This window comes from Pelomonas sp. BJYL3 (assembly GCF_027257975.1).
In the GTDB taxonomy this organism is placed as follows: Bacteria; Pseudomonadota; Gammaproteobacteria; order Burkholderiales; family Burkholderiaceae_C; genus Roseateles_B; species Roseateles_B flavus.
The window spans coordinates 564905-619361 of the sequence record NZ_JANZKX010000001.1; the positions used below are offsets into that span (position 1 = coordinate 564905).

The 54457-nt window shown below is 69.3% G+C and carries 55 protein-coding genes and 1 tRNA gene (2 of these 56 cut by a window edge); 22 read left to right on the forward strand and 34 right to left on the reverse strand.

Features of this window, described 5'->3' with window-relative positions; translation table 11 throughout:
* A protein-coding gene (gene xdhB, locus O9Y01_RS02535) for a xanthine dehydrogenase molybdopterin binding subunit (protein WP_269629908.1) crosses the window boundary here: on the forward strand, window positions 1–1319 show its 3' portion. 1018 nt of this gene lie to the left of the window's left edge; the window shows 1319 of its 2337 coding nt (coding positions 1019–2337); its start codon lies beyond the left edge, outside the window; the stop codon is at window positions 1317–1319.
* Window positions 1320–1432: 113 nt separating this feature from the next.
* On the opposite strand, the gene O9Y01_RS02540 is transcribed toward xdhB, so the two are convergent.
* A complete protein-coding gene (locus tag O9Y01_RS02540; RefSeq protein ID WP_269629909.1) occupies window positions 1433–2362 on the reverse strand; it encodes a PEP-CTERM sorting domain-containing protein in 930 nt (309 codons plus the stop codon).
* 390 nt (window positions 2363–2752) lie between these two features.
* Between O9Y01_RS02540 and O9Y01_RS02545 the strand changes: the two genes are divergently transcribed.
* A complete protein-coding gene (locus tag O9Y01_RS02545) occupies window positions 2753–4120 on the forward strand; it encodes a tetratricopeptide repeat protein (RefSeq protein WP_269629910.1) in 1368 nt (455 codons plus the stop codon).
* A 39-nt stretch (window positions 4121–4159) separates the two neighbouring features.
* Here O9Y01_RS02545 and O9Y01_RS02550 read toward each other — a convergent pair whose 3' ends face one another.
* Together O9Y01_RS02550 and O9Y01_RS02555 are read right to left on the reverse strand one after the other, a co-directional pair.
* On the reverse strand, window positions 4160–4990 hold the full coding sequence (locus tag O9Y01_RS02550; RefSeq protein WP_269629911.1) for an HDOD domain-containing protein: 831 nt from the start codon (window positions 4988–4990) through the stop codon (window positions 4160–4162).
* 237 nt (window positions 4991–5227) lie between these two features.
* Window positions 5228–5980 carry a Crp/Fnr family transcriptional regulator gene (locus O9Y01_RS02555; RefSeq protein ID WP_269629912.1) on the reverse strand — a complete coding sequence of 251 codons (753 nt, stop codon included), beginning with the start codon at window positions 5978–5980 and terminating at the stop codon, window positions 5228–5230.
* Window positions 5981–6100: 120 nt separating this feature from the next.
* On the opposite strand from O9Y01_RS02555, the gene O9Y01_RS02560 reads away from it, so the two are divergent.
* Window positions 6101–6688 carry a hemerythrin domain-containing protein gene (locus O9Y01_RS02560; protein ID WP_269629913.1) on the forward strand — a complete coding sequence of 196 codons (588 nt, stop codon included), beginning with the start codon at window positions 6101–6103 and terminating at the stop codon, window positions 6686–6688.
* Window positions 6689–6706: 18 nt separating this feature from the next.
* On the opposite strand, the gene O9Y01_RS02565 is transcribed toward O9Y01_RS02560, so the two are convergent.
* Both O9Y01_RS02565 and O9Y01_RS02570 read right to left on the reverse strand, forming a co-directional pair.
* Complete coding sequence (locus tag O9Y01_RS02565) at window positions 6707–8020, reverse strand: glycerate kinase type-2 family protein (RefSeq protein WP_269629914.1); 1314 nt, start codon at window positions 8018–8020, stop codon at window positions 6707–6709.
* A 30-nt stretch (window positions 8021–8050) separates the two neighbouring features.
* On the reverse strand, window positions 8051–9241 hold the full coding sequence (locus O9Y01_RS02570) for a urate hydroxylase PuuD (protein WP_269629915.1): 1191 nt from the start codon (window positions 9239–9241) through the stop codon (window positions 8051–8053).
* A 231-nt stretch (window positions 9242–9472) separates the two neighbouring features.
* Between O9Y01_RS02570 and O9Y01_RS02575 the strand changes: the two genes are divergently transcribed.
* Window positions 9473–10018 (forward strand): copper chaperone PCu(A)C, encoded by a 546-nt coding sequence (locus O9Y01_RS02575; RefSeq protein ID WP_269629916.1) that lies wholly within the window; start codon window positions 9473–9475, stop codon window positions 10016–10018.
* A 2-nt stretch (window positions 10019–10020) separates the two neighbouring features.
* Here the strand turns inward: O9Y01_RS02575 and xdhC are convergent, their stop codons facing one another.
* Entirely contained in the window at window positions 10021–10833 is an 813-nt protein-coding gene (gene xdhC / locus O9Y01_RS02580) for a xanthine dehydrogenase accessory protein XdhC (protein WP_269629917.1), read from the reverse strand.
* Between the two features lie 3 nt (window positions 10834–10836).
* Window positions 10837–11199, reverse strand: a complete 363-nt coding sequence (gene uraH, locus O9Y01_RS02585) for a hydroxyisourate hydrolase (RefSeq protein WP_269629918.1) — start codon at window positions 11197–11199, stop codon at window positions 10837–10839.
* Window positions 11200–11283: 84 nt separating this feature from the next.
* On the opposite strand from uraH, the gene O9Y01_RS02590 reads away from it, so the two are divergent.
* The 9 genes from O9Y01_RS02590 to O9Y01_RS02630 all read left to right on the forward strand — a co-directional run bounded on the left by O9Y01_RS02590 (window position 11284) and on the right by O9Y01_RS02630 (window position 22772).
* Window positions 11284–11988, forward strand: a complete 705-nt coding sequence (locus O9Y01_RS02590; RefSeq protein ID WP_269629919.1) for a GntR family transcriptional regulator — start codon at window positions 11284–11286, stop codon at window positions 11986–11988.
* The gene (puuE, locus tag O9Y01_RS02595; protein ID WP_269629920.1) at window positions 11985–12929 is read left to right on the forward strand and encodes an allantoinase PuuE; all 945 of its coding nucleotides are present in this window, start codon (window positions 11985–11987) and stop codon (window positions 12927–12929) included. The genes O9Y01_RS02590 and puuE overlap by 4 nt, the downstream gene beginning before the upstream one ends.
* A 3-nt stretch (window positions 12930–12932) precedes the next feature.
* The gene (uraD, locus tag O9Y01_RS02600; protein ID WP_269629921.1) at window positions 12933–14717 is read left to right on the forward strand and encodes a 2-oxo-4-hydroxy-4-carboxy-5-ureidoimidazoline decarboxylase; all 1785 of its coding nucleotides are present in this window, start codon (window positions 12933–12935) and stop codon (window positions 14715–14717) included.
* A complete protein-coding gene (locus O9Y01_RS02605) occupies window positions 14714–15973 on the forward strand; it encodes a M20 family metallopeptidase (RefSeq protein ID WP_269629922.1) in 1260 nt (419 codons plus the stop codon). The genes uraD and O9Y01_RS02605 overlap by 4 nt, the downstream gene beginning before the upstream one ends.
* Window positions 15974–16091: 118 nt before the next feature.
* A complete protein-coding gene (locus O9Y01_RS02610; protein ID WP_269629923.1) occupies window positions 16092–16892 on the forward strand; it encodes a substrate-binding periplasmic protein in 801 nt (266 codons plus the stop codon).
* Window positions 16893–16956: 64 nt separating this feature from the next.
* Window positions 16957–17364, forward strand: coding sequence for a DUF2946 domain-containing protein (locus O9Y01_RS02615; RefSeq protein WP_269629924.1), 408 nt, complete (start codon window positions 16957–16959; stop codon window positions 17362–17364).
* A gap of 159 nt (window positions 17365–17523) precedes the next feature.
* Entirely contained in the window at window positions 17524–19938 is a 2415-nt protein-coding gene (locus O9Y01_RS02620; protein WP_269629925.1) for a TonB-dependent receptor, read from the forward strand.
* A gap of 30 nt (window positions 19939–19968) precedes the next feature.
* On the forward strand, window positions 19969–20508 hold the full coding sequence (locus tag O9Y01_RS02625) for a YcnI family copper-binding membrane protein (RefSeq protein WP_269629926.1): 540 nt from the start codon (window positions 19969–19971) through the stop codon (window positions 20506–20508).
* 536 nt (window positions 20509–21044) lie between these two features.
* Window positions 21045–22772, forward strand: a complete 1728-nt coding sequence (locus tag O9Y01_RS02630) for an MFS transporter (protein ID WP_269629927.1) — start codon at window positions 21045–21047, stop codon at window positions 22770–22772.
* Window positions 22773–22837: 65 nt separating this feature from the next.
* Here O9Y01_RS02630 and O9Y01_RS02635 read toward each other — a convergent pair whose 3' ends face one another.
* A complete protein-coding gene (locus O9Y01_RS02635; RefSeq protein WP_269629928.1) occupies window positions 22838–24082 on the reverse strand; it encodes a class I SAM-dependent methyltransferase in 1245 nt (414 codons plus the stop codon).
* Window positions 24083–24360: 278 nt separating this feature from the next.
* Between O9Y01_RS02635 and O9Y01_RS02640 the strand changes: the two genes are divergently transcribed.
* Window positions 24361–25896 carry a hypothetical protein gene (locus tag O9Y01_RS02640; RefSeq protein WP_269629929.1) on the forward strand — a complete coding sequence of 512 codons (1536 nt, stop codon included), beginning with the start codon at window positions 24361–24363 and terminating at the stop codon, window positions 25894–25896.
* Between the two features lie 25 nt (window positions 25897–25921).
* Here O9Y01_RS02640 and argJ read toward each other — a convergent pair whose 3' ends face one another.
* The 4 genes from argJ to secA all read right to left on the reverse strand — a co-directional run bounded on the left by argJ (window position 25922) and on the right by secA (window position 31519).
* On the reverse strand, window positions 25922–27151 hold the full coding sequence (gene argJ, locus O9Y01_RS02645) for a bifunctional glutamate N-acetyltransferase/amino-acid acetyltransferase ArgJ (RefSeq protein WP_269629930.1): 1230 nt from the start codon (window positions 27149–27151) through the stop codon (window positions 25922–25924).
* Between the two features lie 172 nt (window positions 27152–27323).
* Complete coding sequence (locus O9Y01_RS02650; RefSeq protein ID WP_269629931.1) at window positions 27324–28010, reverse strand: PEP-CTERM sorting domain-containing protein; 687 nt, start codon at window positions 28008–28010, stop codon at window positions 27324–27326.
* A gap of 80 nt (window positions 28011–28090) precedes the next feature.
* Window positions 28091–28585 carry an FxDxF family PEP-CTERM protein gene (locus O9Y01_RS02655; protein WP_269629932.1) on the reverse strand — a complete coding sequence of 165 codons (495 nt, stop codon included), beginning with the start codon at window positions 28583–28585 and terminating at the stop codon, window positions 28091–28093.
* Window positions 28586–28774: 189 nt separating this feature from the next.
* Entirely contained in the window at window positions 28775–31519 is a 2745-nt protein-coding gene (gene secA, locus O9Y01_RS02660) for a preprotein translocase subunit SecA (RefSeq protein WP_269629933.1), read from the reverse strand.
* 348 nt (window positions 31520–31867) lie between these two features.
* Here secA and O9Y01_RS02665 point away from each other — a divergent pair, with 348 nt between their 5' ends.
* Entirely contained in the window at window positions 31868–32206 is a 339-nt protein-coding gene (locus O9Y01_RS02665; protein WP_269629934.1) for a hypothetical protein, read from the forward strand.
* A gap of 121 nt (window positions 32207–32327) precedes the next feature.
* Here the strand turns inward: O9Y01_RS02665 and O9Y01_RS02670 are convergent.
* The 6 genes from O9Y01_RS02670 to petA all read right to left on the reverse strand — a co-directional run bounded on the left by O9Y01_RS02670 (window position 32328) and on the right by petA (window position 36640).
* A tRNA-Thr gene (locus O9Y01_RS02670) sits at window positions 32328–32403 on the reverse strand.
* A gap of 94 nt (window positions 32404–32497) precedes the next feature.
* A complete protein-coding gene (locus tag O9Y01_RS02675; RefSeq protein WP_269629935.1) occupies window positions 32498–33058 on the reverse strand; it encodes a ClpXP protease specificity-enhancing factor in 561 nt (186 codons plus the stop codon).
* Window positions 33059–33070: 12 nt separating this feature from the next.
* On the reverse strand, window positions 33071–33688 hold the full coding sequence (locus tag O9Y01_RS02680; protein WP_183103385.1) for a glutathione S-transferase N-terminal domain-containing protein: 618 nt from the start codon (window positions 33686–33688) through the stop codon (window positions 33071–33073).
* Window positions 33689–33830: 142 nt separating this feature from the next.
* Window positions 33831–34601, reverse strand: coding sequence for a cytochrome c1 (locus O9Y01_RS02685; protein WP_269629937.1), 771 nt, complete (start codon window positions 34599–34601; stop codon window positions 33831–33833).
* Between the two features lie 21 nt (window positions 34602–34622).
* A complete protein-coding gene (locus O9Y01_RS02690; RefSeq protein ID WP_269629938.1) occupies window positions 34623–36023 on the reverse strand; it encodes a cytochrome b in 1401 nt (466 codons plus the stop codon).
* 20 nt (window positions 36024–36043) lie between these two features.
* Entirely contained in the window at window positions 36044–36640 is a 597-nt protein-coding gene (gene petA / locus O9Y01_RS02695) for a ubiquinol-cytochrome c reductase iron-sulfur subunit (RefSeq protein WP_269629939.1), read from the reverse strand.
* 238 nt (window positions 36641–36878) lie between these two features.
* On the opposite strand from petA, the gene mscL reads away from it, so the two are divergent.
* On the forward strand, window positions 36879–37316 hold the full coding sequence (gene mscL, locus O9Y01_RS02700) for a large conductance mechanosensitive channel protein MscL (RefSeq protein ID WP_269629940.1): 438 nt from the start codon (window positions 36879–36881) through the stop codon (window positions 37314–37316).
* Between the two features lie 151 nt (window positions 37317–37467).
* Window positions 37468–40014 carry a DUF1631 family protein gene (locus O9Y01_RS02705; RefSeq protein ID WP_269629941.1) on the forward strand — a complete coding sequence of 849 codons (2547 nt, stop codon included), beginning with the start codon at window positions 37468–37470 and terminating at the stop codon, window positions 40012–40014.
* 112 nt (window positions 40015–40126) lie between these two features.
* Here the strand turns inward: O9Y01_RS02705 and pdxA are convergent, their stop codons facing one another.
* Both pdxA and O9Y01_RS02715 read right to left on the reverse strand, forming a co-directional pair.
* On the reverse strand, window positions 40127–41164 hold the full coding sequence (gene pdxA / locus O9Y01_RS02710; RefSeq protein WP_269629942.1) for a 4-hydroxythreonine-4-phosphate dehydrogenase PdxA: 1038 nt from the start codon (window positions 41162–41164) through the stop codon (window positions 40127–40129).
* 11 nt (window positions 41165–41175) lie between these two features.
* Window positions 41176–41970, reverse strand: a complete 795-nt coding sequence (locus tag O9Y01_RS02715) for a Nif3-like dinuclear metal center hexameric protein (protein ID WP_269629943.1) — start codon at window positions 41968–41970, stop codon at window positions 41176–41178.
* A 49-nt stretch (window positions 41971–42019) separates the two neighbouring features.
* Here O9Y01_RS02715 and O9Y01_RS02720 point away from each other — a divergent pair, with 49 nt between their 5' ends.
* Entirely contained in the window at window positions 42020–43159 is a 1140-nt protein-coding gene (locus tag O9Y01_RS02720; RefSeq protein ID WP_430765662.1) for a trypsin-like peptidase domain-containing protein, read from the forward strand.
* A 94-nt stretch (window positions 43160–43253) separates the two neighbouring features.
* Here the strand turns inward: O9Y01_RS02720 and tatC are convergent, their stop codons facing one another.
* The 12 genes from tatC to argB form a co-directional block, all read right to left on the reverse strand.
* The gene (gene tatC / locus O9Y01_RS02725; protein ID WP_269629945.1) at window positions 43254–44045 is read right to left on the reverse strand and encodes a twin-arginine translocase subunit TatC; all 792 of its coding nucleotides are present in this window, start codon (window positions 44043–44045) and stop codon (window positions 43254–43256) included.
* Window positions 44046–44080: 35 nt separating this feature from the next.
* On the reverse strand, window positions 44081–44551 hold the full coding sequence (gene tatB / locus O9Y01_RS02730; RefSeq protein WP_269629946.1) for a Sec-independent protein translocase protein TatB: 471 nt from the start codon (window positions 44549–44551) through the stop codon (window positions 44081–44083).
* 11 nt (window positions 44552–44562) lie between these two features.
* A complete protein-coding gene (gene tatA, locus O9Y01_RS02735) occupies window positions 44563–44790 on the reverse strand; it encodes a Sec-independent protein translocase subunit TatA (RefSeq protein WP_269629947.1) in 228 nt (75 codons plus the stop codon).
* 104 nt (window positions 44791–44894) lie between these two features.
* Window positions 44895–45242, reverse strand: coding sequence for a histidine triad nucleotide-binding protein (locus tag O9Y01_RS02740; protein WP_269629948.1), 348 nt, complete (start codon window positions 45240–45242; stop codon window positions 44895–44897).
* Window positions 45243–45410: 168 nt separating this feature from the next.
* The gene (locus O9Y01_RS02745; RefSeq protein ID WP_183104954.1) at window positions 45411–45746 is read right to left on the reverse strand and encodes a phosphoribosyl-ATP diphosphatase; all 336 of its coding nucleotides are present in this window, start codon (window positions 45744–45746) and stop codon (window positions 45411–45413) included.
* Between the two features lie 5 nt (window positions 45747–45751).
* Window positions 45752–46144 carry a phosphoribosyl-AMP cyclohydrolase gene (hisI, locus tag O9Y01_RS02750; RefSeq protein ID WP_269630532.1) on the reverse strand — a complete coding sequence of 131 codons (393 nt, stop codon included), beginning with the start codon at window positions 46142–46144 and terminating at the stop codon, window positions 45752–45754.
* A 13-nt stretch (window positions 46145–46157) separates the two neighbouring features.
* A complete protein-coding gene (locus O9Y01_RS02755) occupies window positions 46158–46628 on the reverse strand; it encodes an NUDIX domain-containing protein (RefSeq protein WP_269629949.1) in 471 nt (156 codons plus the stop codon).
* A 4-nt stretch (window positions 46629–46632) separates the two neighbouring features.
* Window positions 46633–47565, reverse strand: coding sequence for an ATP-binding protein (locus O9Y01_RS02760; RefSeq protein ID WP_269629950.1), 933 nt, complete (start codon window positions 47563–47565; stop codon window positions 46633–46635).
* A gap of 70 nt (window positions 47566–47635) precedes the next feature.
* Window positions 47636–48301 (reverse strand): nucleoid occlusion factor SlmA, encoded by a 666-nt coding sequence (gene slmA / locus O9Y01_RS02765; RefSeq protein WP_269629951.1) that lies wholly within the window; start codon window positions 48299–48301, stop codon window positions 47636–47638.
* 79 nt (window positions 48302–48380) lie between these two features.
* Complete coding sequence (locus tag O9Y01_RS02770) at window positions 48381–49064, reverse strand: response regulator (RefSeq protein WP_183104950.1); 684 nt, start codon at window positions 49062–49064, stop codon at window positions 48381–48383.
* Between the two features lie 108 nt (window positions 49065–49172).
* Window positions 49173–49940 carry a pyrimidine 5'-nucleotidase gene (locus tag O9Y01_RS02775; protein WP_269629952.1) on the reverse strand — a complete coding sequence of 256 codons (768 nt, stop codon included), beginning with the start codon at window positions 49938–49940 and terminating at the stop codon, window positions 49173–49175.
* Between the two features lie 12 nt (window positions 49941–49952).
* The gene (gene argB, locus O9Y01_RS02780; RefSeq protein WP_269629953.1) at window positions 49953–50864 is read right to left on the reverse strand and encodes an acetylglutamate kinase; all 912 of its coding nucleotides are present in this window, start codon (window positions 50862–50864) and stop codon (window positions 49953–49955) included.
* Between the two features lie 161 nt (window positions 50865–51025).
* Here argB and O9Y01_RS02785 point away from each other — a divergent pair, with 161 nt between their 5' ends.
* Genes O9Y01_RS02785 through O9Y01_RS02800 form a run of 4 tightly spaced genes read left to right on the forward strand, consistent with a single transcriptional unit; the run spans window position 51026 to window position 53192 of the window.
* Window positions 51026–51928, forward strand: a complete 903-nt coding sequence (locus O9Y01_RS02785) for a cation diffusion facilitator family transporter (RefSeq protein ID WP_269629954.1) — start codon at window positions 51026–51028, stop codon at window positions 51926–51928.
* Window positions 51925–52377 carry a D-aminoacyl-tRNA deacylase gene (gene dtd / locus O9Y01_RS02790; RefSeq protein WP_269629955.1) on the forward strand — a complete coding sequence of 151 codons (453 nt, stop codon included), beginning with the start codon at window positions 51925–51927 and terminating at the stop codon, window positions 52375–52377. Before O9Y01_RS02785 ends, dtd begins: the two co-directional genes overlap by 4 nt.
* Window positions 52378–52415: 38 nt before the next feature.
* Window positions 52416–52805: a VOC family protein gene (locus O9Y01_RS02795; RefSeq protein ID WP_269629957.1), complete on the forward strand. Its 390-nt coding sequence runs from the start codon at window positions 52416–52418 to the stop codon at window positions 52803–52805.
* 18 nt (window positions 52806–52823) lie between these two features.
* A complete protein-coding gene (locus O9Y01_RS02800) occupies window positions 52824–53192 on the forward strand; it encodes a cupin domain-containing protein (protein ID WP_269629958.1) in 369 nt (122 codons plus the stop codon).
* A 21-nt stretch (window positions 53193–53213) separates the two neighbouring features.
* Here the strand turns inward: O9Y01_RS02800 and O9Y01_RS02805 are convergent, their stop codons facing one another.
* Together O9Y01_RS02805 and O9Y01_RS02810 are read right to left on the reverse strand one after the other, a co-directional pair.
* Window positions 53214–54146 carry a hypothetical protein gene (locus tag O9Y01_RS02805; protein WP_269629959.1) on the reverse strand — a complete coding sequence of 311 codons (933 nt, stop codon included), beginning with the start codon at window positions 54144–54146 and terminating at the stop codon, window positions 53214–53216.
* Between the two features lie 14 nt (window positions 54147–54160).
* Window positions 54161–54457, reverse strand: the 3' end of a protein-coding gene (locus tag O9Y01_RS02810; protein ID WP_269630533.1) for a tripartite tricarboxylate transporter substrate-binding protein. The gene runs 663 nt beyond the window's last position; 297 of the gene's 960 nt are visible here — the last part of the coding sequence; the start codon falls outside the window, past its right edge; its stop codon occupies window positions 54161–54163.

Consider the following 54457-nt stretch of genomic DNA (forward strand, 5'->3'; position numbering starts at 1 on the left):
CACACGTGGCCCTGCACGGCTTCTGCGCCCGCACGAACACGCAGAGCAACACCGCCTTCCGCGGCTTCGGCGGGCCCCAGGGCGCACTGGTCATGGAGGTGATCCTCGACGGCATTGCCCGGCAGCTGGGACTGGACCCGGCCGTGGTCCGGCAGCGCAACTTCTACGCCGACGACGGCGGGCGCAATGTCACGCCCTACGGCCAGGTGGTGGAGGACAACCTGCTGGAGCCGCTCAGCACGCAGCTGCTGCAGGACTGCGACTACGCGCAGCGCCGTGCCGAGATCGCCGATTTCAACGCCCGCAGCCCGGTGCTCAAGCGCGGTCTGGCCTTCACGCCGCTGAAGTTCGGCATCTCCTTCAACGTCGTCCATCTCAACCAGGCCGGCGCGCTGGTCCATGTGTACACCGACGGTTCGGTGCTGGTGAACCACGGCGGCACCGAGATGGGCCAGGGCCTCAACACCAAGGTCGCGCAGGTGGTGGCCCAGACCCTGGGCCTGCCGCTGGCAGCCGTGCGCGCCACCGCGACCGACACCAGCAAGATCGCCAACACCTCGGCCACGGCCGCCTCGACCGGGGCCGACCTCAACGGCAAGGCTGCCCAGGACGCCGCGGGGCGCATCCGCCAGCGGCTGGAACCCCTGGCGGCCGAACTGCTGCAGGCGCCGGTCGATTCGCTGCGCTGGGCCGAGGGGCAGGTCCGGGTGGCCGGGCGCCCCGACGCCGCCCTCCCCTTCGGCACGCTGGTGCAGCAGGCCTATCTGCGCCGCATCCAGCTGTGGAGCGAAGGCTTCTATGCCACGCCCGGCCTCCACTGGAATCGCGAGACCCTCCAGGGGCGGCCCTTCTTCTACTTTGCCTTCGGCGCGGCCGTGGCCGAGGTCCTGGTCGACACGCTCACCGGCGAATACCGGGTGCTGCGCGCCGATGCCCTGCATGACGTCGGCCAGTCACTGAACCCGGCGCTGGACATCGGCCAGGTCGAAGGCGCGTTCGTGCAGGGCCAGGGCTGGCTCACCACCGAGGAGCTGCGCTGGCATCCCCAGAGCGGCAAGCTGCTGACCCATGCGCCCAGCACCTACAAGATCCCCACGGCCAACGACATGCCGCTGGATTTCCGGGTGAAGCTCTTCGGGCGGCCCAATGGGGCCGACAGCATCCACCGCTCCAAGGCCGTGGGCGAGCCGCCGCTGCTGCTGCCCTTCGCCGTGCTTCTGGCCCTGCAGGATGCCGTGGCCAGCGTCAACCCCTCGGCGCCGCCCCTGCAGGCTCCGGCCACGGCGGAACGGGTCCTGCGGGCCTTGCATCCGTTCTGAGCGCAGCAAGCTCAGCCACCGCGACCCACCATGAAAAAGCCCCGAGGCCTTGCGGCACTCGGGGCTCAATCTTGAGGACTTGACCTGCCGCCACTGCGGCAGGTGTCAGGCCATCAGGCGCGACGGCGGCGACCGATCAGGCCAGCACCGATGGCGGCGATGCCCAGCAGAGCCAGGGAGCCGGGTTCCGGCACCAGGGACGGGGGCAGGCCCAGGCCAGCGAAGCCGTAGCCGTAAGCCGGGGCGAAGTCGCCGTCAGCCACGCTGTTGCCGGTGGTGTAGGAGTAGGCTTCCACGCCGACGGAACCGAGAGCCGACTTCAGGCCACCCACGGTGCGCGAAGCGCCGATGAAGGTGTTGAAGGAGGTGGACTCACCGGCGTTCAGGGCGCCGAAGCCGAAGACGAAGTAACCGCCCTTGTCACCCCCCGAGTTCACCACATTGGTGTTGGCCTCTTGAGCGCGGAACACCATGGGATCCGGCACGGCGAAGGGGTTGGTGGAGGTGTGCAGCACCTTGCCGCCGGGGCCCGCGGGGGTGCCGCCGTAGACGGTGGTGTAGTTGCTACCGAAGTAGCCCGGGGTCACGTCCCAGTCCAGGGTACGGGCATAGCGCACGTCGCTCAGGGAACCGGCGGTGGTGTTGGTCAGCACCACTTCGATCTTGAACAGCGAGCCGCCAGCGGCGTACGAGTACTTGTGGGTGACTTGCAGACCGTTGGACAGCATCACCACGGATTGGGCCGACAGGCCGGCACCGGAAGCGGTGGTGGTGGTGGTCAGTGCGGACACGACGCCCGTGCCGCCCAGGCCGTACACATAGCCCGAAGCGCCGCCAGCGGCAGCGCCCCAGCCTTCGCACAGGCAGCCCGGGGTGATGGCATCACCCGTGGGGCCGGACAGGCCGACGCCCAGGGCGCCCAGGCCGCCGTTGTCGGCCACGCCCATCTGCAGAATGCCCGTGTCCAGCACGGTCGGTGCAGCTTGGGCTGCGAAGCTGCCTGCCACCAGGGCTAGGCCAGCCAGAACCTTGTATGCCTTCATCTTGTTTCTCCGTTGATTAGATTCGTTACAAGCCCCGCCGGTAACAAGGCCGGCCAGAGACTGCGCAAGACTCAATGCATATGCCGTGCCAACACCCCTTTGCTGTTCAGAATCAATAACTTGGGAAATCGTTTCCAAATGATTCAAATCTTTCTGTCAAAGCACCCGACACCCCTAGGTTGATGGACAAGACGTAACTGGCAGCATACTGGTATCCGACTGGAATCTAAATCCGTTGCTCGGCAGCGGTGCGCGACTGCTGCGGCGCCGCCCGGCCCTGCATTCAGGTGGGACGACAAAGTCTGGCGCTTGGGCTCCAATAGCGGTCCATCCCCTCCACCCCTCCTCAACTGGCAGGCCTGGACACGCCGGAGCCCGCCCATCGACGCCATGCAATTGCCCCGCCCCCATCGCCTCGTCATCGCATTGGCCTTCGCGCTGAGTCTGCCGACCTTCGCCAATCCTGTGGTCAACGAGACGGCGCAGAAGAACCGCCTGGCGCAGCGCGAGGCCGGCGGTCAGCGTCCGCTGGGGTCAGACAGCGCCCTGCTGAGCCAGCACGAGGCCGAGGAAGCCTGGCGCAAGGGCAACCAGGCCATGGACAAGGGCCAGTGGGCCGAGGCCGATGCCGCCTTCAACCTGGCCGCCAAGCTGGCCCCCAAGGCCTATGAGCCGCTCCTGGGCCTGGCCGACGTGCAGCTGCGCCGCTCCAATGTCGCCGCGGCAGAGAAGCTGGTGCAGCGCGCCCTGGCGCTGGCGCCCAAGTCGGCCGAGGTCCTGACCACTGCAGGCCGGCTGGCCGCAGCCCAGGGCAAGGCGGCCGATGCGGAGCGTCAGTTCCAGCTTGCCACCCGGTCGGATGCCAAGTACGCGCCGGCACTGCTCGACCTCGGCGAGCTGCAGCTCAGCCTGGGCAAGGCCAAAGAGGCCGCCGCCAGCTTCCGCATGGCCAGCCAGGCCGATCCCCTGCATCCCGCCGCTGCCTTCGGCCTGGGACGCGCCCTGGTGGCCCAACGGGACCTCGCCGGCGCGCTGAAGGCCTTCGAGCAGTGCAGCGGCCTCGCGCCCCGCAACCCCCTGCCCCTGCTGGCCGCCGCCGAAATCCATGCCGCCCAGCGCAGCTGGGACAAGGCCATCGAGCTGGCCCGCCAGGCAGAGTCCCTGGACCCCGCCCTGGCCCGCAGCAAGCTGCTCCTGCTGGATCTGCAGGCTGGCGCCGGGCGCTGGCCGGCCGCCCAGCAGGACTACGAGCGCTTCGCCGCGCAGGGCAAGGGCGAGGACACCGCCGCGCTGCACCTCAAGTGGGGCAATCTGCTGGAAGGCCAGGGCAAGGCCGCGGAGGCCATGGCTGCCTATCGCAAGGCAAGCGAGGCCGATCCGAAGCTGGCAGGCGCCTGGAACAACATGGCCTGGCTGGCCGCCCAGCAGCAGAAGGACCTCGGTCCGGCGCTGGAATGGGCCCGCAAGGCCGTGGAACTGGAGCCGCGCAACTTCGGTTTCCTGGACACCCTGGCCGCCGTACAGCTGGCCAGCGGCGACGCCGAGGCGGCGCTGCGCTCGATCCAGCAGGCCCAGAAGCTGGCACCGCAGCTGCCCTACCTGAAGTACCGCCAGGGCCTGGCCCTGGAGAAGCTGGGCCAGACGGCCCAGGCAGCGCAGGCCTACCAGGAGTCGCTCAAGTCGGGCGCGAAGTTCGACGGCGCCGAGGATGCGCGCAAGCGCCTGGCCGCGATGGGCAAGCCGGTCGGCAAGACCTGACCCCCTCGCCCGGTCAAGCCGGGCGGCGGGCTGGGGCCCTCAGTGCAGCAGCAGGTCGGCGTCGGAGCTGAGGTCGCCGGCGGCCTCGAGCCGGGCGCGCAGATAGTCCAGGTCCAGATGGACATGGCCCACCAGCTCAGGCACAGCCGCGTTGAGGGCCTTGACCGGGTCCTCGTGCGCCTGCTGAGCATCAGCCAGCACCTCCGCCATGTGCAGGACAGCGGCCATCAGCGAGAAAGGCCGGATCTCCATCGGGGCGTTGGCATCCTTGAAGGCCTCGACCATGGCCGGCGGGAAATGCCAGTGCTGGGCCAGGGAGGCCGTCACGTCGGCATGGGTGCAGGCAAAGCGATGCATTTCCAGCGAGAAGCGGCTGCCCGGTTCGGCGGCATGCTTCTCCACGTCAGCCACCTGGCCGGGATCCGACAGGGCCATCATCAACTGCCCGGTCCGCATCATGAGGCCCGCGAGGTAGGTGGTGTCGGCATCCAGCTGCAGCATGCGGCCGAGGATGCGCGCATAGCCGGCGGTGGCCAGGCTGTGGCGCCAGAACAGGGTCCGGTCCAGGCCCGGCACCGAGGGGAAGGCACCGCACATGCAGGCGGCGAGCGACAGGTTGCGCAGGCTGTCCATGCCCAGCGCGGCCGCGGCGTCCTGCAGGGTGGCGATGGTGTGCGAGGGGCTGTAGCGCGCCGAGTTGGCCAGGCGCAGCACCTTGGCAGCCAGCGAGGCGTCCTTGGCCACCAAGTCGGCGATGGCACCGAGGCTGATGCGGTCGTCGTCGAAGCTGCGCAGCAGCCTGCTGGCGACCTCGGGCATGGTGGGCAGGGCGTTGTGGTTCGAGAAGAACTTTTCTGCGGCTGCAAGCACGGGGCGCTCCTTCCAGGACAGATGAGGTCTGGGTCAGACTGTCGATCCAGTCTAGATGAGCCGGTGCCGCGCAGGTATCGCCGGCGCACCACGCTTTTCCGCGCAGACGCTGTGAAAAGTCACGGTTGAGGTGCCCTTGAGGTGCGCTTGAACACGGCCCACGCCGCGGAACCACCGGCCTGAAGCGGGCGCGGGAGGCATGCTGCGGCGCAGCAGCCTCGAGCGGCGCGGCGACGCTCAGTCGCCCGCGAGCGCGCGCAGCGCTGGCAGGTCCAGCACGCGCACCTGGTAGCCCTGCACCTCGATCAGGCCCTTGCGGTTGAGCTGGCGCATCATGCGCGACAGCGTCTCCGGCGTGATGGCCAGCTGGGCGGCGATGTCCCGCTTGCGTTCCTTCAGCACCACGCGACCCTCGCGTTCATCAACGGCTTCGCAGGACTGCAGCAGCCAGGCCGCGAGGCGCCGTTCGGCGTCCTTGTGCATCAGGTCATGGGTGACGCTGGTGAGGCTGTGCACGGTGCCCGCCAGAGCCACCAGCAGCCGTTCCTGCAGCGCCGGCTGGCGCATCAGCAGGCTGCGCAGGGGCTGCAGCGGCAGGCCGACGACGCGGGCATCGTTCACCGCCCGGGCGTCCTGCGCGTGCTCGGCACCCAGCCAGGCGCTGGCCAGGTCCAGCCACTGCGGGCCGCGCACGGTGCGCTCGAGGTGAAAGGGCTCGTCGGCACGGGCCAGGCCCAGGCCCACCGAACCGTCGAGCACGGCATAGAGCTGCGTGGCCGGCTGCTGCCGGGTGAACACGAAGCTGCCGGCCGGCACCCATTGCTGGGTCGCCATGCCCTGCAGGGCCTGCAGCTCGGAGGTGCTCAGTGCCGGCGTGCCCAGCAGGGGCGTCCAGTCGGAGGGCAGGCACAGCACGGAGCCGGCGTCAAAGCCGGCCGGACGCACGGTGGCGTGGGCGGATTGCAGGCTGCGGCTGTCGAGGGTGTCCACGTGTTGGTCAGGGTGCCAGGATGATGGGCAGACTGTCCCGCATGGCCCGGCCGGCGTCCTTGCGCTGAATCAAAGGGACATGGCTGCAAGGGGCAGCCCGGCGCGGCCACAATGGGACGCATGGCCCAGATCAAATTCCAGGCTCCCCAGAGCCAGACGCCGGAGCAGCGCTTCGGCAGCAGCTATGAGCAGCCCTTCGAGCTGCTGCAGGCCTGCCATGAGCGGGTGGAGCGCAGCCTGCAGCTGCTGATGCGCCTGTGCCAGCATCTGAAGGTCCAGGGCGTGGATGCCAGCGCCCGTGACGCCGCCCGGGACATCCGGCGCTACTTCGACCTCGCCGCCCCCCTGCATCACCAGGACGAGGAGCTGCATGTCTTCCCCGTGCTGGAGCAGCTGGACGACGAAGCGCTGCAGGAGGTCTGCACCCGGCTGAGGGACGACCACCAGCGCATCCACGCGCAATGGCAGGTGCTGCGCACCCTGCTGGCCCAGCTCGACGGCCTGCCGGACGGCCTCCTGCCCACCCTGCAGCAGGAGGTGCTGTGGCGGGCCAGCGACGCCTTCGTCGACATCCACAAGGAGCATGTGCGCCTGGAAAACCAGCTGGTCTTCCCCAGCGCGCAGCACGGCCTCAGCACGGCGCAGCAGCAGGCCATGGGCGAGGAGATGGCGGCACGGCGCGGCCTGGAGCTGCATCAGCCCCGCTGAGGCCTCTCTTGCGCCGGATCAAGGCAACAGCAGCGCGCGGAAGTCGTTGACATTGGTGAAGGTCGGCCCCGGGCTGAAGAGATCTCCCAGGGCCTCGAAGAAGTCATAGGCCCGGTGCCGGGCGAGCAGGTCGGCCGCGGACAGGCCCAGCGCCTGCGCGCGAGCGAGGCTGTCCGGCCCGATGAAGGCCCCGGCATTGGCCTCGGAACCGTCGATGCCGTCGGTGTCGGCCGCCAGCACATGAACGCCCGGCTCGCCCTGCAGGCCCAGGGCGCAGCCCAGCAGAAACTCGGTGGCGCGGCCGCCGCGGCCCTGCAGACCGGCGGCCATGCTCACCGTGGTCTCGCCGCCGGAGAGGATCACGCAGGGCCGGCCGAAGGGCTCGCCATGCCGGGCCGCCGACTGCGCCAGGGCCGCGTGCATGCGGCCGATCTCGCGAGACTCCCCCTCGATCTGGTCCGACAGCACATGGGCCGCCAGCCCCAGGCTGCGGGCCAGCGCGGCGGCGGCCTGCAGGCTCAGGCGCGGCGTGGCCAGCATCTGCACGCGGTGGCCGGTGAAGCAGGCATCGCCCGGCTTGGGTGTTTCGAAGGCGCCGCTGCGCAGGCCCGCCCAGGCGGCCTCGGGCAGCTCGAGCGCGTAGCGCTGGCACAGCGCGAGGGCGTCCTCGCAGCGGGTGGCATCCGGCACCGTCGGGCCGGAGGCGATCACGGCGGGATCGTCACCCGGCACGTCCGAGATCAGCAGGGTCGCGACGCGCGCCGGCGCGCAGGCCGCCGCCAGATGCCCGCCCTTGATGGCGGAGAGGTGCTTGCGCACGCAATTCATTTCCTGGATGGAGGCGCCCGAGGCCAGCAGCTGGCGGTTGAGGGACTGCTTGTCCGCCAGGCTCAGGCCCGGCTGGGGCAGGCTCAGCAGCGCGGAGCCGCCGCCGGAGATCAGGCAGATCACCCGGTCCTCGGGCCGCAGGCCCTGCACGAGGGCCAGGATGCGGGCCGCAGCCTGCGCCCCCGCGGCATCGGGCACCGGATGCGAGGCCTCGACGATCTCGATGCGGCGGCAGGCCGCCCAGGGTGGGGTGTGAAGGCGGCGGGTGATGACCAGGCCCTCCAGCGGCGCCGCGGCCGGCCAGTGGGCCTCCAGGGCCGCCGCCATCGCGGCCGAGGCCTTGCCGGCACCGATCACCAGGCAGCGGCCGGGAAGCGCCTGCGGCTCGGCGCCCAGCAGATCGGTCCAGTCGATGCGGCCGGGCTGGAAGAGCTCCAGCGGCGCAGCCCGGTCGACCGCGGCCTGGTAGAGCCGGGTCAGCAGTTCACGGGGGGTCAGGTCCATCGGGCCAGTGTAGGCCGGCCGCAGCGGGCATCAGGGCCGCGCGCCGCCCTGCACCCAGCGGCCGATCAGAGCGCGCTCGTCCTCGGTGATCTGCGTGGCGTTGTTGAGGGGCATGGTCTTCTGCAGCACCACCTGCTGGTAGACCTGGGGGGCCTGCGCCCGCAGGGCCTCGGCGCTGTCCAGCCGCACGCCCTTCTGGGCCAGCTCCGCGCCGTGGCACATCACGCAGCGCTGCGCCACCACCGCCTGCACCTGGGCCAGGCTGGGCGCCGCGCTGCCGGCCGCGGCCACCGGCGGCGCCGGCCTCACCAGCCACAGCAAGGCCGCCAGCATCAGCGCCACGACGACCAGCAGCGGCCAGGCATTGACGCCCTTGTGGCGCTTGACGAACCAGGTGCGGGTCAGTGAACCACCCAGCATCAGCAGGATCAGCACGAGCCAGTTCCAGGCATGGCTGTAGAGCATGCCGTAGTGGTTGGAGAGCATGCTGACGAGCACCGGCGCCGTCAGGAAGGTGTTGTGCACGCTGCGCTGCTTGCCGCGCTGCCCGTAGATCGGGCTCACCGCGCGGCCCGCGCGCATGTCCGCGATCACCTGCTTCTGGCCGGGGATGATCCAGAAGAAGACGTTGGCGCTCATGATGGTGGCGATCATGGCCCCCACGATCAGGAAGGCCGCCCGCCCCGCGAAGAGCTGGCAGGCCGCCCAGGCCGCGAAGGCGACGAAGACGGCGATCAGGCCCAGCACCAGGCCGTCATTGCCGATGCTGCCGTCCTTGCGATGCCCGAAGCGGCGGCAGATCTGGTCGTAGACCAGCCAGCCCGCCGCGAGAAAGCCCAGTGCGCTGGCAATGGCCGCGGGCGCCGACCAGTCGTGCACCCGCCGGTCGATCAGGAAGCTCTCGGCATTGAACAGGTACAGGACCGTGAACAGCGCGAAGCCGCTCATCCAGGTCCAGTAGCTCTCCCAGTAGAACCAGTGCAGGTGCTGAGGCAGGTTGGGCGGCGCGACCAGGTACTTCTGCGGGTTGTAGAAGCCGCCGCCATGCACGGCCCACAGCTCGCCGTCGACGCCGCGGGCCTTGAGCTCCGGCGCCTCCGGCTTGAGCAGGTGGTTGTCCAGCCAGACGAAGTAGAAAGAGGCGCCGATCCAGGCGATGGCCGTCACGATGTGCAGCCAGCGCAGCAGCAGATTGGCCCAGTCCAGCAGATAGCTTTCCATGCGGTATCAGCTCCAGTGCGGCTCACCACAGCGGGCCCTGTGAACCGGGAAGGTCGCGGATGTGCTGCCGGATGTCTTGCCATCGGGCAGCAGGCGGCCGCGGCGACCGAAGCGAAAGTGTATACAGTTTCTTGAGCACCGGCGTCCGTGCGAAGACTGAACCCGCCGCAGGGGCCCGGGTCGCCCTGACGGCATACTGAGGGCATTGAACCCTCCACAGGAGCCCTGTCGATGACATCCTTCCCCACGTCTCTCCGTCACGCCTTCGCCCGCCCCTTGCTGGGCCTGGCCCTCTGCAGCGCGGCCCTGGCCGCGCAGGCCCAGGTCAGCGTCAAGGACGCCTGGGTGCGTGCCACCGTTGCCCAGCAGAAGAGCACCGGTGCCTTCATGCAGCTCAGCAGCGCCAAGGCGGTCAAGCTGGTGAGTGTCAGCAGCCCGATGGCCGGCGTGGCCGAGGTGCACGAGATGAAGATGGACGGCGGCGTGATGAAGATGCGCCCCGTCGAGGCCCTGGACCTGCCCGCAGGCCAGGCCGTGGAGCTCAAGCCTGGCGGCTTCCATCTGATGCTCATGGAGCTGAAGGGCCCCGTCAAGGACGGTGACACCGTGCCCCTGAGCCTGGTCTTCGAAGGCGCGGACAAGAAGCGCGAGACCGTGGAGATCAAGGCCAGCGTGCGCGGCATGGGCATGATGCAGGGCGGCATGCCGGCCGGCATGGGCATGGGCGCTGGCCACAAGCACGGCGCAGCCTCTGCGCCGGAAGAGCACAAGCACTGAGCTCAGGCGTCCGGCAGGCCCAGCAGCTGGGCGGCCACGGCGATGGCGATGACCTCGGGCTGCTTGCCGGCAATGCCCGGCAGGCCGATGGGGCAGTGCACCGCCGCCAGCTCGGCCTCGCTGAAACCGCGCTCGCGCAGCCGGGCCTGGAACTTCGCCCACTTGCTGCGGCTGCCGATCAGCCCGATGAAGGGCAGGTCCGCATGTTCACGCCGGCGCTTCAGGCAGGCGGCGAGGATGTCCAGGTCCTCGGCGTGCGAGAAGCTCATGATCAGCACCCGGCTGCCCGGGGCAAGACCTGGCACCGCGCCCTGCACCGGCTCCGAATGCTCGGCGCGCACCCGCTCGGCCAGCGTGCCGGGGAAGATCTCGTCCCGGCTGTCGATCCAGTGGATGCGCATCGGCAGGCGCGACAGCACCTCGACCAGCGCCCGTCCCACGTGGCCGCCACCGAAGAGCGCAACGGGCCGCCACTGCGCCTCGCCGCCCAGTCGTTCGCGCAGGCCGGCGATGTGCGAGGCGTCCAGCCATTCGAAGTCCAGGTGGACGACACCGCCACAGCACTGGCCCAGGCTGGGCCCCAGCGCGAAGCGCCGGCGCGCCTGCAGCACATGCCCTGCGGCCAGGCCGGCGCGGGCCTCGGCCATGGCCTCGTGCTCCAGCTGCCCGCCGCCGATGGTGCCCAGCAGGCTTGAGGCGTTGACGGCCATCCAGGCCCCGACCTCGCGCGGCCCGCTGCCCTCCACCTGCGCCACACGCACCAGCACCGCGGGCCCGCGGGTCAGCCATCGCGCCAGTTCCTGCCAGACGCTCATCGATCAGCTGCCGCGGTAGGTGGAGTAGCTCCAGGGGCTGGCAAGCAGCGGCACGTGGTAGTGAGCGGCCGTGTCCGCGATGCCGAAGTCCAGCGGCACCTCGTCCAGGAAGGCCGGCTCGGGCAGCACGGCACCCTGGCTCCGGAAATAGTCCGCCACGGCAAAGACCAGGCGGTAGCGGCCCGCCAGCAGGGCATCGCCCTCCAGCAGCGGGCCGTCGACGCGGCCGTCGGCGTTGAGATGCAGGGACTTGAGCAGCTGCAGCGTGCCACCGGGCGCCGCATCCAGTCGGTAGAGCCGCAGCAGCATGCCGGCGGCGGGTCGTCCGTGCATGGTGTCCAGCACGTGGGTGGTGAGCTTGCCCATGGAGTTCCTCGATCCTGGTCAGGGGTGCCGTCCTGCGGCGTTGGACAAAGTGTATACACTCCAGCACACAGCCAGCGAATTCACATGCCCAGCCCGTCCCGCCGCAAGGCGCCCGCCCCATCCCAGGACGGCGACAGCGCCACCGACCGCATCGCCGCCGCCCTGACCCAGGCCATCATCGAGCGCCGCCTGATGCCGGGCACGCGCCTGGCGGAGCAGAAGCTGGCGGATCTCTTCCAGGTCTCGCGCACCCTGGTGCGGCAGGCCCTCAACCAGCTCAGCCGCGACCGCCTCGTCACCCTCACCCCCGCCCGCGGCGCCTGCGTGGCCGAGCCCAGCGTGGAGGAGGCCCGCCAGGTCTTCGAGCTGCGCCGCATGCTGGAGGCGCAGCTGGCGCGTGAGCTGGCCGGCCGCATCACGCCCGCGCAGGTCCGCGCGCTTCGCACGCATCTGCGCGAGGAACGCGCCGCTGTGAAGCGCCAGGACGTCAGCGGCCGCACCCGCCTGCTGGCGGACTTTCATGTGCTGCTCGCCCGCCTGCTGGGCAACGAGGTGATGGCCGATCTGCTTCAGGAGCTGCTCTCGCGCTCCTCCCTAATCGCGCTGATGTACCAGAGCAGCCACTCGGCGGCCGAGAGCCAGGCCGGGCACGAGGCCCTGGTCGATGCCCTCGAGGCCGGTGATGCCGCCCGCGCCGAGCAGCTGATGCTGGACCACCTGGGCCATGTCGAGGCCCATCTGCGCCTGCAGCAACCCTCTTCCGACCTCAGGACCGCCCTGCAGCTATGAACGCACGCTATCCCCGCGACCTCATCGGCTACGGCCGCAATCCGCCCCAGGCGCAATGGCCGGGCCAGGCCCGCGTCGCCCTGCAGTTCGTGCTGAACTACGAAGAGGGCGGCGAGAACTCCGTGCTGCACGGCGACGCCGGCTCCGAGCAGTTCCTCTCCGAGATGTTCAACCCCGCGGCCTATCCCGCGCGGCACCTGAGCATGGAAGGCATTTACGAATACGGCTCGCGCGTGGGCGTGTGGCGGCTGCTGCGCGAGTTCGAGCGGCGCGGCCTGCCGCTGACCGTCTTCGGCGTCTCGATGGCGCTGGAGCGGCATCCCGAGCTGACGCAGGCCTTCGCCGAGCTGGGCCACGAGATCGCCTGCCACGGCTGGCGCTGGATCCACTACCAGGGCATGGACGAGGCCCAGGAGCGCGAGCACCTGCAGCGCGGCATGGCCATCATCGAGCGCCTGACCGGCCAGCGCCCCGAAGGCTGGTACACCGGCCGGGACAGCCCCAACACCCGCCGCCTGGTGGCCGAGCACGGCGGCTTCGCCTATGACAGCGACTACTACGGCGACGACCTCCCCTTCTGGCTGCAGGTGCGCAAGTCCGACGGCACGCTGGCACCGCATCTGGTCGTGCCCTACACCCTGGACTGCAACGACATGCGCTTCGCCCTGCCGCAGGGTTTCAGCCATGGCGACGAGTTCTTCGAGTACCTGCGCGACAGCTTCGATGTGCTCTACGCCGAGGGCGCCGAGACCCCGCGCATGATGAGCGTGGGCATGCACTGCCGGCTGCTGGGCCGGCCCGGCCGCATGAAGGCGCTGCAGCGCTTCCTGGACCACGTGCAGTCGCACGAGCAGGTGTGGATCTGCCGCCGCCTCGACATCGCACGGCACTGGCGCGCCACGCATCCCTTCGATCCCGCCACCGCCTTTGTCTGGGAGTGAGCCGTGAGCCTGGACCTCCAACACCTCAACACCCTGGACGACGAGGCCTTCGTAGCCGCGCTGGACGGCGTCTACGAACACTCGCCCTGGATCGCCGGCCGCGCCGCCGCACAGCGCCCCTTCGCCAGCCTGGCCGCCCTGAAGCTGGCCCTGGCTCAGGCGGTGAGCCAGGCCTCGCTGGAGGAGCAGCTGGGCCTGATCCGCGCCCATCCGGAGCTGGCCGGCAAGGCTGCCGTCGCGGGCCAGCTGACCGCCGAATCCACCGACGAGCAGAGCCGCGCCGGCCTGCAGCACTGCAGCCCCGCCGAGTTCGAGCGCCTGCAGGCGCTCAACAAGGCCTATGGCGAGCGCTTCGGCTGGCCCTTCATCCTGGCGGTGCGCGGCCCGCGGGGCCTGGGCCTCTCGCGCCAGGCCATCATCGAGGCCTTCGAGCGCCGTCTGCACGCACCGCCCGATGTGGAGCGCGCCGAGTGCCTGCGCAACATCCACCGCATCGCCGAGATCCGGCTGGACGACAAGTTCGCCGCGCCGCCTCTGCTGGGCAACGCAGTGCTGGACGCCGCCGATCACCTGGCCCGCCACTCCGAGACGCCCTTCGCCGAGCAGGGCCAGCTCTGCGTGACCTACATGACGCCGGCCCACCAGGCCGTCGCGCAAGACCTGACCCTGGCGATGCAGGACGCTGGCTTCGACGACGTGAGCGTCGACGCGCTGGGCAATGTGGTGGGCCTTCTGCACGGCACGCGGCCGGACGCGCCGCGCCTGCTCACCGGCAGCCACTACGACACCGTGCGCAACGCCGGCCGCCACGACGGCCGGCTGGGCGTGCTGGCCACCATCGAGGCCGTGCGCCAGCTGAAGCAGCAGGGCCGCCGCCTGCCCTTCACGCTGGAGCTGGTGGCCTTTGCCGAGGAGGAGGGCCAGCGCTTCGCCGCCACCTTCCTCAGCAGCAGCGCGCTGGTGGGCCGCTTCGACCCGGCCTGGCTGGATCAGCAGGACGCCGAGGGCATCCGCCTGCAGGACGCCCTGCGCGCCGCCGGCCATCCCGGCACGCTGGCCTCCATCCAGGCCCTGCGGCGCGATCCCGCCCGCTACCTGGGCTATGTGGAGCTGCACATCGAGCAGGGCCCCGTGCTGTGCGAGCTGGACCTGCCCCTGGGCGTGGTCACCTCCATCAACGGCAGCCGCCGCTACCTGGGCGAGATCACCGGCCTGGCCAGCCACGCCGGCACCACGCCCATGGACCGGCGCCGCGACGCCGCCGCGGCCGCCGCCGAGCTGGTGCTGGCCGTCGAGCACGAGGCGCAGGCAAGACCTGGCACCGTGGGCACCGTGGGGCTGCTGGAGGTGCCGGGCGGCTCGATCAATGTGGTGCCCGGCCGCTGCCGCTTCAGCCTGGACCTGCGCGCGGGCGACGATGCCCAGCGCGATGCCCTGGATGCGGCCGTGCGCGCCCGCCTCCAGTCGATCTGCGAACGCCGTGGCCTGCAGTGGACGCTCACGCCCACCGTCGTGGCCTCGGCCGCGCCCAGCGATACAGCCTGGCAGGCACGCTGGGAAGCCGCTGTGCAGAGCCTGGGCCTGCCCGTGCACCGCCTGCCTTCGGGCGCCGGCCATGACGCCATGAAGATCCACGAGGCGTTGCCCCAGGCCATGCTCTTCGTGCGCGGCGGCAATCTGGGCATCAGCCACAACCCGCTGGAAACGGTCAGCAACGACGATGCCGACCTCGCCGTGCGCGCCCTGCTGGCGCTGCTGGATGGATTGAGCAAGGAACACCAGTCATGAGCCCCATCATCCCCCCCACCCCTGACAGGCAGGCGCTCTACGCGCAGCTGGACGCCTGGATCGCCGCCCACTTCGAGGAGGAGGTGGCCTATCTGCAGGCCCTGGTCCAGGTCCCCACCGACACGCCGCCCGGCAACAACGCGCCCCATGCCCAGCGCACGGCCGAGCTGCTGGCCACCATGGGGCTGCAGGCCGAGCCGCATGCGGTGCCGCAGGAGGAGGTCGAGGCCGCCGGGCTGCAGAGCATCACCAACCTCATCGTGCGCCGCCGCTACGGCGAGGGCGGCCCGATGATCGCGCTCAATGCCCATGGCGACGTGGTGCCGCCCGGCGAGGGCTGGACCCACGGCCCCTACAGCGGCGAGGTGGCGGACGGCCGGCTCTATGGCCGCGCCGCCGCCGTCAGCAAGAGCGACTTCGCCACCTACACCTTCGCCCTGCGCGCACTGGAGAGCCTGCAGCAGCCCCTGCGCGGCGGCGTGGAACTGCACTTCACCTACGACGAGGAGTTCGGCGGCGAGCTCGGCCCGGGCTGGCTGCTCAGGAAGGGCCTCACCCGCCCGGATCTACTGCTGGCCGCCGGCTTCAGCTACCAGGTGGTGACCGCCCACAACGGCTGCCTGCAGATGGAGCTCACGGTGCACGGCCGCATGGCCCATGCCGCCATCCCCGACACCGGCATCGACGCCCTGCAGGGCGCGGTGAAGATCCTCAACGCGCTGTATGCCCAGAACGAGCGCTACCGCCAGCTCCGCAGCCAGGTGCCCGGCATCCAGCATCCCTACCTGAACGTGGGCCGCATCGAGGGCGGGACCAACACCAACGTCGTCCCCGGCAAGGTGGTGCTGAAGCTGGACCGCCGCATGATTCCCGAGGAGGACCCGGTGCAGGTCGAGGCCGAGCTGCGCCAGGTGATCGCCGAGGCGGCCCAGGGCTTTGCGGGCACGGTGGAGATCCGGCGCCTGCTGCTGGCCCGTTCGCTGAAGCCGCTGCCGGGGCACGAGCGCCTGGTGGAGCCGCTGCAGCGCCATGGCCAGGCCCTGTTCGGGGAGCCCATCCCGACCTCCGGCACGCCGCTCTACACCGATGTGCGCCTCTATGGCGAGCAGGGCATCCCGGCCGCCATCTACGGCGCCGGGCCGCGCACCGTGCTGGAGTCCAATGCCAAGCGGGCCGACGAACACCTGGTGCTGGACGACCTGCGGCGGGCCACCCAGGTCGTGGCCCGCACGCTGCTGGATCTGCTCTGCGCCTGATACCGCCGCCGTTGCAGGGGCGCACTGCCGGCAGGTCGCCGGCCAGGGGTTTGAGCGCATACTGCGGGCCTGCGGGGGATCACTCCCGAAGTCAGGTCCCTGCCACGCTGGAGCCGCCATGCCCGAGTCCGCCCTGCGACGCCGACACTGCCTCGCCCTCGCCCTGGCCCCGCTGGCCGGGGTGGGCAGCGGGGCCAGGGCGAGGGCGGCGGGCCCACCGGTCCTGCCGGTGCTGAGCTACTACGACTACCCGCCCTTCTCCACCGGCCCGGGCCAGGGCCTGACGCAATCACTGCTGGCCCTGCTGCAGGATCGCGCCGGGCCGCTGCTGCCGACCCTGCATGAGGAGCTGCTGCCGCGCCGCCGGGTGGCCGCGCTGGTCAGGCGCAGCGACTGGACCGGCCTGGTACCCTGGGTGAGTCCCGCCTGGTTCCAGGACCCCGACCGTCACCGCTTCATCTGGACCGAGCCCTTGATGCAGGACGAGGACCTCGTGGCCTCGCTGAAGTCCAATCCGGTCGACTACCAGGGCCCCGATTCGCTGAAAGGCCTGACCCTGGGCGGCGTCTTCGGCCACGTCTACCCCGAGACAGAGGCCCTGGTGAAGACCGGTGAACTGCAGCGCCTGGACTCCTTCAGCCAGGAGGCCTGCCTGCGCATGCTGCTGATGGGGCGGGTGCAGGCCATCTTCATCTCCCGCAGCGGACTGGCCGGCTGGCGCCAGCGCCTGCCGGGCTTCGATGCCCGGCTCCATCTCGCCGAGACGCCCCGCCAGCGCTACCAGCGGCGCCTGCTGCTGTCGCCGCTGATGCCCGCCGAGCAGAGCGAATGGCTGCGCCGGACCGTGGCCGGCCTGCTGCAGGATCCCGCCTGGCGGGAGCTGCTGCAGCACCATGGCGTCGATCCCACCCTGTCCTGAACCTGTCCTCCGGGCTTGATCCAGTTCGTGTTACTGGCGGAAGCCTTTGGCTACACTGCGGCCCGTGAACACCCGCCAACCCGCCCTGCTGATGCGCTGCCTCGTGCTGCTGAGCCTCTGGTTCGGTGCGCTGGCGCCTGCGCTGTCGCAGGTGGTGGCGGCCCAGCGGGGTGAGCTGACGCCCTTCACCCAGGTCTGCCGCGCCAGCCTGGTCTCGCCCCGCGCCCAGCAGGGCGAGTGGCCCGATGGCGGCCGCAGCGGCGTCGAGGACCACGGCCTGTCGGCCCACTGCAAGTTCTGCGCAGCCCATCAGCAGGACCTCGCCCCGCTGCCGACCGTCCTCCCGGTTCAGCCCACGGCTGCCCGGGTGCTGGCCCTGGTGCCCGAACGATTTCTCTCCTCGCCTGCACAGCGCAGCGTCTGGCAACCCGCCCTCTCCCGCGGACCGCCCCAGGGAAGCCTGCTTCTCTGATTGACACCCGCGCCGGCGCCGCGTCTTGCGGCAGCCGGCCGGCAACTCCCTCCCAGTCCCGCCCTGCCCGTGCCCCTCGGCCCTGGCCGGTCGTGACGGACTGCGTGGCCGCCCCCGCCCTGAGCCGGCCCGGGCCCCGCGCACCGCTGTGCCTCCATCATGAACAAGCCCTTCCCGCTGCAGCCCCTGCTGCAGGCCCTTGCCCTGGCCTGTCTCGCCACGAGCGTCCAGGCCCAGACGACCGACACCGCCACCCCGCCCGCAACGCCCCCCGTCGCCGACCAGGGCGACACCCAGACCAAGCAGCTGGGCGTGGTCACCGTGCATGGCAACTCGCCCACCTCGCTGCCCACCACCATCCCGACCACCATCGAGGGCATCGACGCCGCCACCCTGGCCCGCACCGTCAACGCCACCGATGCCGAGGATGCGCTGAAGTACTTCCCCAGCCTGCTGGTGCGCAAGCGCTACATCGGCGACTACAACCACGCTGTGCTCTCCACCCGCGCCTCGGGCACAGGCAACAGCGCCCGCTCCCTGGTCTTTGCCGACGGCATCCAGCTGTCCAACCTGCTGGGCAACGGCGCCACCTTCGCTCCGCGCTGGGGCCTGGTGACGCCGGAGGAGATCGCCCGGGTCGACGTGCTCTACGGGCCCTTCTCGGCCGGCTATTCGGGCAACGCCGTCGGCGCGGTGGTCGACTACCAGACCCGCATGCCCCAGGCCTTCGAGGCCCACGGCCGCGTGGCCACCGCCGTGCAGCCCAACCGCCTGCACGGCCAGGAGGAAACTTACCGCGCCACGCAGGGCAGCCTCTCGGTCGGCAGCCGCGACGGCGCCCTGGCCTGGTGGCTGCACGGCAGCCGCAGCCAGAGCCACGGCCAGCCCCTGGTCTTCGCCAGCAAGCTCTCGAGCACCGGCACGGCCCCCGGGGCTGGCCTGCCCGTGGTCACTGGCGCGGTGCTGGAGAAGAACCGCAGCAACCAGGACTGGTACCTCATCGGCAGCGCCACCGAGTACGACACCACCCAGGACCACCTCAAGGCCAAGCTCGCCTGGGACTTCAGCCCAACTCTGCGCCTGAGCTATGTGCTGGCCGACTGGAAGAACCGCAGCGAAGGCAGCTCCCGCAGCTATCTGCGCGACGCCCAGGGCAAGACGGTGGACAACCGCTACGGCGGCGACATCAGCCAGGGCGTGATCATCGACGGCAGGCGCTACACCCTGGCCGCCTCGGACTTCAGCCGCAGCCGTGACGTGCTGGAGCACCGCATGCAGGCCCTCACGCTGAAGTCCCACACCATGGGCTTCTTCGACTACAGCCTGGCCTGGAGCCAGTACGACTACCTCAGCGACCAGACCCGCAGCTACGCCCCCAGCAGCAAGGCCCAGCCCGAGGCCGGCCGTCTCACCGACCAGCAGGGCACGGGCTGGAAGACCTGGAGCGCCCGCGGTGTCTGGCGCCCGGGCGGCGCCCATGTGCTGGAGGCCGGCCTCTCCCGCGAGGAAGGCAGGCTCAGCACCCGCGTGGACAACACCGCCGACTGGCGCTCGGGCGACGCGGCCAGCTTCGCCTCGCTCTTTGCCGGCAAGACACGCAGCGATGCGCTCTACCTGCAGGACAGCTGGGAGCTGGGCCGCGACTGGCAGGCCGTGCTGGGCCTGCGCGCCGAGCACTGGCAGGCGCTGGACGGCCGCACCGAGGCCGCCTACACCGGCACCTCCGACAAGGGCGCCTGCAACCCCGCCACCCAGCGCTGCGTGCTGGGGCATGCCGAGCGCAGCCTGCAGGCCCTCTCGCCCAAGGCCGCGCTGTCTCATCAGCTGAGCGAGAACTGGATGCTCAAGGCCAGCACCGGCCGCGCCGTGCGCTTCCCCACCGTCAGCGAGCTCTACCAGGGCGGCTTCGACAGCAAGACCGGCGGCGTGATCAACAACAACCCCGACCTGCGCCCCGAGAAGGGCTGGACCACCGAGCTCAGCGCCGAATGGGGCGAGGCCTGCAGCCAGCTGCGCATCACCTGGTTCCGCGAGGACACCCGTGACGCGCTCTACTCGCTGCTGAACGTGGCGACCAACGCCAGCACCGTTCAGAACGTGGACTACGTGCGCACCAACGGCCTGGAGCTGTCCTTCAGCACGGCCGGCGGCTGGACCGAGCGCCTGCTCAAGGGCCTGGGCCTCAGCGGCAGCCTCACCTACGCCGATTCGCGCATCCTGGCCAGCAGCGGCTACGTGAGCGTGCCGGGCGACGTGGTCGGCAAGTGGCAGCCCCGCGTGCCGCGCTGGCGCGCGACCCTGCTGGCGAGCTGGCAGCTCAGCCCCGAGCTCAGCCTGAGCTACGGCGCGCGCTACAGCGGCCGCCAGTACAGCACCCTGGACAACAGCGACCCCAACGGCTTCGCCTACCAGGGCGCCAGCAAGTACTTCACGACAGACCTGCGGGTGCAGTGGCGCATCAACCGCCAGTGGAGCCTGGCCGGCGGCATCGACAACCTCAACAACTACCGGTACTGGAACTTCCATCCCTATCCGCAGCGCACCTTCCACGCGGAACTGAAGTTCGACCTCTGACGGCCGCAAGGCCCAGCACCAAGGCACACCATGCAATCCACGACGTTCCTCTTCACCGCCCTGGCCCTGCTGATGGGCAGCCAGGCCCAGGCCCACGTCTCGCTCGAGCAGGGCGAAGCCATCGCCGGCAGCCCCTACAAGGCCGTACTGCGCATTGGCCACGGCTGCGACGGCGCACCCACCACCCAGGTCACCGTGACGCTGCCCGAGGGCCTGCGCGGCGCCAAGCCCCAGCCCAAGGAAGGATGGACCCTGACCATCCGCAAGAAGCCCCTGGCCCAGCCCTATGACAGCCATGGCAAGACCATCCGCGAGGACGTCACCGAGATCAGCTGGACGGCCCGCGACGAGGCCCACTACCTGCAGGACGGCTGGTACGAGGAGTTCGTGCTGCGCGGCGGCCTGCCCGAGTCCGTGGGACCGGTCTGGTTCAAGGTCCACCAGCGCTGCACCGAGGGCGAATGGAACTGGGCCGATCTGCCCGCCAGCGGCACCAGCACGGCCGGGCTCAAGGCCCCGGCGGTGCGCCTGATGCTCAAGGCCCCGGGCGGTGGCGAGCACGCCCACTGAGGCGCGGCACGCCGGCAAACGCGAAATAGCACCGGAACTTCCCCGTATCTAAGTGAGCCTGCCGACCCGCCTTCTTCAGGCTTTTGCAAAACGTCCGCCGCGCGAAGATGCCATGCATGACGCCTCGACACACACCACAAGCCCTGCGCCGCGGCCCTGGCCGCAAGACCTGCCCCCACGGGGCGGATCCCTGCGCCCGGGCCTGTCCGTCGGGCTGAGTCGTCCGCTCCTCACACGACCGCGCCCGGACCGCGTGCCCTCAGGGGCTCGCCTGATCTGCGCGGCTCGGCGCCCAGGCTCTCCATCCCACGCTGCGGCCCCACAGGCAGGATCGCTCCTGCCATGTCTCTTGGGCAGCGTTCGTCGGCGCCTCCTGGCGGCCCCCTCACCCGGGGCCGCCTTTTTTATTGCCTTGATCTGAGGCAGTCCCGCCAAAGGTCATGGCCGGGATCACGCGCATTGGGCGCTTGCCGAGGCGCCGGATAATCGCGTCCGTTTGGAATGAGGAACGCCGCACCGCGGCGTCGAGGACAAGAATGACATTACCCAACCTGCTGGCCACACGAAATGGCCGCCTGGGCGCCTTCTTCGCGCTGTACGTCACCGAGGGCATCCCGTTGGGCTTCGCCGCCATCGCGGTGGCGACACAGCTTCGCCGCATGGGCGTGGGCCCGGCCGCCATCGGCGCTTTCGTGGCCTCGTTCTACCTGCCCTGGGCCTTCAAGTGGGCCTTCGGCCCCGTGATCGATGTGTTCCGCTCCAAGCGCTTCGGCCATCGCCGCGCCTGGATTCTCTTCACGCAGCTGATGATGGCCCTGACCATCCTCGCGCTGATGGCCGTGCCCCTGCCCACCGGCCTGGCCCTGTTCACCAGCGTGCTGCTGGTCCACAACACCTTCGGCGCCATGCAGGACGTGGCCATCGACTCCCTGGCCTGCAACACCCTGCATGAGGACGAGCGCGGCCTGGCCAACGGCCTCATGTTCGCCGGCGCCAATGTCGGCCAGGCCGTCGGCGGCAGCGGCGTGCTCTACCTGATGGGCACCGTGGGCTTCCAGCCCAGCTTCGTGATGGTGGCCCTGTCCATCCTGCTGGTGACGGGCTTCATCGTGCTGCCCATGAAGGAGGCGCTGGCGCAGCAGCTGGAGCAGCAGCAGGCCGGCGCGGCTGTGGGGGCGGAGCCGCCCCGCGCCACGCTGAGCCAAGCCGCGAGCGAGATGAAGGCCTTCGCCGTGCAGTCCTTCCGCTCCTTCCTGGGCTCGCGCGGCGCCTTCTCGGCCATGTTCTTCGGCCTGCTGCCGGTCGGGGCCATGTGCCTGGGCCTGGCGCTGCAGTCCAACCTGGCTGTGGAATTCGGCATGAACGACGAGGGCGTGGCCCTGCTGAATCTGTGGTGCACCATCGTCGGGGCCGTCTCCATGGTGGTCGGCGGCATGCTGTCCGACAAACTGGGGCGCCGCCGCATGCTGGGCCTGTACATCGTGCTGATGAGCGGCCCGGTGCTCTACCTGTGGTGGCAGATGCGCCTGAACGGCTACGACATGCCGCGCCCCTCGAACAGTCCGGCCGTGCCGGCCCTGATCACGGCCCTGTGGATCGCGTCCATCAGCTACAACGTCTTCAACGGCATGATGTACGGCACGCGCGCGGCCATCTTCATGGACGTGACCAACCCCAAGGTCGCCGCCACGCAGTTCACCGCCTACATGGCGCTGATGAACCTGGCCATCGCCATCGCCGCCACCTGGCAGGGCGTGGTGTCCGAGGCCTTCGGCTACCGCTGGACCCTGCTGATCGACGTGGCCACCGGCCTGATCTGCCTGCTGGTGCTGCCCATGATGAGCAAGCCGGCCGGCGACCGCATCAGCGACGACAAGACCGAGGGCCGGGCGCGCAAGTCGGCCGTGGTGCTGGGCCTGCTGTGCCTGGCCTGGGTGCCGGCCTGGCTGCATCGCGGCCAGCTGGGCGACGGCGCCCCGCTGATGCAGACCTTCTTCACCCTGGTCTTCGTGGCCTCGGCGCTCTTCCTGCTCGCCGCCCGCGAGGTGATGGGCAGCGACATCGGCCGCCTGCGCCGCCCGGCGCTCGCCTGCGCCCTGCTGCTGCTGGCCGTGTACTTCCGCAAGGACCTGGCCCTGCTGGCTGCCCGGCCCGTCCTGCATCAGGCGGCCGAAGCCCTGATCCTGGCGGGCCCGGTGCTGGGTGGCCTGACCCTGCTGGGCCTGGCGGCACGCTCCTGGGCCTCGCTGCACCGCGAGGACTGAGCCCGCGTGGCGCGTCTGGCAAGTGCAGGAAGGGGCCCACGCGGGCCCCTTTTTCATGGCGGGATTCAGGCCGCCAGCAAGCCCTGCAGCGCCTGCTCGCGGATGCCGTAGAAGCGCTTGATGTCCTCGATCTGGGCCAGCAGCTGGGCCCGGCGCTCGGCGCTGATGCCCTGCGGGCGGCGCACGGCCAGGATCATCTTGTTCTTGCTGGTGTGCTCCAGCGAGATGAACTCGAAGACCTGGGTGTCGTAGCCCTCGGACTCCAGCAGCAGCGCGCGCAGCCCGTCGGTGATCATCTCGGCCTCCTGGCCCAGGTGGATGCCGTGCTGCAGCAGAGGCTTGAGCAGGGACGGGCTCTGCATCTGCGGTCGCAGCTGCTTGTGGCAGCAGGGCGAGCACATGATGATCTGCGCCTTCGCCCTCAGGCCCAGGTGGATGGCGAAGTCGGTGGCGATGTCGCAGGCATGCAGGGCGATCATCACGTCCAGGCGCTCGGGCCGGTACTCACGGACATCGCCCTGGTCGAAGCGCAGGCCCTCGCAGGCATTGCGCGCGGCGACCTCATTGCACAGGCGCACCATGTCCTCGCGCAGCTCCACGCCCAGCACCTGGGTGGTCTTGCCCAGCGCGCGCAGGTAGTCGTGCATGGCGAAGGTGAGGTAGCCCTTGCCCGAGCCGAAGTCCGCCACATGCACATCGGGCGAGCTGGCCAGCGCCGACTGCGACAGGGCCTTGCCGAAGATCTCGATGAACTTGTTGATCTGCTTCCACTTGCGGGACATGGCCGGCACCAGCTCCAGGCCCTGGCGCCCTTCGTGGGTCAGACCCAGGTCACGCCAGAACGGGCGCTCCATCGCGAGATGGCGCTGCTTGCTGCGGTCGTGGCTGGCCGCTTCGGCGGAGGACTCGTCCGCCGAGGCGGGCGGCTTGAGCTTGCCAACCCGCAGCGTGGGCCGGCCCTTGCGGCTGTAGGCCAGCTGGAGCTCGCGGCTGTCGGTCAGCAGGTGGGCGTTCTGGAAAGGGTGGCCCAGCAGGCTGGCCAGCTCGTCCAGGCCGGCCTCCAGGCCGTGGTTCTTGGTGATGTCGCGGGTCTTGTAGCGCCACAGAAAGCTCAGGGCGCGCTCACCGCGCAGCTCGATCTCGCGCACCATCAGCCGCTCCAGGTCCGGCTCGCCGCCCTCGGGCTTGGAGAGACTCAGCCTGAAGCCCTGGCGCCCCGCCAGCACGCTGCGCAGGCTGTGCAGGAAGCGGGCGACGGCATCGTCGGCATCGGGGGCCGGGGCGGCAGGGGCGATCAGGTGGCTGAACATGGGAGGGCGGGTGGGAAAGCGGGGGTCCGTGGCAATCCGGACGGATGCCGGATTGTCCCCGATGCGCCCCTGCAGCGCCGCAAGCCGGGGCCGGCCAGACCGGATCTGGGCGTTGCCTTGCCGGCTATTCATGGCTTAGGCCCAGCGCGCCGGCTGGGACACTGCGGCGACAATGCCCTCGAACGGGGCTTGTGTCGCGTCGTGATATCGCGCCGTGCACGGCGCGCACGCCCTGTCGTATCTCCCCATCCTGCCGTCCCGGACACCTGCCACCCGCCATGCAAGCCCTGGAAACGCTGCTGTCCACCCAGTTGGCCGCCTGGCACAACAGGCATCCGCTGGCGCGCCATGTGCGAGCCCAGGACGTGCACACCATGGGCGTGGTGGCCCTGCCCTTCATGCGCAGCGGCCCGCCGCGCGAGGCCCAGGAACCGGTGCTGGGCGAGCCCGGCACCGAATCGGCGGCCCCCTCCTTCACGCAGCCCCCCAGGCCCGGCCTGCTGCAGCGCCTGCTGGCCTGGCGGCCGGGCGGCAAGGCGTCGCGGGAGCGCTGGCCGGTGTTCAGCGAGCAGTTCGTGGTCGGCGTGTCGGCCGCGCAGGCGGGTGAGTTCGCCCGCCGCCACGGCTACAGCCAGCGCCCAGACGACGGCAGCTGGCCCTTGCGCAACATCCCCGTCGACGAAGCCCTGGCCGCCCAGGGACCAGTGGACGGCGGCGGCGCCTGGCCGGAGGAAATCTATGTGCTCAGCGCCGCCATCGATGCCGGCCCCGGGCGCACCCGCGTGCTGGTCGCCCAGGGCGCCGGACTGCGGCTCTACATCCGCGGCCCACGCTGCCTGCACCCGGTGAAGGTCGGTGCCTTCGGCCTGCTGATGGCGCTGCTGCTGGGCCTGGTGCTGCTGGCCGGCATGGGATCGAAGAAGACACCGGCTCGCCCGGACGCCCCGGCGCCTGCCGCGCCGGCCCCGGCCAGCAGTGCGGCCAGCAGTGCAGCGAATAGTCCAATTGCGGGCATGACCGCGGCCTCGGCTCCCATGGCCGCGGCCAGCGCTTCGTCCCCGCAGGCCGGCGAGGCAGGGGCGAGCAGCCCGGGCGCTGTCCAGCCCGGCGAGGGGCAGGCCCCGCGCCCCCTGCTGAGCGCCAGCCAGCTCCCGGACAACATGGCCTCGGCCCCGGACATCCGGCCGCACCTGGTCACCCGCCCCGAAGGCAGCTCGCCCGTGCCGTCCCGGGAGGCCGACTCCCCGCGCAAGTCCGGGGTCTCGCCCCGCGAGCCCATCCAGGCGGCCGGCAAGGACGCGCCCAAGGAAACACGCGCCACCGACCAGATCATCGAGCGCGCCAACAGCGCCGGCCCATCGCTGAGGGCGCCGGCGGTCGTGCGCCCGGCGATGAAGATCGAACGCCCGCCCCTGCGGCTCAGCGAAGGCAGCAGAGACAGCACCGCCAAGGACGCCCCCAGCGCGGCGGCGGCCGCGAGCCGCGAGGCGGCCACCGCGGCCGAGACGCTCTCGCAGCGTCCGGCAGGCAAGTCACGCGAGACGGGCGCGCGCACCAGCGGCCCCGACAACGCCCCGCTGGTGGCCCTGGTGGGCCCCGTCATGGGCAGCAAGGCCGAGGCCGAGGCCTATCTGCAGAAGATGCAGCCCCTCATCCAGCCCCTGGTGGGCAGGAAGCAGCTCGAGCAGCAGGTGCTGCAGACGCCCGAAGGCTGGCGTGCCGCTGTCTGGCCCTTCGCCAGCCGCGAGGAAGCCCAGCTGATCAACGCCATGCTGGTGGCCCGAGGCCTGCGCACCCGCGCCGTGGACTTCTGAGCGCGACCGGGCCAGGCCCGCCCGGTCAGCTGCGGTAGTCGGCGTTGATGGTGACGTAGTCGTGGCTCAGGTCGCAGGTCCAGACCGTGGCCTGCGCCAGGCCGCGGTGCAGCGTGACGCGCACCGTGATCTCCGACTGCTTCATCACCCGCTGCCCGTCTTCCTCGCGGTAGTCCGGGTGACGGCCGCCCTGACGCACCACGTGCACGTCGTCCAGGAAGAGGTCGATGAGCGTCTGGTCCAGGTCGGCGATGCCGGCATAGCCCACCGCGGCCAGGATGCGGCCCAGGTTGGGGTCGCTGGCAAAGAAGGCGGTCTTGACCAGGGGCGAGTGGGCGATGGCGTAGGCGGCCAGCTGGCACTCGGCTTCGTCGCGGCCACCCTCGACCTTGACAGTGATGAACTTGGTCGCGCCCTCGCCGTCGCGCACGATGGCCTGCGCCAGCTGCTGGGACACCGCGATGACAGCATCACGCAAGACCTGACCCTCGGGCGAGGCCAGCGACTCGATGCGCGCATGGCCGGCCTTGTGCGTGGCGATCAGCACGAAGGAATCGTTGGTGGAGGTGTCGCCGTCGATGGTGATGCGGTTGAAGGAGGCATCGGCCGCGTCGCGGACCAGGCCCTGCAGCAGCTCGGGCGCGATGTGGGCGTCGGTGGCCACATAGCCCAGCATGGTGGCCATATTGGGGCGGATCATGCCGGCGCCCTTGGAGATGCCCGTGACCGTCACGGTGCGGCCGCCGATCTGCACCTGACGCGAGGCGGCCTTGGGCAGGGTGTCCGTGGTCATGATGCCTTCGGCGGCCTCGGCCCAGGCGTCCGCGCGCAGGGCCTCGACAGCCTTGGGCAGGCCCGCGACGATGCGGTCCACCGGCAGCGTCTCCATGATGACGCCGGTCGAGAACGGCAGGATCTGCGCGGGCTGCAGCCCCATCAGGCCGGCCAGGGCCTCGCAGCTCTGGCGCGCGCGCGCCAGGCCGTCCTCGCCGGTGCCGGCGTTGGCATTGCCCGTGTTCACGAGGATGGCGCGGATGCCCTGCCCCGCAGCCAGGTGCTCGCGGCAGATCTGCACCGGCGCCGCGCAGAAGCGGTTCTTGGTGAACACGCCAGCGACCGAGCTGCCTTCATCCAGCGCGATCACGCTGAGGTCCCGGCGGTTGGCCTTGCGAATGCCCGCCATGGTGATGCCCAGGCGAACGCCAGGAACAGGGTGGAGCGAGGCAGGATCGGGAGCGGTGAGATTGACGGGCATGGTGCGGCAGGCTTCAGGTGGCGCCCCATGGCGCCGTTCGCCGGCGATTGTAGGACCGCACATCGGCGGCATGGGTGCAGCGCCGCAAGGAAAAGGGAAGAGCAAAGGAAAAGGGCGGCGCCCTCGCGAGCGCCGCCCTTCTGAAATCTGGCAGGCTGACCCGCCGCGGCGCTCAGCGGCGCTGGCGGCGCCCGGCCATGAAGCCGACGGCCCCCAGGCCTGCCAGCATCATGGCCATGCGGCTGGGTTCCGGCACCGGCGCGATCTGGGCGACGATCAGGTCCTGGTAGGTGGGATTGCTCAGGCGGTTCAGCTCATAGAGTGCCGGCCCGTGATAGGCCTCGGCATTGTGCAGATAGCCGTTGACCAGGTTGACGAAGCTGCTGTTGTCGGCCGAAGTGCCGCCGGTGAGCTTCTCGAAGTAGAAGGTGCCCGCCCCTTCGGTCACGCTGAAGGCGCCAGCGTTCTTCTCATGGGTGATCTCCCAGACGGCGGTCTGGAAGGCGGCACGCTCGACAGCCGTGTCCACGCTGGACCAGCTGGTGACGAACAGGCCCTGCAGCGCAGAGGCCTCGCGGCCGGAGAAGCTGCTGAAGGTGAAGGTCTGGTAGCCGTCGTCGTGGGTGGCGTAATCCTGCTTCAACTCGACGCAAAAGGCGGCGAAGCTCGCCCCCGTGGAAGAGGTGTAGTTCAGGAGACCGGTGTCGTACTTGTCGGACCCGGTCGTGGTGAGGTTGATCGATGCCGGCTGGGTGCTATCGAAGAGCAGGGACACGGACTGGGCCTGGGCAGGCAGGCTCATCCCCGCGAGCGCGGCAAGCACCACGCCACAGGACACAGCAAATTTCGTGACGTTCATCATCGATCCCCGACAGCAGGCTGAGACATGGCCGGATTCCGAAGAATCCAGGCCTCACTCACACAGGCAGGCGTGCCTGCTCAGGCCTGACGGCGGCGACGCGCGCCCACCAGGGCGGCGGCGGCCAGGCCGGCCAGGGCCAGGGAGCCCGGCTCGGGGACGTGCAGGAAGCCCTGGAAGTTGCCAGCGGCCTTCTTCACGGTGTCCACGCCGGAAATCGTCAGGTGCCATTCACCGGCGCTGAGGTCGACGGGGGCCAGCTTCCAGAATTCGGTGCCGGTGCTCAGGGCGGCAGCGGGCGTGAAGGCGAAGGACTGGACGCCATTGCTCAGCACGATGCTGCTGATGTGGACGTCATCCTCGACCTTGCTGAAGGTGTGCAGCTCGCCGTGGTAGGTCTGCTGATTCAGCACGTTGAAGCTGTAGTACTGGGTGAAGGCACCCTTGGCGAGGCCCAGGACGCTGAAATCGACACCCGCAGCCGTCGGGCTCAGGGGGGTGTAGACCGGATCAGCATGCACCAGGGGCGCGAAGGCGGCAAACGCAGCGGCAGCAACAAAGGTCTTGATCGACATTTCGTAAACCCAACGATTCAGTTTTTTGGCATCGCAAGGGCTGTGCTCCTTGCCTTTGCGATGGCCCGACTGTAGAGGAGTTGCAACAATTCGCATCCCCCTCAAGCGTGTGGCGGCCCTTGAAAAGCCGCCAAATAACGCACGCTTTTGACGGGGGTCGACCTTATTACGACATCCGCCTCCGCCCGATCAGCTCAGCTTGCCGTGGCAGGACTTGAACTTCTTGCCGCTGCCGCAGGGGCAGGGATCGTTGCGGCCCACATGGCCGAATTGCTCGGCGATGGTGGCGGGATCGATGTCCTGGGACACCGAGCCATCCTCGTTGGGATGGGTGTAGGTGACGTTGCTGACGCTCTCGGCCCGCTGCTCGATGGCTTCGGCGGCGGCACTGGCCTCTTCCTGCGTCTGGATGCGCACATTCATCAGCACGCGGGTGACTTCCATCTTCACCACGTCCAGCAGCGCGGAGAACAGCTCGAAGGCTTCGCGCTTGTACTCCTGCTTGGGGTTCTTCTGGGCGTAGCCGCGCAGGTGGATGCCCTGGCGCAGGTAGTCCAGCGAGGCCAGGTGCTCGCGCCAGTGCTGGTCGATGGATTGCAGCAGCACCATGCGCATGAAGGGGGTGAACTGCTCTTCGCCGACCAGGGCCAGCTTGGATTCGAACAGCGCATCGCCGGCCTTCACGACCATCTCGACGATGTCCTCGTCGGTCACGGCATCGCGCTTGGCGACCTCGGCCACCAGGGGCACGTCCAGCTGCCATTCGTCCTTGAGCACGCGCTCCAGGGCGGGCAGGTCCCACTGCTCTTCCAGGCTCTCGGCGGGCACGAAGGTGCGGACCACGTCCTCCAGCGAGCTGCGGCGCAGGTTGCCGATCTGGGCCGTCAGCTGCTCGGCTTCCAGGATGTCGTTGCGCTGCTGGTAGATGACCTTGCGCTGGTCGTTCGACACGTCGTCGTACTCGAGCAGCTGCTTGCGGATGTCGAAGTTGCGGGCTTCGACCTTGCGCTGGGCACCCTCGATGGAGCGGGTCACGATGCCGGCCTCGATGGCCTCGCCCTCGGGCATCTTCAGCCGGTCCATGATGGCGCGCACGCGGTCGCCGGCGAAGATGCGCATCAGCGGATCGTCCAGCGACAGGTAGAAGCGCGAGGAGCCCGGATCGCCCTGGCGGCCGGAACGGCCGCGCAGCTGGTTGTCGATGCGGCGGCTCTCATGGCGCTCGGTGGCGATGATGCGCAGGCCACCCTCGGCCTTGACCTTGGCATGCAGGTCGGCCCACTCGTCCTTGAGCTGCTGGATGCGGGCGGCCTTCTCTTCGGCAGGCACCGAGTCGTCGGCCTCCAGGAACTGGATCTGCTTCTCGACGTTGCCGCCCAGCACGATGTCAGTGCCGCGGCCGGCCATGTTGGTGGCGATGGTGATCACGCCCGGGCGGCCGGCCTGGGCGACGATCTCGGCCTCCTTGGCATGCTGCTTGGCGTTGAGCACCTGGTGCGGCAGCTTGGCCTGGGTCAGCAGCTGGGAGATCAGCTCGGAGTTCTCGATGGAGGTCGTGCCCACCAGCACCGGCTGGCCACGCTCGTGGCAGTCGCGGATGTCGAGGATGACGGCGTTGAACTTCTCCTGGGCGGTCTTGTAGACCAGGTCCAGCTCGTCCTTGCGGATGGTCGGGCGGTTGGGCGGGATGACCACGGTCTCCAGGCCGTAGATCTCCTGGAACTCGTAGGCTTCCGTGTCGGCCGTGCCGGTCATGCCGGACAGCTTGCCGTACATGCGGAAGTAGTTCTGGAAGGTGATGGAGGCCATGGTCTGGTTCTCGGCCTGGATGGCCACACCTTCCTTGGCTTCCACGGCCTGGTGCAGGCCGTCGCTCCAGCGGCGGCCCGTCATCAGGCGGCCGGTGAATTCGTCGACGATCGTGACCTCGCCGTTCTGCACCACGTAATGCTGGTCGCGGTGGTACACATGGTGTGCACGCAGGGCCGCGTACAGATGGTGCATCAGCGTGATGTTGCCAGCGTCGTAGAGGCTGGCGCCCTCGGCCAGCAGGCCGGCCTCGGCCAGCAGGCGCTCGGCGTTCTCGTGGCCGTCTTCGGTCAGGTAGATCTGGTGGGACTTCTCGTCCACGGTGAAGTCGCCCGGCTCGATGACGCCTTCGCCCGTGCGCGGGTCCAGCTCGCCGATCTGCTTCTTCAGCTTGGGCGCGACCAGGTTGATGGCCAGGTAGACCTCGGTCTGGTCCTCGGCCTGGCCGGAGATGATCAGGGGCGTGCGGGCCTCGTCGATCAGGATGGAGTCCACCTCGTCGACGATGGCATAGGCCAGCTGGCGCTGCACACGGTCACGCACGTCGTGGACCATGTTGTCGCGCAGGTAGTCGAAGCCGTATTCGTTGTTGGTGCCGTAGGTGATGTCGGCGGCGTAGGCGGCCTGCTTCTCTTCCCGGCTCATCTGGGGCAGATTGATGCCCACCGTCAGGCCCAGGAAGTTGTAGAGCTTGGCCATCCACTCGGCGTCGCGGCGGGCCAGGTAGTCGTTGACCGTCACCACGTGCACGCCCTTGCCGGTCAGGGCATTGAGGTAGACGGGCAGCGTGGCCATCAGCGTCTTGCCTTCGCCGGTGCGCATTTCGGCCACCTTGCCGGCGTTGAGCACCATGCCGCCGATCAGCTGCACATCGAAGTGGCGCATCTTCAGGGCACGCTTGCCGCCCTCGCGCACGACGGCAAAGGCCTCGGGCAGGATCTGGTCCACCGTCTCGCCCTTGGCGATGCGGTCCTTGAATGCCTGGGTCTTGGCCCGCAGCGCGTCGTCGTCCAGGGCCTCCATCTGGGGCTCCAGTGCATTGATCTGCTGGACGATGCGACGGTATTGCTTCAGCAGACGCTCGTTGCGGCTACCGAAGATCTTGGTGAGAAGCGAGGGCAACATGCAGTGATTCTTGGACGGTAAGAAGGTGGCACCAGGCCCGCCAGGCTCGTGGTTTTTCTGTGCTGGGCAGGCGGGCTGGCACGGCAGGCCCGCTGCGCCTGCGCGCAAGAGACCCGGGAAACATTTCCGTTCCTCCATCTCGGGGCGCAGCGGCCACTTGCAAGGCCCGTCGCGACAGCCCCAGGCGCGGCGCCCGACCTGGGTCGCAGGAGGCGCGGGAGGGATCAGCCCGAAAGGCCCGCCAGGCAGCTGGACCAGGGCGGAGGACAACCGGCGGAGTTTAGCATCCGGCTCCCCTCCCCTTGCGTCCGGACGCCCGCCCCGCCCTCCGGGTCTACACTGAGCGCCATGCGCAGAACCGACGCCCCTCCCGCCCCCAAACCCGGCGGCCCTGCGGTGCCCGACCCCACGCCCATCAGCCAGGCGCTGGCCCAGCACCAGGGCCTGGCGCGCCTGGGGCTGCTGATGCAGGAGTCACAGCGGCGCATGGCCCTGGTGGCGCCCGCCCTGCCCGGCGCCATGACGCGCTTCGTCAAGCCCGGCCCCATCGACGAGGACGGCTGGACCCTGCTGGCCGCCAATGCCGCCGTGGCCGCCAAGCTGCGCCAGCTGCAGCCTCGGCTGGAAGCCCGCCTGCAGGAGCAGGGGCTGCAGCCGAGCCGGGTGCGGATCAAGGTGCAGGGCTGAGGCCCTGTTCGTCCATTTCTGGCCATTTCAGGGCATTTGCCAGCCCCCGCCTGGCCAGCACGGGCCCGTTTCGGCGCCACAAAGAAAAACACAGGCGCGAGGCCTGTGTCTTCATGGGGTCTGGTGCCGGCTATCGGATTCGAACTGATGACCTACCGCTTACAAGGCGGTTGCTCTACCAACTGAGCTAAGCCGGCTTTCGTGAACGCCCGGGACCGGAGTCCCAGGCAGGCGCGCATTGTAGGGGCAATTCGAAGGCTTGCTCACCTGCCGCAGCGCGCCCCGCCGACCTCACTTGATGCGCTTGAGCGTGGGGCGCGGCCCCGGACCGTCGCCCGGCCCCGGGTCCGGTCCTTCGCCCGAGGACTCCGGCGCCGCGACCTCAGAGGTGGACTCGTCCGCCCCCTGCACCGCGGGCGCCGGCGCCAGGCGCAGGCCCGCGGAGGCGGGCTTGGGCGCCGGCTTCGGCACGGCACTGGGCGCAGGCTTGACCGCCGCCGCATCCGTCTCGACGGCAGGCGCGGGGAAGGCCATGCCCTGCCCGTTCTCACGGGCATAGATGGCCACGACATGGTCCACCGGCACGATGATCTCGCGCGCCACGCCGCCGAAGCGGGCCTTGAACTGGATGAACTCGTTGCCGAGGTCCAGGCCGTTGGTGGCATCGAAGCCCACGTTGAGCACGATCTCGTTGTTGCTGACGTACTCCAGCGGCACCTGCACCGAACGGTCGACCTGCACCGCGATGTAGGGCGTGAAGCCGTTGTCGGTGCACCAGTCATGCAGGGCCCGGATCAGATAGGGCCTCGTAGGGGTGCCGGTGGGTGCGCCACCGTCAGGGGTCTGGTCCATGGCAGCAGCGACTTACTTGCGCATCACCTTTTCCGAGGGCGTCAGCGCCTCGATGTAGGCGGGGCGAGAGAAGATGCGCTCGGCGTACTTCAGCAGCGGCAGGGCGTTCTTGGACATGTCGATGCCGTAATAGTCCAGGCGCCACAGCAGCGGGGCGATGGCCACGTCCAGCATGGAGAAGTCGTCACCCAGCATGTACTTGTTCTTCAGGAAGATGGGCGCCAGCTGGGTCAGACGGTCGCGGATCTGCGAACGGGCCTTCTCCAGCTGCTTGTCCGTCGGCTTGACGGCCTGGCCGCGGTTCTCCAGCACGTTGACGTGGGCGAACAGCTCCTTCTCGAAGTTCAGCAGGAACAGGCGCACACGGGCACGGGCGACGGGGTCGCCGGGCATCAGCTGAGGATGCGGGAAGCGTTCGTCGATGTACTCGTTGATGATGTGCGACTCATACAGGATGAGGTCGCGCTCGACGAGGATGGGCACCTCGTTGTACGGGTTCATCAGCGCGATGTCTTCCGGCTTGGCGAACAGGTCGACGTCACGGATTTCGAAGTCCATGCCCTTTTCAAACAGCACGAAGCGGCAACGGTGCGAGTAGGGGCAAGTGGTTCCAGAATAAAGCACCATCATGGCGGCGGACTCCTGAGTTCAGGTCAACAATCGATTCCGTGTGCCCGACATGGTAGCGGCACACAAAAGGCAAACGCAGTGGGTGCCCGTGAAGGCCTCCCACTGCGCAACAGGGCCCGGCTGGCGGCCAGGGCCCGAAGGCTTACTTCACATCCTTCCAGTAGGACGCATTCAGGCGCCAGGCAAACAGCGTGAAGATGCCCAGGCCCAGCAGCACCAGCACACCCAGACGGAAACGCTGGGCCTGCGCCGGCTCGCCCATCCACTGCAGATAGGCGACCAGATCACCCACGGCATTGTCATAGGCGCGGGCGTCCATGGTGCCGGGCGTCAGCTGCTCGAAGCCCTTGAAGACATGGACCTTCTTGGCGTGGTCATGCGGGTCGGCTTCCTCGACGAACTTGGCGGCACGCTGGCCCTGCAGTTCCCACAGCACATGCGGCATGGCGACGCTGGGGAAGGCCAGGTTGTTCCAACCGGTGGCCTTGGTCTCGTCGCGGTAGAAGGTCCGCATGTAGGTGTAGAGGTAGTCGGCACCGGAGCCCTTGGCGCCGTCGGCGCGCGAGCGGGCGATCACGGTCAGGTCCGGCGGGGTGGCGCCGAACCAGTCCTTGGCCTGCTTGGGATCCAGGGAGACCTTCATGACGTCGCCCACCTTCTCGGTGGCGAACATCAGGTTGCCCTTGATCTGGGCTTCCGTCAGGCCGATGTCCCGCAGGCGGTTGTAGCGCATGAACGCGGCCGCGTGGCAGTTCAGGCAGTAGTTGACGAAGATCTTGGCGCCGTTCTGCAGGGACGCCACGTCCGTCATCTTTTCCTTGGGGAACTTGTCCCACTCCATGCCGCCGGTATTGGCCATGGCACCCGAGGCCAGGCCCAGACCGATCAGCAGCGTAGCGATGAATTTCTTCATGAGATGCAACTCCTGGACTGATCAGTGGGGGTGGAAGGTGACGCGGTCAGGCACAGGCTTGAACACGCCTTGCTTGCTCCACCACGGCATCAGCAGGAAGAAACCGAAGTAGTACAGGGTGCCGATCTGGGCGACGATGGTGCCGATCTCGGTCGGGGGCTGGATGCCCAGGTAGGCCAGCACCAGGAACACCACGACGAAGATGCCGTACACGTACTTGTGCCAGTCCGGGCGGTAGCGGATCGACTTGACCGGGCTGTGGTCCAGCCAGGGCAGGAAGAACAGGATCACCACGGCGCCACCCATCACGACCACGCCCCAGAACTTCGCGTCGAAGGTCTTGAGCAGGAAGATGGCGACGGCGGCGATGACCAGCGTGGCGATCTTGCCCTTGCCGGAGAACGTGCCCTTCAGCACGGCCAGCACGGCGCCCAGGCCCACGATCACCGACAGCACGTTGACCATCACGTCGGTCGTGGCACGCAGCATCGAGTAGAACGGCGTGAAGTACCAGACCGGCGCAATGTGCGGCGGGGTCTTCAGCGGGTCGGCCGGGATGAAGTTGTTGTACTCCAGGAAGTAGCCGCCCAGCTCAGGCGCGAAGAAGATGATGGCCGAGAACACCATCAGGAACAGGCCCACGCCGTAGATGTCGTGCACGCTGTAGTAAGGATGGAAGGGGATGCCGTCCAGCGGGCGGCCCTGCGCATCCTTCTTGGCCTTGATCTCGACGCCGTCCGGGTTGTTCGAACCCACTTCGTGCAGCGCGATGATGTGCGCCACCACCAGGCCCAGCAGGACCAGGGGCACGGCGATCACGTGGAAGCTGAAGAAGCGGTTCAGGGTGGCGTCACCGACGACGTAGTCGCCGCGGATCATCAGGGCCAGGTCGTTGCCGACGAAGGGCACGGCAGCGAACAGGTTCACGATCACCTGGGCGCCCCAGTAGGACATCTGGCCCCAGGGCAGCAGATAGCCCATGAAGGCCTCGGCCATCAGGCACAGGAAGATCGCGCAGCCGAAGATCCAGACCAGCTCGCGGGGCTTGCGGTAGGAACCGTACAGCAGGCCGCGGAACATGTGCAGGTACACGACCACGAAGAAGGCGGAGGCGCCCGTCGAGTGCATGTAGCGGATCAGCCAGCCCCAGGGCACGTCGCGCATGATGTACTCGACCGAGGCGAAGGCCACGGCGGCATCCGGCTTGTAGTGCATCACCAGGAAGATGCCGGTGACGATCTGGATCACCAGCACCAGCATGGCCAGCGAGCCGAAGATGTACCACCAGTTGAAGTTCTTCGGAGCGTAGTACTCCGACATGTGCTCCCGGTACATCTTGCTGAGCGGGAAGCGGTTGTCCACCCAGGTCAGCAGTTGCTCGCCCACGGACGCGCCCGCGGGAGCTTCTTTGAATTCAGCCATATCGACCTCTGTCCTCTCGCTTAGGCAGCCTTGTCTTCACCAATCAGGAGCTTGGTGTCGGACAGGTACATGTGGGGCGGCACCTCGAGGTTGTCGGGTGCGGGCTTGTTCTTGAACACGCGGCCGGCCAGGTCGAAGGTCGAGCCGTGGCAGGGGCAGAGGAAGCCGCCGTTCCAGTCATCGGGCAGCGAGGGCTGCGGGCCGGCCTGGAACTTGTCGGAGGGAGAACAGCCCAGGTGCGAGCAGATGCCCACGCCGACGAAGTACTCGGGCTTGATCGAGCGGTAGCCGTTCTTGGCGTAATCGGGCGTCGGGTAGGCGGTGCGCTTGGAGTCCGGATCAGCCAGCTGCGGATCATTCTTCTTCAGGGCTTCCAGCTGCTCGGGCGTGCGGCGCACGATCCAGACCGGCTTGCCGCGCCATTCCACCGTCAGCTTCTCGCCCGGCTTCAGGCTGCTGATATCGACTTCCACGGCTGCACCGGCAGCCTTGGCGCGCTCGGACGGCGCGAAGGTACTGACAAAGGGCACGGCGGTCGCGACGCCGACACCGGCACCGGCGCAACTCGTGGCGATGAGCCACGTGCGCTTGCCTTGATCCACTTGCTGGTCACTCATGAGGGTCCTCAAAGGAGACTTCTGATCGGGAGCAACCGCGGATTCTAGCGGACGCCCACCCCCACCCTGACTTGATGCACCTCCGGGAATACGCAAATCGTCTCGCCAAGGCATCAGTTCGGCGCTACCGCAGGCATCAGCGACGGAAATCCCCGTGTTTGGCCCGATTTGCGACGCCTGCAAACGTAGACAATAGCGCCACAACACAGCCGGGATCCTCCCGCAGGAGTAGATGAAGATGGGAATGCTGAGCGAGTTCAAGGAATTTGCCGTCAAGGGCAATGTGGTGGATCTCGCCGTGGGCGTGATCATCGGCGGCGCCTTCGGCAAGATCGTCGACTCGATGGTCAAGGACCTGATCATGCCCCTGGTGGGCAAGGTCGTCGGCGGCCTGGATTTCTCCAACTACTTCCTTGTGCTGGGCAATGTGCCGGCGGACTTCAAGGGCCCGCAGACCTACGAGGCCCTGACCAAGGCCGGGGTGCCGCTCTTTGCCTACGGCAGCTTCCTGACCGTTTTGCTCAACTTCATCATCCTTGCCTTCATCATCTTCATGATGGTCAAGCAGATCAATCGCCTGAAGCGCAGCGAGCCTGCAGCGGCCCCCGCGGCCGAGCCGGTGACCCCCGAGGACATCGTGCTGCTGCGCGAGATCCGCGATTCGCTCAAGCGCTGAGAAAGCCTTCACGCCTGCCGGCCCGGGAATTGCGGTACCGTGCCTTCCGGCGCGCGCAGGCTGCGCTTGGTCACAACATGAGTCCTCAAATCCACGGATACTTGGCAAGCGTCGCGTGCCCTGACGTGGCGCGCGCCCGGCCCCCTCGTCCATGAACCAGCCCGAGTCACGACTCAACCCGCATCTCGAAGCCGCCTTCCAGCGCGTCCGGGCAGCCGCCGAGCAGGCGGCTGAGCGCTGCGCCGAAGGCCTGGGGCTGGCGGCGCTCTCGGCCGGCTATGCCAAGCGCCGCGACGCGCTGCTGGCCGCCCAGTACCTGTTCCGCGAGAACCTGCCGAAGTTCATCCAGGAGTTCCAGGCCAGCCTGCGCCGCCAGATGGCCGGTGAGCAGCGCGACAAGGCCGCCCCCGCCGCCAAGAAGGCCTGGGGTGAGCTCTCGCTGATGGACGATGAGCAGGTCGATGCCATGGTCGCCGCCGATCGCATCGGCATGGCCATCGGCCACCAGAGCGAGTGGGAGCTGCGGGACGTCGAATCCTTCCTGGCCGGCCTCAGCTCGTCCGAAGGCGGCCTGGACCGCAACCCCCTGCGCCCCGAGCTGATCGCGCAGGCCCTGCTGGACGGCATCCACAGCCTGACCGAGGAGCAGGACATCCGCCAGTCCCTGGTCGACGAGCTCACCCGCGCCTTCACCACGGAGATGCGCGCCTGCTATGCCGACATCGCCACCCTCTTCCGCAACCGCGGCCTGCGCCAGCAGGACCTGCGCGTGCGGGCCATGAACCCGGCCGGTGCGATGGGCGGCATGGGCGGCCCCAACAGCGTGGCCGGCGACCTCGGCGGCCCCATCGGCAACTCGCGCTTCGGCGGCCTCGGGCCGGCGGGCCAGAGCGGCTTTGGCGGCGTGGGTGGCTATGGCACGCCGGGCTATGGCGCACCCATGCAGGGCGGCGGCTTCGGTGGTGGCATGAATGCGCCCAGCGGCTACGGCACGGGCGTTGGCGGCTTTGCCCCGGGCTATGGCGGCGGCTATGCGCCGGCGGGCGTGATGGGCAGCGTCGACCCCCAGCTGATGGACCTGCTGCGGCGCCTGTCCAGCCTGCCCATGCCGGCAGGCAGCGGCATGACGGGCACCCTGACGGGCGGCATGGGCTCCGGCTTTGGCGGCAGCACGGTGCCGGGCACCCTGACGGGCGGCGCCGCTGGCAGTGCCGGCATGCCCCTGGGTGCCGGTGACTGGGGCGACGACACCGTCCCGGGCGGCGCCCTGCCACTGCCCCCCAACCTGATCCACCTGCACCGCGACGCCCTGCGCCAGGCCGCCACCGGCTCCCTGGATCACATGGTGATCGACGTGGTGGGCAGCCTCTTCGACCACATCCTCTCCGACGCCAAGGTGCCGCCCCAGATGGCGCGCCTGCTGGCCCAGCTGCAGCTGCCCGTGCTGCGCGCCGCGCTGGGGGACAACACCTTCTTCTCCTCGCGCCGTCATCCGGTGCGCCGCTTCATCAACCGCCTGGCCTCCCTGGCCTGCGCCTACGACGACTTCGCCGAGTCCCCTGGCAAGGAATTCCTGGAGCACGTGCGCGCCCTGGTCCATGACGTCAGCGGCGGCGACTTCGAGCGCATCGAGATCTACGAACAGAAGCTCGACGACCTCGAGACCTTCGTCAGCGCCCAGACCGCCCAGGTGCTGCAGGCCCACGGCGATGCCGCGGCCCTGGTCGAGCGCAAGGAAACCGATCTCCGCCTGCAGCAGCGCTATGCCAAGCAGCTGGCCCAGAACCTGGCCAAGGTGCCCATGCCGGATTTCCTGCGTGAGTTCCTCTCCCAGACCTGGAGCGGCGCGATCGTGCAGGCCTCCCGCCACGAGGGCGGCAGCGTGGACCGCGAGAAGCGCTTCCGCCAGTTCGGCCGCGACCTGGTCCTGAGCGTGCAGCCCAAGGCCCCAGGGCCGCAGCGCCAGGCCTTCCTGAGCGCCCTGCCCCGCATGATGCAGACGCTCAACGAGGGCCTGGACCTGATCGCCTGGCCCGAGGCTCTGCGCAAGCCTTTCATCGGCCAGCTGCTGCCCGTGCATGCCGAGTCGCTGAAGGGCCAGGGCCTGTCCGCCCTGGACTACAACCTGCTGGTCAAGCAGCTGGAGGCGGTCTTCGGCATCGAGGCCCCCAAGGAGCAAGACCTGCCCCCGGTGCAGCCGGACGAATTCCGGGACACCGAGTCCGGCGAGGTCGACATCGACCTGGCCCAGGGCCTCAACGCCAAGGAAGCGTCCAGCCTGGGCCTGGTCCAGGAGGCTTCGGTGGACTGGAAGGGCGAGGTCGACATCGACATCACCGCCCAGGAGGCCCCCCTGCAGGCGGTGGACATCAGCATCGACGGCCTGCCCTCCGCAACCGAGGAGCCCGAGCCCAGCTCCGGCGTCCTGCTGATCGACCACCTCCAGCTGGGTTTCGCCTACCAGATGAACACCGGCGAGCACTGGCGCAAGGTGCGCCTGGCCCACATCAGCGCCGGCCGCAGCTTCTTCATCTTCACCCAGGGCCACAAGCACCAGCAGACGGTCACCATGACCGCCCGCATGCTGCGCAAGCTCTGCGAGACCGGCCGCCTGCGCGCCTTCGAGAACGCCTACCTGCTCGAGCGCGCCACCGCGCGTGCACGCAAGCAGCTGGCAGCACTCAATACCCAGCAGTGAGTCGACGGCGGGGCGGCTGGCGTCGCCCCCCCGCAGCGCTCGATCAGAGCCTCAGCGCCGCCTGAACCGCGCACGTGGGCCCTCCACCCCTGCCGAGGCGGAGCCCTCGCGCTCAGGCACCGCAGAGCTGCCACGCCATCCGCAACGCCGCCCGCATGCTCGCCGGATCGGCCCGGCCCTGGCCGACGATGTCGAAGGCCGTACCGTGGTCCGGGCTGGTGCGCACGAAGGGCAGGCCCAGGGTGACGTTGACGCCCTGCTCCACGCCCAGGTACTTCACGGGGATCAGGCCGTGGTCGTGCGTCATCGCCACGACCACGTCGAACGCGCCCGGGTGATGCGGGGGCGCGTGGCGGGCGCGCATGAAGATGGTGTCCGGCGGGAACGGCCCCTGGGCGTCGATGCCTTCGGCGCGGGCCGCGGCGATGGCGGGGATGATCTCCCGGATCTCCTCGTCACCGAACAGGCCGCCTTCACCGGCATGCGGATTCAGGCCCGCCACCGCGATGCGCGGCGCCGCGAGGCCGAAGCGGCGCAGCGACTCCTGGGTGATGCGCAGGGTCTGCAGCACGGCCTCCCGCGTGACCTGCTCGATGGCGCGGCGCAGGGACACATGGATGGTCACCAGCACCGTGCGCAGCTCCTCGTTGGCCAGCATCATGCGCACCGCTGGCGGCTCGGCGCCCGGCGCGGTGGCCAGGGCCTGCAGCATCTCCGTGTGGCCGGGAAAAGGCACGCCCGCCGCATGCAGGGCCTCCTTGTGGATGGGCGCGGTGACGATGCCGGCCCCCTGCCCCGCCTGCACGGCGGCCACCGCCGCCTCGATGCAGCACGCCGCGGCTGCACCGGCCTGGGCGCTGATCTGCCCCAGCGGCTCGTCCACCAGCCCCGGGGGCAGGCCCGGCGGCTGCCACACGGGCAGGCAGCGCACGGGCGCGCCCGCGGCCTCCGACGGATCGTCCAGCAGGGCCACCGGGCGGTCCAGGCCGGCCAGGCGCAGGGCCCGGCGCCAGACGGCGGCATCGCCCACCAGGCACAGGGGCCGGGCGCCAGGCGCGGTCTGTTCGGCGGCCCAGGCGGCCACGGCGACTTCGGGGCCGATCCCGCAGGCATCGCCCTGGGTGATCAGCAAGGGCTTGAGACGGCTCATCGCTCGGGGCTTCATGCAGGGTTGGGGAGGTCCAGGAACTCGACGTCGAGGCCGGCTTCATCGGCCAGGCGCCGGCCCAGGGCCTGCACACCGTAGCGCTCCGTGGCATGGTGGCCGGCGGCAACAAAGGCCACGCCGGTCTCGGCCGCGTAATGGGCCTGGGGCTCGGAAATCTCGCCGGTCAGGAAGACGTCGGCCCCGCTGGCGATTGCCGCCTCGAAGAAGCCCTGCGCCCCGCCGGTGCACCAGGCCACGCGGCGCAGCGGACGCCCATCGCCCGGGATGGCCAGGACGGGGCGCGCGAGCTTCCGTTCCAGCACGCCCGTCAGGCCGGCCAAGGTCTGCTGATCTTCGGGCAGGGGGCCCGAGAAGCCCAGGTCCTGGTCACCGAAGCGGGCATCCGACGTCCAGCCGAACTGGCGGCCCAGCTGCGCGTTGTTGCCCAGCTCGGCATGGGCGTCCAGCGGCAGGTGGTAGGCGATCAGGTTGATGTCGTGGGCCAGCAGGCGCTGCACGCGGGTCTTCATCCAGCCTGTCAGGCGCTGCTCCTGGCCGCGCCAGAAGAGGCCGTGGTGGACCAGCAGCGCATCGGCGCCGCGCTCGATGGCCGCCTCGATCAGGGCCAGGCTGGCGGTCACGCCACACAGCACGCGCCGCACCTCGGGCTTACCCTCAAGCTGCAGACCGTTGGGCCCATAATCCTTGAAACGACCCGGCTCCAGCCAGCCGTCCAGCAAGCGCAGCAGTGCCTCGCGCGGCAGGGCCTGGGGCCTGATCCGCCCGGTCGTTGCAATGTCTTCCTTCATGTCCACATCGTCCTCGTCTTCCTCCCAGCCTGCAGGAGCGCACTCGCCCCTGCGCCGGTCCTGGCTGATTTTCTCCCAGGCCACGACCGTGGCGCTGGCCGGCTACTTTGTGGTGGCCACGCTGAAGCCGCAATGGCTGCAGGGCAGCCTGCATCCGGCCCCCAGCCTGCAGCAAGGCGCCAGCAGCGGCAAGCGGCCCGGCTATGCGGAGGCCGCCCGCCTGGCGGCGCCAGCCGTGGTGAGCATCAGCGCCAGCAAGCCCGGCCAGCCGCTCAGCGAGGAGGAGGAAGCCTGGCTGCGCTACCACGGCGGCAGCCCCGACGAGGACGAGCCCGACGGCCCGCGCGGCACCGGCTCCGGCGTCATCGTGTCGCCCGAAGGCTATGTGCTCACCAACAACCATGTGGTCGAGAACGCCACCGAGATCCTGATCCAGCTCAGCGACGGCCGCGAGACCACCGCCGAGCTGATCGGCACCGACCCCGACACCGACCTCGCCGTGCTGCGCATCCGCCTGCCCAATCTGCCGGTGATGCGCCTGGGCGAGGCCGACAGCCTGCAGGTGGGCGACGCCGTGCTGGCCATCGGCAACCCCTTCAATGTGGGCCAGACGGTGACCTCGGGCATCGTCAGCGCCCTGGGCCGCAAGCAGCTGGGCCTGTCGACCTTCGAGAACTTCATCCAGACCGATGCCGCCATCAACCCCGGCAACTCCGGCGGCGCCCTGGTGGACACGCAAGGCCAGCTGCTGGGCATCAACACCGCCATCTACTCGCGCAGCGGCGGCAGCATGGGCATCGGCTTCGCCATCCCCGTGAGCCTCGCCCGCGAGGTGATGGAGGCGCTGATCAAGCAGGGTCAGGTCTTGCGCGGCTGGGTGGGCGTGCAGACGCGCGAGATCACCCCCGAGGTGCTCGAGGCCTTCCATCTGCCGCAGCTGCGCGGCGTGATGGTCAGCGGCGTGATCCTCAAGGGGCCGGCGGAGCAGGCCGGCATCAAGCCGGGCGATGTGGTGCTCAGCGTGGCCGGCAAGACCGTGCAGAGCCCCAACGAGCTGCTGACGACCGTGGCGGCCCTGACGCCCGGCAGCCAGGCCAGGCTGGAGGTGCAGCGCGGCGCCGAGCGCAAGGCCTTCGTGCTGAAGGTCGGCCAGCGGCCGCGGCCCAAGGCGGAAGACAACCCGAACTGAGCAACCCGAACTGAGCACCCCGAACTGAGCACCCCGAACTGAGCGGGCGGGATGCGGGCGGAACCCGCCCTTTGCCGCCTGCCGGGGCGGGCGATCAGCCCGCGGCGTCCTTGGCGTCCTCGGTGTCGTCGGGGGCCTTGGTGGCGCGGATGAAGGCGCCGGCGGACCAGATGCCCAGCTCGTACAGCAGGCACATGGGGATGGCCAGGGCCAGCTGGGAGACGATGTCCGGCGGCGTGATGATGGCTGCGATCACGAAGGCCAGCACGATGAAGTAGCCGCGGAACTCGCGCAGCTTCTCGACCGTCACCAGGCCCATGCGGGCCAGCACCACCACCACCACGGGCACCTCGAAGGCCGCACCGAAGGCGATGAACATGGTCATCACGAAGCCCAGGTAGGCCTCGATGTCCGGCGCCGCCATGATGCTCTTGGGCGCAAAGCCCTGGATGAACTTGAAGACCTGGCCGAAGACGAAGAAGTAGCAGAAGGCCACGCCGATGAAGAAGAGCACCGTGCTGGAGACCACCAGCGGCAGGACCAGGCGCTTCTCGTGCGAGTAAAGCCCCGGCGCCACGAAGGCCCAGACCTGGTACAGCACCACCGGCAGCGCCACGAGGAAGCCCGCCAGCATTGTGATCTTCAGCGGCACCAGGAAGGGCGAGAGCACATTGGTGGCGATCATCGACGAGCCCTTGGGCAGATGCGCCACGAGCGGCGCCGCCAGCAGGTCGTAGAGGCCGGCCGGGCCGGGATAGAGGCACAGCAGGCCGAAGGCCACGCCGATGGCCAGCAGCGCGCGGATCAGGCGATCACGCAGCTCGATCAGGTGCGACACGAAGGGCTGCTCGGTGCCAGCCAGTTCGTCTTCGGGAGAGGAACTCATGGGAAGGGGCGCCTTCTCGGCTTGTCAGGGCAGGATCAGAATCGCGAGGAACGCGAGGAAGGGCGGAACCGGGCCACGCGCGCCGCACCGGACTGCACATGGCGGCGCACCCCCTGCTGCTTCTTGTACCAGAGCGGCACCGCGCCGCGCTTGACGCGCCACTTCTTGCCCGGGTGGCGATAGCTGGGCGGCAGCGGCTCATAGCTGCTGCCTTCGCCGCCAATGCTCTGCCAGGTCTGGTCAAAGGCCTGGGTGGCGGAATTGACTTCCTGCTGGACGCTCTGTTCGACGTCGCGCGCGGCGTCCTCGAACTGGCCCTTCATCTTCTTGAGCTCCTCGAGCTCCATCGAACGGTTGACCTCGGCCTTGACCTCGGCCACATAGCGCCGGGCCTTGCCCATGAGATGACCGGCCGTGCGCGCCACCTTGGGCAGGCGTTCGGGGCCGATCACGATCAGGGCCACGGCGCCGATCAGCGCCAGCTTGTCAAAGCCGAAATCAATCATCCGTGCTCAGCTCAGGACTTGGTCTTGGCGTCGACGTCGACCGTGTTCGGGTCCTGCGCCTTGTTGTGGCTCACCTGCTGAGCCGGTGCGTCAGCGGCGGAACCGTCCTTCATGCCGTCCTTGAAGCCCTTGACCGCCGCGCCGAGGTCCGAGCCCACATTGCGCAACTTCTTGGTGCCGAACACCATCACCACCACCACCAGCACGATCAGCCAGTGCCAAATGCTCAGTCCACCCATAGTGGTCTCCTCAAAAGCGAATAACGGATTCTAGGCGCCTGCCGTGTCAGTCCCTTGCGACTGGACAGATGCCCCTTATTCATCAAAGTTTCAAGAAGGCGCCGTCAGCCCTTCAGCCACGGCCTGGGTCCGCCCATGGCATGCATGTGCAGGTGGTAGACCTCCTGCCCGCCGTCCGGCCCGGTGTTGATCACCGTGCGGAAACCGTTGCTCACGCCCAACTCCCTCATCAGCTTCGGTGCGAGCACGCTCATCTTGCCCAGCAGCGGCGCATGCGCCTCCGTCAGCTCCACCATGCTGGCGATATGCAGCTTGGGGATGATCAGCACATGGACCGGCGCCCAGGGGTGGATGTCATGGAAGGCCAGCAGCTCCTCGTCCTCGTAGACCTTCTTCGAGGGGATCTGGCCGGCGATGATCTTGCAGAAGATGCAGTTCGGATCGTGGGACATGGTGTGCTCCGATGGTTCAGTCGACTGCCCGGCTCAGCCAGACGTGCCGCGATGTTCGTTCCAGTTCAGGTGGCCGCGCCGGGCTCCGGGGCAACAGCGGGGCGTGGCCCGGCGCCATCGCTTACCACTCTCGCTCCCGCGCCTGCCGGCCGCCGTGGTCTCGCCTGCTCAGCCCTTGGGCCGCGCCGCAAACTCCTCCAACCCCGACAGCCCCTCGCGCCGCGCCAGCTCGTTCAGCACGTCCGCCGGCTTCAGGCCCAGGGCGCTGAGGGCAATCATGGAGTGGAACCAGAGGTCGGCCACTTCGTAGGTGAGCTTGGCGGGGTCGCCATCCTTGGCGGCCAGCACGACCTCGGTGGCTTCCTCGCCGATCTTCTTCAGGATGCTGTCCAGGCCCTTGTGAAAGAGCTTGGCCACATAGCTCGCCGACGGGTCGCCGCCGGCCTCGGGCTTGCGGGAATCGATGGTCTCGCCCAGGCGGGCCAGGATGTCATTGCCGTTCATCGCGCTCACTTGCTGTAGATCTGGTGTGGGTCCTTGAGCACCGGCTCCACGGCGGTCCATTGCTGGCCGTCCAGGCGCTGGAAGAAGCAGCTGTGGCGGCCGGTGTGGCAGGCAATGCCGGGCTCGTGGCCGCGCTGGGTGATCTTGAGCAGGACGACGTCGTGGTCGCAGTCCAGGCGCATCTCGTGCACCTGCTGGATGTGGCCGGACTCCTCGCCCTTGTGCCACAGCTTCTGGCGCGAGCGGCTCCAGTAGACGGCCTCGCCCTTCTCCGCGGTGAGGCGTAGGGCCTCGCGGTTCATCCAGGCGAACATGAGCACATCGCCCGTGTCGCGCTCCTGGGCGATGACGGGCACCAGGCCCTGCTCGTCCCACTTGATCTGATCCAGCCAATCCATGCCGGCAGTGTACTCAGCCATGGTGGGTGGCCCCCTGGAAGCCGCGCTCGGCGGCGAACCACTGCAGCACGGGGATGGTGCCCGGCAGCACGGGCTGCACCGTCACCGGCAGCCCCTGCCAGGCCATCTGCTGGCCCTCGCGCATCTCGAACTCGCCCTGCCAGTCATAGACCTTGCAGAAGTGCAGGCGGACGCGGGCGTGGGGGTAGTCCATCACCTCGATCTTCCAGGGGTGGGCCGCGCCGATGGTGATGCCCAGCTCCTCGTGCAGCTCGCGGCGCAGGGCCTGCTCCACGGTCTCGCCGGCCTCCAGCTTGCCGCCCGGGTATTCCCAGTAGCCGGCGTAGACCTTGCCCTCGGGGCGGGAGGTGAGCAGGAAGTCGGCCTCGCGGCCTTGCGCGTCGCGCTTCACCAGCACGCCCACCGCCACGTCCACGGGCACGCGGTCGGCGGGGTAGGCGGTCGTCGTCGATTCGTTCGTCATGGGGTCAGGCCTGGTCCAGGTCGTCGGGGATGGGCGCGTCGCCCGCAGGGGCCGCTGCCGCGGCGTCGGGGCCCCCTCGCCCGGCCAGGTCACGGGCGAACTGGTAGGCCACGCGGCCGGAGCGCGAGCCGCGCTCCAGGGCCCAGACCAGCGCCGGCTGGCGTGCGGCCGCGATGGCGGCCTCGTCCAGGCCGAAGTGCCGCAGCCACTGGGCCGCGATGGCCAGGTACTCCTGCTGGCTGAAGGGATAGAAGCTGATCCACAGCCCGAAGCGCTCGGACAGGCTCACCTTCTCCTCGATGGCCTCACCGGGGTGCAGCTCGCCGTTCTCGTCGACGCGGGCCGCGAGGTTGTCCCGCATCTGCTCGGGCAGCAGATGGCGGCGATTGCTGGTGGCGTAGATCAGCACGTTGTCGCTCGCGGCGGCGATGGAGCCGTCCAGCATGGACTTCAGCGCCTTGTAGCCGGCCTCGCCTTCCTCGAAGCTGAGGTCGTCGCAGAAGATGATGAAACGCTCGGGGCGCTCGGCCACGAGGTCGACGAGGTCGGGCAGGTCCACGAGGTCGGCCTTGTCCACCTCGATGAGGCGCAGGCCCTGGTCCGAGAATTCGTTGAGCACCGCCTTGATCAGCGAGCTCTTGCCCGTGCCGCGTGCGCCGGTCAGCAGCACGTTGTTGGCCGGGCGGCCCTGAACGAACTGCCGGCTGTTCTGCAGCAGGCGCTCCTTCTGGGCGTCGACCTCCTTCAGCGCCTCCAGCCGGATGGCGGCCACATGGCGCACCGGCTCCAGCACCGGCACGCCGCGGCGGCGGCGGTAGCGGAAGGCGCTGGAGGCGGACCAGTCGGGCGCGCCGAGCTGCGGCGGCAGCAGGGACTCCGCGCGGGCCAGCAGGCTTTCCGCGCGGTTCAGGAACTGGGCAAGGGCATCGGTGGACATGGCAGTGATCCCGGCGGGCCGGGGCATGAGAGGTAAAGCGCAGACGCGGCAGCCCGCACGGGCCACTGACTCAGCGCGTCAGCAGGGCCAGGGCGACGTCCAGCTGCTCGGTGGGCATGCGCTTGAAGCCTGAACGGGCGTAGCGCTGCAGCCGGCCGATGATGAAGCTCACCAGCACCGAGGCCTGGGCATTGGCCTGCACCGTCGGGGTCTCGGAGCCTTCGGCCTCGGCGGCCTGGCGCAGCACCTGGCGCAGCGTGGCCTCGACGCGATCAAAGAACAGGTTCATGCGCTGGATCAGCCGCTCGTTCTCGTAGACGAGGGCGTCCCCCACCATCACCCGGCTCATGCCCGGGTTGCGCTCGCCGAACTGCAGCAGCACCGAGACGATGCGCTGCGCCTGCACGAGGCCGGTGGCCTCGCGCTCGGTGATCTGGTTCAGCAGGGTGTAGATGCTGGACTCGATGAATTCGATCAGGCCCTCGAACATCTGGGCCTTGCTGGCGAAGTGGCGGTACAGCGCGGCCTCGCTGACTTCCAGGCGGCCGGCCAGCGCGGCGGTGGTCACGCGTTCGGCACCGGGCTGCTCCAGCATGCTGGCCAGGGTCTGCAGGATCTGCACCCGGCGCTCGCCCGGCTTGGGGCGGGTGCGGCGCTTGGTCTCGGGCGCTGCCGCTTCGGGGGCACCGGCGGCAGGGTCTTCGGGGTCCAGATCGGGGGAGGCGGCGACGTGCATGGCGCTGTGGATTCTGGCACAGGCCCGTGGCGCCCTCGGCCATCTTCAGGCCCTCGCGGGCCTGTGCGGGTCCGTCGGTTCAGTCGCGCAGCCAGCCCAGGCGGCGCGCCTCGTAGATGGCCTCGACCTTGGAGCGCACCTGCAGCTTGCGGTAGATGCGCTTGACATAGGTCATGACGGTGTGCGGCGAGACCTGCAGGAACTGCGCGATCTCGTCGAAGGTGAAGCCCTTGGCCGCCAGGTGCAGCACGCGGGACTCCTGCTCGGACAGCGCGATCACGTTCTCGTCCAGCGGCGCCGCGCCGGTCTCGGCGGGCAGGCCGTGCAGATGCTGGGTGCCGGCGTTCAGGCGCAGCAGCAGGCGGCGGGCGATGACGGGGCTGATAGGGCTGCCGCCACTGCGCAGCGCGCGCAGCTGGTCGGGGAGGTCCAGGGCCAGGCTGTCCTTGAGCAGGTAGCCGGTGGCGCCGGCCTCGATGCTGGACAGCACGTGCTGCTCGTCACCGAAGACAGAGATCACCATGACCTCGCAGTCGGGATGGGCCTGGGCCGCATGGCGGATGAGCTCGATGCCGCTGCCGCCGGGGAGGTCCAGGTCCACCAGGAGCACGTCGGGGCGCAGCTGGTCGAACATGCGCCGGCCCTGCTGCAGGTCGGACGCCATGCCCAGCAGACGGATGTCACTGGCCTGGGACAGGGATTTCTCGAAGGCTTCCCGGAACCGGACCTGGTCTTCGACGATCAGAACGCTGAACAATGACATGGGCTTGTCGTTCTTCTGTACCCGGCTGTGCGGGGCAGCCGCACCGCTGCTTCTGCGTGGCGGATGCTACCGTCAAAAACAGGCCGTTGGCATCGGGCGATCGGGGGGCTATGGAAAACCCCCGCCGTGCCGGCCGGGAGCGTGGACGAGTGCACGCCAGCGCAGATCGCCCAGGCCATGGACGCGCTGGTCCACATAGGCCGGACGGCGGCGCAGCGGCAGGTGGGCCTCGGGGCCATGCACGGAGGCCTTGGTCCAGCGCTGGATCCAGACCGTGCGCAGGCCCAGCGAGCGGGCGGCCTTCTGGTGCATCAGGCTGTCCTCGACCAGCACGCAGCGCGTGGGTTCCAGCTTCAGACGCGCCAGGACATGCCGGAACATGCGCCGATCCGGCTTGGGGCGCAGCTGGCCGAACATGGCCATCTGCTCCAGCGCGATCACACCCTCGAAGGCATGGGCCAGGCCCACCGCGTGCAGCACCCGCCAGGCATAAGCGTCGGGCCCGTTGGTCAGCAGGAACTTGCGGCCGGGCAGGCGGGCCAGGGCCGCCAGGTCATGGGCATGGCCGTGCAGGTGCGCCTCCATGCCGGGCAGCGCGTGGGTCTGGGCCAGGAAGTGAGCGGCGTCCACGCCGTGGTGGCGCACCAGGCCGGTCAGCGTGGCGCCGTAGCGGGCCCAGTAGAGGCGGCGCAGGCGGTTGGCCTCGGCCGTGTCAACGCCCAGGTGCTGCTCGATGTAGGCCGTCATGGCCACATTGAGCGCGGCGAACACCCGGTCCGAAGCGTTGTGCAGGGTGTTGTCCAGATCGAAGAGCCAGACCGGCCCCTCGCCATGCTGGCGAGCCCGGCCGGCGTGGCGCAGGGGTGGGCGCCGCATCAGGCCCGCGGCTCAGTGCGAGCGGATCATCGTGCCGTAGGCCTGGTCGGACAGGATCTCCAGCAGCATGGCGTGCGGCACGCGGCCGTCGATGATGTGCACCGCATTGACGCCGCTCTTGGCCGCGTCGATGGCGCCGGCGATCTTGGGGATCATGCCGCCGCTGATGGTGCCGTCGGCCACCAGCTCGTCGATGCGGCGGGGCGTGAGCTCGGTCATCAGCTGGCCTTCCTTGTCCAGCACGCCGCGGATGTTGGTGAGCATCAGCAGCTTCTCGGCCTGCAGCACGGTGGCCAGCTTGGCGGCCACGACGTCGGCGTTGATGTTGTAGCTCTCGTTGTTCTCGCCGAAGCCGATGGGGCTCACGACGGGGATGAACTGGTCGTCCTGCAGGGCCTTCACCACGCTGGGGTCGATGGAGACGATGTCCCCGACCTGGCCGATGTCGTGCTCCTTGCTGGGATCGTCCTTGTCCTGGACCTTGAGCTTCTTGGCGCGGATCATGCCGCCGTCACGGCCGGTCAGGCCCACGGCCTTGCCGCCGGCGGCGTTGATCAGGCCCACGACGTCCTGCTGCACCTCGCCGGCCAGCACCCACTCGACCACGTCCATGGTCTCCTTGTCGGTGACGCGCATGCCCTGGATGAAGTGGCCCTTCTTGCCCAGCTTGGTCAGCAGTTCCTCGATCTGCGGGCCGCCGCCATGCACCACCACGGGGTTCATGCCGACCAGCTTGAGCAGCACCACGTCCTCGGCGAAGTCCTGCTGCAGCACCGGGTCGGTCATGGCGTTGCCGCCGTACTTGATCACGATGGTCTTGCCGTGGAACTTGCGGATGTAGGGCAGCGCCTGGGACAGGATCTCGGCCTTCTCGCGCGGGGCGATGTGGGACACGTCGGTGTGCAGGGCGGGATCGTTCTTCATGGGGCTGCTCGGCAGAAAACGCGGGAGGGACAGACGAGCCCGCGGAACTCGCGGCGATTGTAGGACCGCCACCTTGGCGGCAGCGGACGCAGCATTCACGAAAGACGAACCGTTCGCATTGCAAAAAGGCAAGCCTGGCTGCGGCGAGAATCCGGTCCATCATGCAAGTCAGCAGCTACCTCAAGCTCTCCATCGCGGTGGCCGCCGTCACCATCGCCCTGAAGACCGGGGCCTGGTACTGGACGGACTCCGTCTCCCTGCTCTCGGACGCCCTGGAGTCCCTGGTCAACCTGGCCGGCGCCATGTTCGCACTGGCCATGGTGACCGTGGCCCAGCGCCCGCCGGACGAGGACCACCCCTTCGGCCACCACAAGGCCGAGTACTTTTCCAGCGGCTTCGAGGGCGTGCTGATCTTCGCGGCGGCGGCCGGCATCATCTGGGCGGCCGTGCACCGGCTGCTGAGCCCGCAGCCCGTGGAGCAGCTGGGGCTGGGCATGGTGCTGTCCCTGCTCAGCTCGGCACTCAACGGCGGCCTCGCCTGGGCCATGCTCAAGAAGGCCCGCGAGCACCGCTCCATGGCCCTGGAGGCCGACGCCCGCCACCTCTTCACCGACGTCTGGACCTCCATCGGCGTGGTCGCGGGCCTGATCGGCGTGATGGCCACGGGCTGGCTGTGGCTGGACCCGGTGATCGCGGTGCTGGTGGCACTGAACATCCTGCGCGAGGGCGCGCTGCTGGTGATGGAATCCGCCGCGGGTCTGATGGACGAGGCCCTGGACGGCGAGAGCCAGGCCGCCATCCACGCGGTGCTGGAGCGCTGCAGCCACCAGCAGGTGCGCTTCGACCACATCGCCACCCGCGTCTCGGGCGCGCGCCGCTACGTGGACATGCACATGCACATGCCCGCCGGCTGGTCCCTGGGCCAGGCGGCGGCCGAGCGCGGCGCCGTGGAGCGTGCATTGATGGAGGCCGTGCCGGGCCTGCGGGCCAGCATCCAGCTGCTGCCCATGGACGTCGAGGCGCATTTCAACGACCCCAAGGACATGGAGGGCATCGGCCCATGATCGCGATCCTGCAGCGCGTGCGCGAAGCGCGCGTCGAGGTGGCCGGCCCCGTCAATAGCCGAGTCACGGGCCAGATCGGCCCCGGCTTCCTGATGCTGGTCTGCGCCGAACCTGGCGACACCGAGGCCGTCGCCGAGAAGCTCATCCAGAAGGTGCTCAAGCTGCGCGTCTTCAGCGACGAGGCGGGCAAAATGAACCGCAGCGTCCAGGACGTCGGCGGCGGCCTGCTGATCGTCTCGCAGTTCACCCTGGCAGCCGACACCAGCGGCGGCAACCGCCCCAGCTTCACCGGCGCCGCGCCGGCCGAGCTGGGCCGCCGGCTCTACGAGCACTGCCTGAGCTTCGCGCGCAGCCAGCACCCGCTGGTACAAAGCGGCGAGTTCGGCGCGGACATGCAGGTGCACCTGGTCAACGACGGCCCGGTCACCATTCCGCTGCGCATGACCTGACCCCCTCCCCGCCTGCTCCTGTTTCAGAAGGACCCGCCATGATTTCCTACGCCACCCTGGGCAGCAACGACCGCCAGGCCGCCCGGCGCTTCTACGACGCCGTGCTGGCACCGCTGGGCCTCAAGTCCACCTATGCCGACGACGAGTTCTGCGGCTACGGCCCGGACGCCCCCGATGCCAAGGCCTTCCTCTGGATCTGCAAGCCCTACGACGACGCCCCCGCCACCGCGGGCAATGGCAGCATGCTGGCCCTGGCCGCCGCCACGCGCGCCCAGGTGGACGCGGTGCACGCGGCCGCCCTGGCCGCTGGCGGCCGCTGCGAGGGCAAGCCGGGCCTGCGTGACTACGCCCCGAATTTCTACGCCGCCTACTTCCGCGACCTCGACGGCAACAAGCTCGCCGTGGTCTGCACCGCGGCCGAGGCCTGAGACGAAGCGAGCCGAACCATGAGCACCGCCCCCCGCATCATCCCCATCACCGGCACCGAGGGCCTGGCCCCGCAACGGGACCAGCCGCGCGAGGACCGCCGCGTCGAGGGCGCGCCACAGCGCCAGACCTGGCTGATGCACGAGGCCGGCCCCATGAGCGCGGGCGTGTGGGCCTGCGAGGTGGGGCGCTGGCGCATCGAGTTCGCGCCCGGCAAGCAGGAGTACTTCCATGTGCTGGAGGGCCGCGTCTGCCTGCATGGCACCGACGGCAGCCGCACCGAGGTGGGCCCTGGCGAGGCTGCGGTCATCCCGCCCGGCTTTCGTGGCGAGTTCGAGGTGATCGAGCCGGTGCGAAAGCAGTTCGTGCTGGTGGAGCTGCCGGGCTGAAGTCCTGCGGCGGCAGGCGGCTCAGAGCCGCGTCCATCCCGCCACGCGGGCATTGAAGAAGCCGCACTGCTCGTAGGCGCGGCGGACCACGCCCTGCTGCCGCAGCCGGGCCAGGCCCGCATTGAGCTGCTCGCGCAGCCTCGGTCCCAGCAGATGCGTGCGGGAGACCAGGAAGTGCCGCGTGCCCCGCATGCGCAGCTTCAGGCCGGGCACCGGCACCAGGCGAACGCCCTCCACGGTCATGGAGAGATCCGACGTGGGCTGGAAGGGCGCCAGCAGCAGGTCGGCGCGGCCCTGCTGCACCATGCGCGGCATCAGGTTCCAGCTGGCCACGTGCTGGAGCTCGGTGAAGCCCAGCTGCTCCAGCGTCAGCCAGTCCACGCGCCAGCTGCGGTTGCTGAGCACGCGCAGGCCCTGCAGATCGCGCAGGCTGCGGGCGGACAGGGCCCGTTCGTGCTCCGGCGTGGTGTAGAAGCCGACCTCGAACTCGCCTTCGCCCAGCAGGGCGTCGCTGAACAGCAGGCCGTCCGCCTGGGGGAAGTCCTCGCGCCAGTAGCTGGTCGCACTGCAGGCGGCATGGCCGGAGCGCAGCTCGGCCTGCAGGCGCTGGCTGGTGGGCATGGGCGTCAGGCCCAGGCGCAGCTCGCCGTCCTGCAGGGCCAGGGCCTGCTGCATCAGCAGCACCTCGATCACGTCACGGCGCGCATGCGGGCCGCCGAAGTCGCTGATGCCCACGGGGTCCCGGCCCGCCAGGAAGCGCTGGTAGTCCAGCAGCACGTCGTCGGGAATGAGGGCGGGCAGGCGCTTGTCGGTGGCAGGCACGCTGGCGGCGGGGGTGGCCAGGCCGCCCCGCGCGGCCAGCGCCAGCCCCAGGCCGAGGCTCAGGCCCAGCCAGTGACGACGCGGCAGGCTCGCCGCGTCGGTCACGTCGCTGGCGTGAAGAGAAACGCTCATCGGGACGCGGCCCCTCAATCCGCGTACTGGCCGGCCGCCTTGATCACCACGCCCCACTTGGCGATCTCGTCCGTCACGAACTTCTTGTGCTCGGCCGGGTTGACGCGCCCGTCCTGCACGATCACCGCGCCCAGGGCCTCCTGGCGCTTGTGCAGGTCCGGATCCTGCAGGGCCTTCTTGAGGCCGGCACTGAGCTTGTCCAGCACGGGCTTGGGCGTGCCCTTGGGCGCATAGAGACCGTGCCAGATGGCCACGTTGAAGCCCTTGAGGCCCAGCTCGTCCAGCGTGGGCAGCTTGGCCAGGGCCGGGCT

Excerpts from the sequence above, each read along its gene's own strand:
- O9Y01_RS02590 (WP_269629919.1), top strand. The coding sequence starts at position 11,284 with ATGCCCAGCCCGTCCCGCCGCAAGGCGCCCGCCCCATCCCAGGACGGC.
- O9Y01_RS02715 (WP_269629943.1), bottom strand. The coding sequence starts at position 41,970 with ATGAAGGAAGACATTGCAACGACCGGGCGGATCAGGCCCCAGGCCCTG.
- O9Y01_RS02775 (WP_269629952.1), bottom strand. The coding sequence starts at position 49,940 with ATGCGGCGCCCACCCCTGCGCCACGCCGGCCGGGCTCGCCAGCATGGC.
- secA (WP_269629933.1), bottom strand. The coding sequence starts at position 31,519 with ATGTTGCCCTCGCTTCTCACCAAGATCTTCGGTAGCCGCAACGAGCGT.
- puuE (WP_269629920.1), top strand. The coding sequence starts at position 11,985 with ATGAACGCACGCTATCCCCGCGACCTCATCGGCTACGGCCGCAATCCG.
- O9Y01_RS02800 (WP_269629958.1), top strand. The coding sequence starts at position 52,824 with ATGAGCACCGCCCCCCGCATCATCCCCATCACCGGCACCGAGGGCCTG.
- O9Y01_RS02620 (WP_269629925.1), top strand. The coding sequence starts at position 17,524 with ATGAACAAGCCCTTCCCGCTGCAGCCCCTGCTGCAGGCCCTTGCCCTG.
- O9Y01_RS02610 (WP_269629923.1), top strand. The coding sequence starts at position 16,092 with ATGCCCGAGTCCGCCCTGCGACGCCGACACTGCCTCGCCCTCGCCCTG.
- dtd (WP_269629955.1), top strand. The coding sequence starts at position 51,925 with ATGATCGCGATCCTGCAGCGCGTGCGCGAAGCGCGCGTCGAGGTGGCC.
- uraH (WP_269629918.1), bottom strand. The coding sequence starts at position 11,199 with ATGGGCAAGCTCACCACCCACGTGCTGGACACCATGCACGGACGACCC.
- O9Y01_RS02625 (WP_269629926.1), top strand. The coding sequence starts at position 19,969 with ATGCAATCCACGACGTTCCTCTTCACCGCCCTGGCCCTGCTGATGGGC.
- O9Y01_RS02760 (WP_269629950.1), bottom strand. The coding sequence starts at position 47,565 with ATGTCCACCGATGCCCTTGCCCAGTTCCTGAACCGCGCGGAAAGCCTG.
- hisI (WP_269630532.1), bottom strand. The coding sequence starts at position 46,144 with ATGGATTGGCTGGATCAGATCAAGTGGGACGAGCAGGGCCTGGTGCCC.
- O9Y01_RS02570 (WP_269629915.1), bottom strand. The coding sequence starts at position 9,241 with ATGGAAAGCTATCTGCTGGACTGGGCCAATCTGCTGCTGCGCTGGCTG.
- O9Y01_RS02795 (WP_269629957.1), top strand. The coding sequence starts at position 52,416 with ATGATTTCCTACGCCACCCTGGGCAGCAACGACCGCCAGGCCGCCCGG.
- O9Y01_RS02785 (WP_269629954.1), top strand. The coding sequence starts at position 51,026 with ATGCAAGTCAGCAGCTACCTCAAGCTCTCCATCGCGGTGGCCGCCGTC.
- petA (WP_269629939.1), bottom strand. The coding sequence starts at position 36,640 with ATGAGTGACCAGCAAGTGGATCAAGGCAAGCGCACGTGGCTCATCGCC.
- O9Y01_RS02770 (WP_183104950.1), bottom strand. The coding sequence starts at position 49,064 with ATGTCATTGTTCAGCGTTCTGATCGTCGAAGACCAGGTCCGGTTCCGG.
- O9Y01_RS02680 (WP_183103385.1), bottom strand. The coding sequence starts at position 33,688 with ATGATGGTGCTTTATTCTGGAACCACTTGCCCCTACTCGCACCGTTGC.
- O9Y01_RS02740 (WP_269629948.1), bottom strand. The coding sequence starts at position 45,242 with ATGTCCCACGATCCGAACTGCATCTTCTGCAAGATCATCGCCGGCCAG.
- O9Y01_RS02705 (WP_269629941.1), top strand. The coding sequence starts at position 37,468 with ATGAACCAGCCCGAGTCACGACTCAACCCGCATCTCGAAGCCGCCTTC.
- slmA (WP_269629951.1), bottom strand. The coding sequence starts at position 48,301 with ATGCACGTCGCCGCCTCCCCCGATCTGGACCCCGAAGACCCTGCCGCC.
- O9Y01_RS02665 (WP_269629934.1), top strand. The coding sequence starts at position 31,868 with ATGCGCAGAACCGACGCCCCTCCCGCCCCCAAACCCGGCGGCCCTGCG.
- O9Y01_RS02605 (WP_269629922.1), top strand. The coding sequence starts at position 14,714 with ATGAGCCCCATCATCCCCCCCACCCCTGACAGGCAGGCGCTCTACGCG.
- O9Y01_RS02540 (WP_269629909.1), bottom strand. The coding sequence starts at position 2,362 with ATGAAGGCATACAAGGTTCTGGCTGGCCTAGCCCTGGTGGCAGGCAGC.
- xdhC (WP_269629917.1), bottom strand. The coding sequence starts at position 10,833 with ATGAGCGTCTGGCAGGAACTGGCGCGATGGCTGACCCGCGGGCCCGCG.
- O9Y01_RS02640 (WP_269629929.1), top strand. The coding sequence starts at position 24,361 with ATGCAAGCCCTGGAAACGCTGCTGTCCACCCAGTTGGCCGCCTGGCAC.
- tatA (WP_269629947.1), bottom strand. The coding sequence starts at position 44,790 with ATGGGTGGACTGAGCATTTGGCACTGGCTGATCGTGCTGGTGGTGGTG.
- O9Y01_RS02565 (WP_269629914.1), bottom strand. The coding sequence starts at position 8,020 with ATGGACCTGACCCCCCGTGAACTGCTGACCCGGCTCTACCAGGCCGCG.
- O9Y01_RS02805 (WP_269629959.1), bottom strand. The coding sequence starts at position 54,146 with ATGAGCGTTTCTCTTCACGCCAGCGACGTGACCGACGCGGCGAGCCTG.
- O9Y01_RS02560 (WP_269629913.1), top strand. The coding sequence starts at position 6,101 with ATGGCCCAGATCAAATTCCAGGCTCCCCAGAGCCAGACGCCGGAGCAG.
- O9Y01_RS02655 (WP_269629932.1), bottom strand. The coding sequence starts at position 28,585 with ATGTCGATCAAGACCTTTGTTGCTGCCGCTGCGTTTGCCGCCTTCGCG.
- O9Y01_RS02755 (WP_269629949.1), bottom strand. The coding sequence starts at position 46,628 with ATGACGAACGAATCGACGACGACCGCCTACCCCGCCGACCGCGTGCCC.
- O9Y01_RS02635 (WP_269629928.1), bottom strand. The coding sequence starts at position 24,082 with ATGTTCAGCCACCTGATCGCCCCTGCCGCCCCGGCCCCCGATGCCGAC.
- O9Y01_RS02575 (WP_269629916.1), top strand. The coding sequence starts at position 9,473 with ATGACATCCTTCCCCACGTCTCTCCGTCACGCCTTCGCCCGCCCCTTG.
- O9Y01_RS02690 (WP_269629938.1), bottom strand. The coding sequence starts at position 36,023 with ATGGCTGAATTCAAAGAAGCTCCCGCGGGCGCGTCCGTGGGCGAGCAA.
- O9Y01_RS02685 (WP_269629937.1), bottom strand. The coding sequence starts at position 34,601 with ATGAAGAAATTCATCGCTACGCTGCTGATCGGTCTGGGCCTGGCCTCG.
- O9Y01_RS02545 (WP_269629910.1), top strand. The coding sequence starts at position 2,753 with ATGCAATTGCCCCGCCCCCATCGCCTCGTCATCGCATTGGCCTTCGCG.
- tatC (WP_269629945.1), bottom strand. The coding sequence starts at position 44,045 with ATGAGTTCCTCTCCCGAAGACGAACTGGCTGGCACCGAGCAGCCCTTC.
- O9Y01_RS02630 (WP_269629927.1), top strand. The coding sequence starts at position 21,045 with ATGACATTACCCAACCTGCTGGCCACACGAAATGGCCGCCTGGGCGCC.
- tatB (WP_269629946.1), bottom strand. The coding sequence starts at position 44,551 with ATGATTGATTTCGGCTTTGACAAGCTGGCGCTGATCGGCGCCGTGGCC.
- O9Y01_RS02650 (WP_269629931.1), bottom strand. The coding sequence starts at position 28,010 with ATGAACGTCACGAAATTTGCTGTGTCCTGTGGCGTGGTGCTTGCCGCG.
- O9Y01_RS02675 (WP_269629935.1), bottom strand. The coding sequence starts at position 33,058 with ATGGACCAGACCCCTGACGGTGGCGCACCCACCGGCACCCCTACGAGG.
- O9Y01_RS02745 (WP_183104954.1), bottom strand. The coding sequence starts at position 45,746 with ATGAACGGCAATGACATCCTGGCCCGCCTGGGCGAGACCATCGATTCC.
- argB (WP_269629953.1), bottom strand. The coding sequence starts at position 50,864 with ATGAAGAACGATCCCGCCCTGCACACCGACGTGTCCCACATCGCCCCG.
- argJ (WP_269629930.1), bottom strand. The coding sequence starts at position 27,151 with ATGCCCGTCAATCTCACCGCTCCCGATCCTGCCTCGCTCCACCCTGTT.
- mscL (WP_269629940.1), top strand. The coding sequence starts at position 36,879 with ATGGGAATGCTGAGCGAGTTCAAGGAATTTGCCGTCAAGGGCAATGTG.
- pdxA (WP_269629942.1), bottom strand. The coding sequence starts at position 41,164 with ATGAGCCGTCTCAAGCCCTTGCTGATCACCCAGGGCGATGCCTGCGGG.